Origin of the sequence: Limnohabitans sp. T6-5 (assembly GCF_003063315.1) — a bacterium.
GTDB lineage: Bacteria > Pseudomonadota > Gammaproteobacteria > Burkholderiales > Burkholderiaceae_C > Limnohabitans_A.
In genome coordinates, this window is sequence record NZ_NERV01000006.1 from 57,672 (window position 1) to 98,706 (window position 41,035).

Sequence of the window (41,035 nt, forward strand, 5' to 3'; positions counted from 1 at the left end):
ATGGGCATCGCGGCTACACCCGGTACGGCCGAAAAATTTGGCCAAGAAATCCAGCGCGACCTGGCCCGTTACGGCGCCGTCGTCAAATCCGCCAACATCAAGGCCGAATGAGGGGGGTGGCTTTGGCTCTGGCGCTGTTGGCTTCGGCACAAGCGCCATGTCGGGGCTGAAGCCACCGACCTAGTGCGCCCGACGCCCAACGCCCAACGCCCAACGCCCAACGCCCAACGCCCAACGCCCGCGCACAAACAGCTTATTGGCGCAAACCCTTGATCAGCGGTTGCGCCAATCGTTCGCCTTCTTGTTGCCAGAAGGCCGGGTCGGCTTGCTGGATGCGGGTGATGGCGTTGCCCATGTGGGTGGCGGCGGCTTGGCGGGCGCTGGCGGGGTGACCGGCTTCGACCGCTTGCAAGATGGCCTGGTGTTCGCTTTGCACTTCGGCGGCAAAGTCCACGCGCCGCGCTTCATTGGCACGCGTGACCTGGGTGGCGCCGTGCAGGAACTGGCTCAAGTATTCGAGGGTCTGGATCAGAAAGGGGTTGCGCGCCGCGTCGGCAATGGCGCGGTGAAATTGCATGTCTTCGGCCACGCCGTTGCCCCCGGCTTGCACGGCGGCATCCAGCGCGTTGACGGCTTGGCGGATGGCGCGCAGGTCGCTGGCGCTGCGTCTTTCGGCGGCCAGTGCGGCGACTTCGGCTTCGAGTGCCCGGCGCACTTCGACCATTTGCACCACGGCGTCTTTGGATGCGGCATGGCGGGCTTCGAAATGGAGCGGTGCAAACGGCTGTTGCGGTGTCACAAACACGCCGCTGCCCTGTCGCGAGTCGACCAGGCCCAGGGATTTGAGGCGCGAGACGGCTTCGCGCACCACGGTGCGGCTGACTTCGAATTGTTCGACCAGTCGCGCTTCGGTGGGCAACTTGTCACCGGGCACGAGGCGGCCTTGCCGGATTTCGGCGGCCAGTTGCTCAGCCACCTGGTCTGACAGTCGGGCGCCACTGGTGACGGGGGTGAAGTTTTGAGTCATGAACTTGTCATACAAAAGACAGGTTGCAAGCATAGCGGCAACGGGAGTGATCAGGGAAAACATCGGACTCTTCGCGTACCGACCTGCGAGGATATGCCTGCGCTATGGGCAAGCTGCTGTCTTGTAGGTCGGTGGTCGAAGACCCCGACAGAGGGTTGATTCGTCTGTGGCGCTCGCGTGGGCGATGTTGGTCAATCAGGAATATGTCGGACTCTTCGAGTACCGACCTACAGGTACACGGGCTTCGTCGACCTCGCACAACAGTCGTATAAAATTACGCATTGGTAAATTCGTTTATCTATAGTAAATTATGACCCGTTGCACCCGAGGGTGCTTTTTCATCAGACCGGAGACCGTGCATGGGTGCTTACGTCAACCCGATTTATCCCTACAAGGGGCCTGCTGACTTGATGTCGACGCCGCCGCAGCGCAAGCCGCTGATCGTGATTGGCGCGGGGCCGGTGGGCCTGGCCGCAGCCATTGATGCCCGCTTGCAGGGCCTCGATGTGCTGGTGCTGGACGACGACAAGACCGTGTCGGTCGGTTCGCGGGCGGTGTGCTACGCCAAACGCTCGCTCGAAATTCTGGACCGCCTGGGCATTGCCGACGAGGCCTGCGGCTTGGGCGTGAGCTGGAACATCGGCCGCACCTTTTTGGAAGAGGACGAGGTGTACCAGTTCAACCTGGTGCCCGACGCGGGTCACAAACGCCCGGGCATGATCAATTTGCAGCAGTACCACATCGAGGAAATGCTGATTGCCCGTGCGTTGGCGCTGGGCGCCGACATCCGTTGGCAGCACAAGGTGACTGCGGTCTCTCCGCACGACGACCACGCCACGCTGACGGTGGAAACGCCCGACGGGACGTTTGACATCGAGGCCGACTGGCTGGTGGTGGCCGATGGCGCACGCAGCCCGATCCGCCGCCATTTGGGCCTGGACATCGAAGGTCGCGTGTTCCAGGACCGCTTTTTGATCGCCGACGTGATCATGAAGGCCGACTACCCGGCCGAGCGCTGGTTTTGGTTTGACCCGCCGTTCCACCCCAACCAGAGCGTGCTGCTGCACAAGCAGAGCAACAACGTCTGGCGCATCGACTTTCAGCTCGGCTGGGACGCCGACCCCGAAGAAGAAAAGAAGCCCGAAAAAGTCATCCCGCGCCTGAAAGCCATGCTGGGCGACGAGCGCCCGTTTGAGCTGGAGTGGGTCAGCATCTACACCTTCCAGTGCCGCCGCATGACCGACTTCCGCCATGGCCGTGTGCTGTTTGTGGGCGATGCGGCGCACCAGGTTTCGCCCTTTGGCGCACGCGGGGCCAACTCGGGTTTTCAGGATGCGGACGATTTGATGTGGAAGCTGGGCCTGGTGATCAAGGGCCAAGCCAGCGAAAAGCTGCTCGACACCTACGCGATGGACCGCCAGTTTGCGGCCGACGAGAACATCATGAACTCGACGCGCTCGACCGACTTCATCACACCCAAGAGCCGCACCAGCCGCACTTTCCGCAACCAGGTGCTGGCGCTGGCCAAGCACCACCCGTTTGCGCGCAAGCTGGTCAATTCAGGCCGCTTGTCGGTGCCATCCTTCCTGACCAGCTCGGTGCTCAACACGCCCGATGCCGATGTGTTCGACGGGAACATGGTGCCGGGCGCGCCCATGGACGATGCGCCGATCCAGTTGGCTGGGCAGGACGCCTGGCTGCTCGATCAGGTCGGCAAGGGCTTCGCCGCACTGCTGTTTGTCGATGCCGCGCCCGATGCCCAGACGCTGGCCGCGATGCAGGCCCTGCGCCAGGGGCCTGTGCCGGTGGACACCTTGCTGGTCTCGGCCACGCCTTTGCAGGTGGACGGTGTCCAGGTGCTGGTGGACGCGCAAGGCTGGATGGCCAAACGCTACGACGCACAACCTGGCACCACTTACCTGCTGCGTCCAGATCAGCATGTGGTGGCCCGCTGGCGTGCCTGGTCGGCACCGGCGATTGCCAAGGCATTGCAACGCGCTATCGGCCAGGCTTGAGGAGGATGAACATGAGCATGAACACAAGCACGAACACGGGCACGAACACGGGCATGAACACGGGCACGAACAGCACCAGCGCTGACGTTTCTGCGCTGATCACACAGCCGAATTTTCATGAAGCAGGCCGCCGATTTTTCCGCGATTTTTCGCCCGGTGACGACTTCTATGAAAACCTGATCGACGCCCACAACGGCCTGAGCGACGAACAAAGCGAGGCGCTCAACGCCCGCCTGATCTTGCTGCTGGCCAACCACATCGGCGATTTGAAGGTGCTGCGCGAGGCGCTGCAGGCGGCGCGAGAAGGGGCTTGAATTCTTGGCAAAGTTTGCTGTTGATCCACGACCAAGGTCAGCGAGTTCAATCAACACAAATAGATGTATGTCATGGCTGCTTTTTTACGTTGATACCAATTTGGTATCATCATAAAACATGAGAATCGTTGCGATATCTACTCTTCGTGCTTTTTTGACTAAGCATCCTGATGCGCAAACACCCTTAAAGGCTTGGTACGCGCTGGCCAGCAGGGCCCAATGGACGTCGCCAGCTGACATCAAAGAGGCCTACAGAAATGCCAGCTTTACCGCCAACAATCGGGTGGTGTTCAACATCAAGGGCAATGACTACCGATTGGTGGTGCTGGTGCGCTATGACAAAGGATTGTTGTTTGTGAAGTTTGTGGGCACGCACGTGCAATACGACAAAATTGATGTGTTGACTGTTTAAAGGAGTACCCCATGGAAATCCGTACCATTCACAACAAAAAAGAATACAAGGCCGCCTTGGATGAAATCGAGCAACTTTGGTCTGCCCCCGCCAAATCTGCGCAAGCCGATCGCTTGGATGTCCTCACTTTGCTGGTGGAACATTACGAGAAAACACACTTCCCGATCGCTGATCCAGACCCTATTGAGTTGATTGAACACGTCATGGAAAGTCGTGGTCTGAGCCGCAAAGATCTGGAGCCCATGATTGGGCCACGTGGCCGTGTCGCCGACATCCTGAACAGAACGCGCCCATTGACGCTCGAAATGATCCGCCGCTTGGTCGCGCAGCTTGAATTACCAGCGGATGTTCTGGTGAAACCCTATCTTTTGCGGGAAGAGTTGTTGGCCGCTTGAGAATGCGGCTGGAATGAAGGGCATTTGGTAAGGGCTTGCCCGTCAAAAAACATTCATACCGCAAGCGCCTAATCGTCAGCAGGGCGGGCTCCCACAAAGCACATCTGTGGCGTCGCACAAATGCCTTGCAGCAAGCGCGTGTGGGCGCATGAGCGGGTGGGCTATCAACGCCGGTGCAACACCCACTGCGCACACACAGCCAGCAGGCTGAAGGCAAGCATCATCCAGCCCAGGTTGACCGCGCCTTCGTGGCTGACGAGTCCGACCAGGTAGCCGCCGGTGGCTCCGGTGAGTTGTTGCATCAGGCCGGCCACCGCAGCGGCCGAGCCTGCCAGCGCAGGCACCACGCCCACCGTGCCCGCCAGCGCAGGCGGGTTCAGCAGGCCATGACCGAAGCCCAGCAGCAGCAAGGGCAGCGCCACCGCCAGTGGGTTTTTGAAACCTGCCAAGCCCAAGGCCAGCATGATCACCAGGCCCAAAATGGTGAACGTCTGGCCTGCGTTCATCATGCGGCGCTCACCCATGCGTTGAATCCAGCGTGAGGTCATGAAGTTGCCCACGATGTAGGAGATGGGCACGGCCATGATGAACCAGCCAATGCCGTCGGGGCCAATGCCATAGCCTTTGAGCACGATGGGCGCGCCGCCCAGGAACACGTAGAAGGTGGCCGTGGTGGCGGCGAGGATGACCACATAGAGCAAGAAACGCGGCTCGTGCATGAGGCGGTGGTAGGCGCTGAGCATGGCGCGTAACCAGTGGCTGTCGCTGGCTTCGTGGGGCTTGCTGGCAGGCAGGCCTTGCCAGGCGGCGATGGCCAGCAGCGGAGCAAGCACAGCCAGGAGCACAAAGTTGGCCTGCCAGCCCAAGCGCACATGGATTTGCCCGCCGAGCAAGGTGGCCAGAGGTGGAATCAGGCCCAGTGACATGCCCACATAAGCCATGACCCGGGTGCGCTGGTGCCCCTGAAACAGGTCTTGCACCAGTGAGCGACCGACCACCATGCTGGCTGCGCTGCCTGCGCCTTGCAAAATGCGTGCGGCCGTGAGCCAGCGGATGTCGCTCGCGAACACGGCCAGTCCAGAGGCCACGCCTGCAATCAACAAACCCACAAGCAGGATGGCCTTGCGGCCATGCCGGTCGGACAGGGGGCCGTAGATCAACTGCAAGCCCCCATAGGCCACCACGTAGCCACTGAAGGTCAGCTGCACATGGGCCTGGTCGGTGGCAAAGATGGCGCCCCATTCCTGCATGGAAGGCAGGCACAGGGTCATGGCCAGCAGCCCGAATGAGATTTGCGCCAGCAAATTGGCGATCAGCCAGGGGGAGTGGCTGCGGACATGGGGGGAGTGATCGGTGTGCGAGGCAGAAGTGGTCATGAAGGGCAAGGGAGGGTGGTGCGCATGACCGACAGGATCAGCCCGGGCGAAAGCTCAGCGGCGTTGCAATTTGAACACCGCCGTGCCGGCCATGAGGTTGGGCAAGATGCGAACTTCCTGGCCGTGCTGCAGGCCAAACGCGTCCAGCACGCGCAGCTCGTTTTTGCAAGCCAGATCGGCAAAGTCGGCGTAGGTGCCCACTCGGATGTTGGGCGTGTCGTACCACTGGTAGGGCAGGCGCTTGGTCACCGGCATGCGGCCACGCAGCACGCTCAGGCGGTTGAACCAGTGTGCAAAGTTGGGGAAGGCCACGATGCCGATTTTCCCGACGCGGGCGGTCTCGCGCAGCATCACCTCGGCGTTGCGCAGGTGTTGCAGCGTGTCGATTTGCAACACCACATCGAACGATTGGTCGGCGAAGACCTTCAGGCCTTCGTCCAGGTTGAGTTGCAGCACGTTCACGGCGCGTTGCGCGCAGGCCAGCACATTGGTGTCGTCCAGCTCCACACCGTAGCCGGTGCAGCCGTTGTGTTCTTGAAGATAAGCCAGCAGGGCGCCGTCGCCGCAGCCCAGATCCAGCACGCGTGCGCCGTGGGGCACCAGGCGGGCAATGGCTTGCATGATCAGTGGGTCGCTCATGCGGCACCTTCGATTGTTTTGGCGATTTGCTCAAAGTAAGCGCGCACCAAGTTCATGTAGCGGACATCGTCGAGCAAAAAGGCGTCGTGCCCATGGGGTGCGTCGATTTCGGCATAACTCACGTCGCGCTGGTTGTCGATCAGGCCTTTGACGATTTCGCGGCTGCGTGCGGGCGAAAAGCGCCAGTCGGTGGTGAAGCTGACCAGCAAAAATTTGCAGATGGCGCGCTCCAGTGCCTTGGACAGATTGCCGCCAAAGGCGCGGGCCGGGTCGAAGTAGTCCAGCGCCCGGGTGATCAGCAAGTAGGTGTTGGCGTCAAAGTATTCGCTGAACTTGTCGCCTTGGTAGCGCAGGTAGCTTTCGATTTGAAATTCCACTTCCTGGGTCGAATACTTGTAGCCCGTTTCGCTGTTGACGGCGCTGCGCAATTCGCGGCCAAACTTTTCGTTCATCACGTCGTCACTCAGGTACGTGATGTGGCCGATCATGCGGGCGATGCGCAGGCCGCGTTTGGGCACCACGCCATGCTCGTAAAAGTGGCCGTTGTGAAAGTCGGGGTCGGTCACGATGGCGCGGCGCGCCACTTCGTTGAAGGCGATGTTTTCGGCGTTCAAGTTGGGCGCGCTGGCCACCACCACCGCGTGCTTCATGCGATCGGGGTATTGCAGCGTCCAGCTCAGTGCCTGCATGCCGCCCAGACTGCCGCCCATGACGGCGGCCAGCTGCTCGATGCCCAGCGCGTCCAGCAGCCTGGCCTGGGCGTTGACCCAGTCTTCGACGGTGACCACCGGGAAGTCGGCGCCGTACACTCGGCCCGTGTCGGGGTTGGTGTGCATGGGGCCGGTCGAGCCAAAGCACGAACCCAGGTTGTTCACGCCAATGACGAAAAAGCGGTCGGTGTCCAGTGGTTTGCCGGGGCCGATCATGTTGTCCCACCAGCCCAGGTTGTTGGGTTGGTCGGCGTAGATGCCTGCCACATGGTGCGAAGCATTGAGCGCGTGACAGATCAACACGGCGTTGGATTTGTCTGCGTTCAAGGACCCGTAGGTCTCGTAAGAGAGAGAGTACCCACGGATAGACGCTCCGCTTTGCAAAGGCAAGGCAGCATCAAATAGCATGGTTTGTGACTCGGCGATCAACATCGACTGTGTTCGGTTCAAAAAACAAAAAACCCGGCATCGCGTTCAGCGGGGCCGGGTTTCAAGGGAGAGTGAAACACACGCCATTTAGCTGAATTTCGGGACTCTGAGGTCCCGGCGCCCGCAATCGGGTTCAAATCGGCGCATCTGCACAGTATAAATCCAAGTGCTTGGCTGCAGACACAAAAAAGCCCGTCACTGGGACGGGCTGGATGTCATCAGGGCCTGTTCGGCCCGGAAGATTTTCAGGCGGCTGCCAGCCAGTAACCTGCATTGAATGGGCTGCTCATGCGCAGCGCCAGGGGCGAGACGTCCACCAGTTTGTCGGTGGGCATTTTTTCGCCGTCTTCAACCGAATCGGCCATCACGGCGACTTCGGTTTGTGCCTCATTCGCCCGTCCTGCTTGGCTGTTTTGCGCAGAACGGGCTACAGAAAAGAATAGAAGCATCGGAAGGGTATCTTCCGGTCTCCCCAGTAGTCTGCCGTGTCGCGGAAGATGTCGAGCAGTTGCTCGCGTGCTTCCTTGTCGAACTTGGCGTGTGCAGGAATTTGCTCCAGAACCACGATGAAGCCTGGCTGGGGGCCAGACTTGTGCAGGGGGTCGGTCATGCAGTCGTACAAGGCATCAAAGTTTTTGCCAAAGTGCGAAGGCAGCGTGAATTGCGCACCAATCAGGTCCAGCACGTCTTGCTTGCTCTGGGCTTCGGCCAGGTTGGCATACAAAAAGTGGTGGCCAAGGCCTTGGGCAGCATCTTGCAAGTCGCTCACGCGGTAGGCGCGGATCGACTGCACGATGTTAGACCGGACGCCCTTCAGGGGCATCTCTTGGTCATGACGAATCGGCGTGTCCATCTCCGTGGTCTTTCTTTAAAGCTAAAAAATCAGTTCTTGTCGACGATCATGCGAAAACTCGCGTAATGGTCTTGGGTGTAGTAACAGGCCTTGGGCTCCTGAGGGACTGAACCGCCGCAGACGATGCGGCGAGCCCCTCGGTCGCGTGCGCCGGGTGTCCTGACGGTGTATTCACGGTAGTAACCTCGCGCCTCGCGGGGCAGGATTCGCTCGCGATTGCCAAAAACCACCCCGTCCTTTTCGTAATGAAAAGGACCACCCTTGCGGATGAGTTGGTAGGTTTCCTGGCCTTCACGCGGCAAGTCTTGCACCGACAAAGTCGTTGAAGTTTGCGCTTCAGTGGCAGAACTGGGAGGGCCCCAAAATGTGCAAGCCATCAATACCAAGCTTGCCCAAACTGAAATCCGATGTCGAAAAGCCCCGGTTTGTTGCGCCACCCTCATGAAAACACCTTTCAGGAGATCCGGGTAAACCCGAAAACTCGAAGGCGCTAGTGTGATGCAATTATCATAAAAATGCAAGTACTTGCCTGTTAAACAGGCAAGTACTTCATGGCCATTGAGCGATCAAGTCACGACTTGCAGCCCGGATGTGCTCAGCGTGCAGCGTTGGCATCGGCCACGGTGAGGGCTGTCATGTTGACAATGCGGCGCACGGTGGTGCTCGGCGTCAGGATGTGCACGGGTTTGGCCGCGCCCAAGAGCACGGGACCGACCGCGATGTTGCCGCCCGCTGCCGTTTTGAGCAGGTTGTAGGCGATGTTGGCCGCATCAATATTTGGCAAAACCAGCAAATTGGCGTCCCCGATCAGGGTGCTGTTGGGCATGATGGCTTTGCGCGATGCCGCATCCAGGGCCACGTCACCGTGCATCTCGCCGTCGACTTCCAACCAGGGGGCCTGCTCGCGCAGCAATTGCAGTACATCGCGCATTTTGATGGCGCTGGGCTGGTTGGATGAACCAAAGTTGGAGTGCGAGAGCAAGGCCGCCTTGGGTTTGAGGCCAAAACGGCGCATTTCTTCGGCCGCCATGATGGTGAATTCGGCCAGCTGCTCGGCGCTCGGGTCGTAGTTGACGTGCGTGTCGACCATGAAAATCTGGCGACCGGGCAGCATCAAGCCGTTCATGCAGGCGAAGGTGTTGACGCCCGGGCGCTTGCCCACCACTTGGTCGATGTAGCTCAGGTGCATGGGGTTGGTGCCCCAGGTCCCGCAGATCATGCCGTCCACATCGCCCTTGTGCAGCAGCATGGCGCCGATCAGCGAGAGGCGGCGGCGCATTTCGATCTTGGCAATCTGCTGGGTGATGCCTTTGCGCTCGGTCATGCGGTGGTAGGTCTGCCAAAAGTCGCGGTAGCGGTGGTCCATCTCGACGTTGACCACGTCATAGTCCAGCTCTTCTTTCAGACGCAGGCCGAATTTTTCGATGCGCTCGGCAATCACGGACGGACGGCCGATCAGGGTAGGGCGGGCGATGCCTTCGTCCACCACGATCTGGGCAGCGCGCAGCACGCGTTCTTCTTCGCCCTCACTGTAGGCGATGCGCTTTTTCAGGGCGCGTTTGGCGGCCGTGAAGATGGGCTTCATCATCGTGCCCGAGGCGTACACAAAGCCTTGCAAGCGTTCACGGTAAGCGTCCAGGTCAGCAATCGGGCGCAGAGCCACGCCGCTGTCGGCAGCGGCCTGGGCCACAGCCGGGGCGATCTTCATCATCAGACGCGGATCGAAAGGCTTGGGGATCAGGTATTCAGGCCCAAAGGCCAGGGGCTCGCCCACGTAGGCGGCGGCCACCACTTCGCTTTGCTCGGCCTGCGCCAGCTCGGCAATCGCGTGCACGGCCGCAATTTCCATCTCCAGCGTGATGGTGGTCGCGCCACTGTCGAGCGCACCGCGGAAGATGTAGGGGAAGCACAGGACGTTGTTGACCTGGTTCGGGTAGTCGGTGCGGCCCGTGGCCATGATGGCGTCGTTGCGCACGGCCTTGACGTCTTCAGGGGTAATTTCGGGGTTGGGGTTGGCCAGCGCAAAGATCAGCGGCTTGGCGGTCATCTTTTTGACCATGTCCTGCTTGAGCACGCCGCCCGCTGACAAGCCTAGAAACACATCGGCGCCTTCAATGACTTCACCCAAGGTGCGCTGGTCGGTCTTTTGCACGAACTGGATCTTGTCTTCGTCCATCAGCTCGGTACGGCCTTCGTAGACCACACCGGCCAAGTCGGTGACCCAGATGTTTTCACGCGGGATGCCCAGCTTGACCAAGAGGCCCAGACAGGCCAACGCCGCAGCGCCAGCGCCCGAGGTGACGAGCTTGACCTTCTTGGGGTCTTTGCCCACGACCTTCAGACCGTTGAGGATGGCCGCGCCCACCACGATGGCGGTGCCGTGCTGGTCATCGTGAAAGACCGGGATCTTCATGCGCTCGCGCAACTTGCGCTCGATGTAGAAACAGTCGGGGGCCTTGATGTCTTCGAGGTTGATGCCGCCAAAGGTGGGCTCCAGCGAAGCGATGATGTCGACCAGCTTGTCGGGGTCTTTTTCGTTGATCTCGATGTCAAACGAGTCGATGCCCGAGAACTTCTTGAACAGGACGCCCTTGCCTTCCATGACCGGTTTGCTGGCCAGCGGACCGATGTCGCCCAATCCGAGCACGGCGGTGCCGTTGGTCACCACGCCGACCAGGTTGCCGCGGCTGGTGTATTTGAAGGCGGCCGCAGGGTCTTTGACAATTTCTTCGCACGGTGCGGCAACGCCTGGGGAGTAAGCCAACGCCAGGTCGTGCTGGTTGATCAACTGTTTGGTGGGGGAGATGGCGATTTTGCCGGGGGTGGGGAACTCGTGGTATTCGAGTGCGGCTTTGCGCAATTGGTTGCGTTTGTCTTCGGCTTGGAGCTTGTTGCTCATTGTTGTTCTCCGTGGTGAGGATGGGCCGCCCGGGCATGTGGCCTGCGGCACCGGCATGAGAATCTGTGGTTTTTGTTAATTCACAGGGGCTCATCGGCGTGAGTTTCATTGTAGACCGGTGATTGGACGGGCTTGACCCGCTGAATTGACGCATTCAGTGAGTTGGCTTTTGACTTTTGCGCACAAATCAAATGTGGCGCGCAAGGCACTTGTCAGCGCAAATGCTTCCAGGCTTTGTGTTGCAGGGCTTGTTGCACGCTGATGGCGCCCGGGCCTGGCACCCGTTCAAACGACTCGTCCGCCTGCAAAAGCCCGGGTTTGTCGACCGCCAGATAAAAGCCGCAGCGGCCACTTTGCACCATGTCTTTGGCCGCCTGTGCGTAGCCCATGACCGCGTTGAACTTGCCGCAAGGCTCGCGTGGCTGCGTCACGCGCAGCACCACATCGCGAAAGTGCAAGGTGTCACCAATGAACACCTCGCTCTCCAGCAGGCCTTGCAGGCTGAGGTTTTCACCCACAAAGCCGGGTGCCAGCGTTTCATCAAACATCGACACGCCCTGGGCTTGGCGCCGTGCTTGCCACCAAGGCCCATGCTCGGACGGGAAGGCGTAAATGGCTTTGCTCAGCCCGCCATGCACGCTGGGGTCGGCCTGCTCGTCACCGGCCAGGCCCAGCGGGCCGACGGCCACGGCACCGGTGACGCTGGTTTTGCCAATGCCCGACATGAGCTTGCGCCCACCGACCATGAGCGGTCGGATGGTGCCGATCTGGACAGACAGAACGCGGCCTGTGCGCAAAGTGGGCAATGACATTTCAGCCTTTCATCAAGGCTTCGATCTCGTCGGCCTTGACGGGCACGCCGCGCGTGATCAGTTCGCAACCGGTGTCGGTCACGATGGCGTCGTCTTCAATGCGGATACCGATGTTCCAGAACTGCTCGGGCACCCCTTCGCCAGGGCGCACATACAGGCCTGGCTCGATGGTCAGCACCATGCCCGGCTGCAGAATGCGGCTGGGGCGGTCCTTGATGAGTTCGCCCGACAGCGGGTCTTTGCGTTCGCTGACCTGGCCCACTTGCGAGGGCTCGACGTAGCTGCCGCAATCGTGCACATCCATGCCCAGCCAGTGGCCGGTGCGGTGCATGTAGAACGGGAAATAACTGCGGTTGGCGATCACGTCCTGCGCGGTGCCGACCTTGTTCTTGTCAAGCAGACCGACATCGAGCAGGCCTTGCGCCAGCACGGCCACCGTGGCGTCGTGCGGCTCGACGAAACGGGCCCCGGCCCGCGTTGCGGCCACCGCCGCGTCTTGCGAAGCCAGCACCAAGTCATACAGCGCACGCTGCGGCCCGGTGAATTGGCCGTTGGCCGGGAAGGTGCGGGTGATGTCGCTGGCGTAGCCGTCCAGCTCGCAGCCCGCATCGATCAAGACCAGCTCGCCGCTTCGGATCAGGGCCTCGTCAGCGCGGTAATGCAGCACGCAGGCGTTGGCGCCAGCGGCCACGATGGAGCCATAAGCGGGGTACTGCGAGCCAAGCTGGCGAAATTCATGCAGCAACTCGGCATCCAGGTGGTACTCGCGCACCTCTTGCCCGGCCCGCAGCATGGCGGCGCTGCGCTGCATGGCGCGGATGTGGGCGCCTGCGCTGATCTGGGCGGCGCGGCGCATGATCTGTTGCTCATGGTCGTCTTTGACCAAGCGCATTTCATCGAGCACGCTGCACAGGTCGCGCTGCTGGTCGGGGCACAGGACACCAAAGCGCACCCGCGCCCGCACCGACTGCAACCAGCCGTCCAGGCGCCCCTCCAGCCCTGCATGCGTGGCAAACGGGTACCAGACGGTGCTGCGGTTTTCCAGCAGCTTGGGCATTTGTGCAGCCAGTTCGGCCGAAGAAAACGCCTTGTCCACCGCCAATGCCGCAGGTGCCGCCTCGGGGCCCAGGCGGATGCCGTCCCAGATTTCGCGCTCCAGATCCTTGGGCTGGCAAAACAATGTGGTTTCTCCCTCGGCCGTGATCACCAGCGTGGCATTGGGCTCGGTGAAGCCGGTCAGGTAATAAAAATAGCTGTCGTGCCGGTACAGAAAGTCGCTGTCGCGGTTGCGTTGCCGCTCGGGCGCAGTCGGAACGATGGCCAGGCCGCCAGCACCCAGCTGGGCCGCGACGCGGGCACGGCGTTGGGCATAAATCGTGTGGGAAGTCATCGGCCCATTGTAGAGGGGGGGCTGAGCGCTTGTGCAGATGAGGATGCTGTGGGTGTGCGGGCAGATGCGGGGACGGGGTTTGTAGGTCGTTGGCTTCCGCGCCGACATGGCGTGATGACTGTCAGTGCGGGCGGCCTGCTACTGTTGGGGGCACCCTTCGGTGACAAGTGGGTCAAATGCACATATACTGATTGGTCACAAAATGAAATTCAAAGTGCAAATCACTCACTCCGTGGTAAAAAACACATTGCTTGGCCTGTGCTGGCTGGTTTTGAGCGCCGCATCGGCCCAGGCCGCAGCCCCTGCCTGCCCCGCCTTGCTCAACCACACCGTGGAGCGCCTGCAAGATGAAAAGCCCCAGTCGCTGTGCCAATACAGCGGCAAGGTGCTGTTGGTGGTGAACACGGCCAGTTTTTGCGGTTTCACCCCGCAATACAAAGGCCTGGAGGCACTGCACGCCAAATACCAGGACAAAGGATTGGTTGTGCTGGGTTTCCCCTCCAATGACTTTTCGCAAGAGACGGGCAGTAACAAGCAGATTGCCGATTTTTGCGAAAACACCTTCGGCGTGAAATTTCCGATGTTCACCAAAACCGTGGTCACGGGCGAGAATGCCGCGCCGCTGTACAAGCAGCTGCTGGCCGAGACGGGCCAAAAACCCCGCTGGAATTTCTACAAGTACTTGATCGGGCGAGACGGTAAAGTGGTGGACAGCTACAGCAGCATGACCGGGCCAGACAGCAAAAGCCTGATTGCGGCCATCGAAAAATCCCTCAAGCAAACCGCACCATGAGCGAACGCATGAAACTGGCCATCGTGGGTTCGGGCATCTCCGCACTGGCCGTGGCCCACACCTTGCGGGGTCAGGCCGACATCACGGTGTTCGAGGCGAATGATTATTTTGGCGGCCACACCCACACCGTGGACGTGACGCTGCCCACGCCACAAGGCCCCGTCACGCATGGCGTGGACACCGGCTTTTTGGTGTTCAACGAACGCACCTACCCGAACCTGATCGCGTTGTTTGCCGAGCTGAAGGTGGACACGGTGCCTTCTGACATGTCGTTTTCAGTCAAGGTGCCGGGCGCATTGGGCGGGCGGGCGCTGGAGTGGAGCGGTTGCGATCTGAACACCGTGTTTGCCCAGCGCCGCAACCTGGTCAACCCGCGCTTTTGGCGCATGCTGGCCGATGTGCTGCGCTTCAATGCGCTTTGCACGCGCATCGCCAAAGCGCAACGCGAAACCGAGCTGCAACAACCGCTGGTCGACTTTTTGCGCCAGCACCGATTCAGCGAATCCTTCCGGGATTGGTATTTCCTGCCCATGCTGGGCTGTATCTGGAGCTGCCCGACGGACCAGATGCTGCAGTTCCCGGTGGCGACCATGATCCGGTTTTGCCACAACCACGGCCTGATCCAGGTCACCAACCGGCCGCAGTGGTTCAGCGTGCTGGGCGGTGCCCGCCACTATGTGAACAAGATTCTGGAGGGCGTGCCCGACAAACGCCTGAACACCCCGGTGCGCCTGATAGAGCGCAACGATGCGGGCGTGCGCATCATCACCGACGGGCAATCCGAAAACTTTGATGCGGTGGTGGTGGCCACTCACACCGACCAGGCCCTGGCCATGTTGCGCGAGCCCAGCCGCCTGGAAAGCGAAGTGCTGGGCGCCATCCGTTACCAGGACAACCGCGCCGTGCTGCACACCGATGCCTCGGTGCTGCCGGCCAACGCCAAGACCTGGGCCGCCTGGAATTACGAACGCGCCGCCAGCGACGACCGCGAATCTTCGCGTGTCTGCCTGCATTACCTGCTCAACCGCTTGCAGCGCATCCCGTACAGCCAGCCGGTCATCGTCTCGCTCAACCCGGTGCAGGCGATTGCGCCAGACACCATCGTGGGCGAATACGACTACGCGCACCCGGTGTTTGACATGCCCGCCATCGCGGCGCAGCAAAACCTGCCGCTGCTGCAAGGCCAGCGCAACACCTGGTTTGCCGGGGCCTGGGCGGGCTACGGTTTTCATGAAGACGGCCTCAAGTCCGGCTTGCAAGTGGGGCGTGCCTTGCTTGAAAGAGTCAAGGCAGGTCGGGTCGCATGACCGGCACGGGCGCGCTGATTGGCTGGGGGCAAGTGCGCCACACCCGGCTGCGCCCTGCACGCCATGCGTTTGCCTATCCCACCGCGTTTTTGATGCTGCCCATGCGTCGACTGCGCGACGCCGCAACGCCTGGTGCCTTGGCCATCAACCGCCGCGCCTGGTTCGCCTTCCATGATGTGGACCATGGCGATGGCCGCCGTGCCGAGCAGGGCGGCGCCCTGGCCTGGCTGGATGAACTGTTGCAGCGCGAAGGCGTGCTGGATGCCACGGGCGAAGTCTGGCTGCAAACCTTTCCCCGCGTGCTCGGCCATGCCTTCAAACCGGTGAGCTTCTGGTACGCCCAACGGCCAGATGGCTCGCTGGCGGCCATCGTGGCCGAGGTCAACAACACCTTTGGCGAGCGCCATTGCTATTTGCTGCCCGCACCCCAATACGGCCGCACCTTGCAGGCCGACAAGGTCTTCCATGTCTCGCCGTTTTGCGACGTGCAAGGCCACTACCAGTTTCGCTTCATGCGCACCGTGCACAACGGGCAAGAACGCATCGTGGCCCGCGTTGACCACGCCGACAGCCAGGGGCCATTGATTGAAACCAGCTGGAGCGGCACGCTGGAGCCCGCCAGCGCGGGCGCCTTGCGCCGGGTGATGTGGCGTTTTCCGCTGCTCACGCTGGGCGTGGTGCTGCGCATCCATTGGCATGCGCTGCGCCTGTGGCTCAAAAAAGTCCCGTTCTGGCGCAAGCCCGAACCCCCCCGTGAATTTGTGACCCGATAACCCCAGGAGACAGCCTGATGGAGACGACCTTGAACACCACCACCCGGACCACTCCGATCGTGCCTGCCCGCTTGCCTGCGGCGGCACGGCGGGTGATCGGTCTGCTGGCGCGGCTGAAAGTGGGCACGCTCACTTTGCAGGGGCCCGATGGTGGCCAGCAAATTTTCGGCACGCACCAAGCGCCCTTTGCCACCCTGAACATTCAAAGCTGGGACGTGTGTGCAGCCGTCCTCAAATCGGGTGACATCGGGTTTGCCGAGGCCTACATGGCCGGTGACTGGACCACGCCCTCGCTGGCTGATTTGCTGCGCCTGTTCATCGCCAATCGGCAAGAGATGGAAGGCGCCATCTACGGCCATTGGCTGGGCCGTTTGGCTTACCGCGTCAAGCACTGGCTCAACCGCAACAACCGCACCAACAGCCGCAAGAACATCCATGCGCACTACGACCTGGGCAATGCGTTCTACGAGATCTGGCTCGACAGCACGATGAACTACTCCTCGGCCTGGTTTGATGGCGACACCACCCAGCCCATGGCCGATGCCCAAAAAGCCAAAGTTCGCCGCGCCTTGCGCATGGTCAATGCCCAGCCCGGCGACCGGATTTTGGAGATCGGCTGCGGCTGGGGGGCGCTGGCCGAATCGGCCACCACCGAGTTTGGTGCGCACCTCACAGGTGTCACGCTGTCAACCGAGCAACTGGCTTTTGCCCAAGCGCGGATGAACTGGCACGGCGTGCAAGAGCGTGCGGACCTGCGCTTGCAGGACTACCGCGACATCCAGGATGCGCCCTTTGACGCCATCTGCTCCATCGAGATGGTCGAAGCCGTTGGCCAGGCCTATTGGCCGACCTATTTTCAGACCGTGAGCCGACTGCTCAAGCCCGGTGGCCGGGCGTGCATCCAGAGCATCACCATCGACGACAGTTTGTTTGACCGCTACGTGCATTCGACCGATTTCATCCAGCAGTACATCTTTCCGGGCGGTTGCCTGCCCAGCCCCAGTGAGTTCCGCAAACAGGCACAGGCTGCAGGCCTGCAGGTGGTCGATGAGCTGAAGTTTGGCCCCGACTACGCCGAGACCTTGCGCCGCTGGCGCGACAGCTTCATGAGCAACCTCCAAGACGTGCATCTGCTGTCCTTCGATGACCGCTTTGTGCGCTTGTGGGAGTTTTACCTGGCGTACTGCGAGGCCGCGTTTGACGAGGCCAACATCGACGTCATCCAGTTCACCCTGCTCAAGCCGAGCTGAAAACGGTCAAGCTCATCATGCGCACGCCGCTTCAAACCGTGTTGACTCAGTGGCATGCCTGGCGTGGCGCTTGCACAGCGCAGCGTGCCGTGCAGCCACAGCGCATATGGCGCACAGGGGTGGGTTGCGCTGCGCTGTGGGGTGTAGTGTCCTGTGCGGGTTGGGTGCAGGCGCAAAACACGGCGCCTGAGTTCAGTCGGCCCGAAGTGGCTGCCATCCGGGGCGCCATGCCCACGGCGCCAGTGCGTTTGCAGGTCTGGGGTTTTGAGGTCTACGACGCCCGCTTGTGGACCACCTCGGGCTTTCGGTATAGCCAATATGCGCAGCACCCCTTTGCACTGGAGCTGCAATACCTGCGGCGCCTGGATGGGACTGCGATTGCCAGCCGTTCCATTGACGAGATGCGCCGTGTCGGCACCTTCACCGACGCACAGGCGCAAGGATGGCTGGCGGACTTGCGTGCGATTTTCCCCAACGTGGGGCCGAATGACCGCATCACCGGGGTCAATCAGCCCGGGCAGGGCGCTGAGTTCTGGGTCAACGGCCAGCGTGTGGGCGTGGTGAAAGACGCCGTCTTTGCGCGTTTGTTTTTTGGCATCTGGCTGGACGAGCGCACTTCCGAGCCGAAGATGCGTGCGCAGTTGCTGCAAGGCCTCTTGCCATGACCGCGTCACAGGCGGTGATTCCCGACGCAGGCCATCGCATGGCACCGGCCGCCTATGGCTTGCTGGGCTTGCCGCTGGCCTTTGTGGCTTTGCCGGTGTATGTGCATGTGCCCAATGTGTACGCCCAGCAATACGGCGTGCCCCTGGCCGCTTTGGGCGCAGTATTGCTGCTTAGCCGCAGCCTGGATGCCGTGGTCGATCCCTGGCTGGGGCGTTGGGGCGATCGCTTGTACCGACACGCCTGGTCAGCAGTCTGGCTGGCTGCGCTGGGCTTGGCCTTGGCGGTGGCTTTGGGCTTTGTGGCCTTGTTTTTTCCACCGGCGGCAGTTTTGTCTGCACCGCTGTTGCTGGTTTGGGTGGGTTGTGCGCTCACGCTCAGCCACCTGGCCTACAGCGGTCTGGGCATCTTGCACCAGACTTGGGCCGCACGCCAGGGTGGGGGTGCGAGGGCACAAAGCCGCTGGGTGGCCTGGCGCGAAGGCTTTGCCTTGGTGGGAGTGCTCTTGGCCTCGGCTTTGCCCGCCTTGTGGGGCTGGGGGCTGACAGCCGCTTTGCTGGTGCTCATGCTGGCGCTGGGCTTGATGAGTTGGCGGCGCACTGCGCTGCAAGCCTCGGCTGCGGCTGTTCAGGCCCTCCCGGTGCTGCCGTCTGAACACGCCGCCGTGAGCCTGTGGCATCCCTGGAAGTATTCAGGGTTTCGCCGTTTGCTCGCAGTGTTCATGCTCAATGGTTTGGCCAGTGCCGTGCCCGCAACCTTGGTGCTGTTTTTTGTGCAAGACCGCTTGCAGGCCCCCAAAGCTTTGGAGCCGCTGTTTCTGGGCGCTTACTTTGCCGCCGGGGCTTTGTCGTTTCCGCTGTGGCTGAAGGTGATCGACCGCCTGGGTTTGCTCAAGACCTGGGCGCTGGGCATGGCTTTGTCGGTGCTGGCCTTTGTCAGCGTGGTCGGGCTGGGTGCGGGCGACACCACAGGTTTTGGGGTGGTGTGCGTGTTCTCGGGCATGGCCCTGGGGGCCGATTTGACCGTACCCGGTGCGCTGCTCAACCAGCTGATTGAGCGCTGCGGTGAGCGTGGCCGCACCGACGGGGCGTTCATGGGCTGGTGGAATCTGGCCACCAAACTGAATTTGGCCTTGGCCGCTGGCTTGTCGCTGCCCCTGCTCGGCTGGTGGGGCTATGCCCCGGGGCAACAAGACGCCGCTGCCGTGCTGGCGCTGGGCCTGGCGTATGGCTTGTTGCCCTGCGTGCTCAAACTGCTGGCTGCGTTGGCTTTGTATCTGGGGCTGATGCGCGCACCCGAGCTGTGCACGGCGCCTGTGCCGCATGCCCAAGACTCGGCATGACATCGATTTGCAATTTCAACCAAGAGAGTGACCGCATGCACACCACCATCGATCGCCGTACCGCCCTGGCCCGTCTGGGCGCACTGCCTGCTGTGGCGGCAACGCCTTTTTTGGCCAGCTGTGCCGGGCCGCAGGTGCAAGGTTATGCACAAGAAAAACCCTTGCTCGATTTGCGCACCTACTTCAACGGGCCGGTCGACGCCTGGGGCGTTTTCACCGACCGCAGTGGTCAGGTGGTCAAGCGTTTCACGGTGCGCATGGACTGCAGCTGGCAAGGCGATGAAGGCGTGCTGGATGAAGCCTTTGTATATTCCGATGGCACGCAGCAACGCCGCATCTGGCGGCTTCAGGCCGGACCAAACGGCACCTACACCGGCCGCGCTGACGATGTGGTGGGCCAGGCCACTGGACAGGTCAGCGGCAACGCCTTTCGCTGGGGCTACACCCTGGCGCTGCCGGTGGATGGCCGGGTCTGGCATGTCGACTTTGACGACTGGATGTACCTGATGGATGCGCGCGTGATGCTCAACAAAGCCACCATGAGCAAATGGGGCGTCAAGCTCGGTGAGGTGACGCTGTCCTTCACCCGCCGCAGTCCTTTGCCGGATGCGACAGGCAAAACCCCATGACCGCCACTTCACAAGTCGCTGCAGTCTTGACCCTCAAGGCGCCTTCACGCTCGGGCGCTGTCTCGGCGCCCGCACAGCGCCGCTGGTCGCAGCTCAATGTGCCGCTGACAAACTGGACCGGGCGTCGGGTCTGGCTGGTGGGCGCGTCTTCGGGCATCGGTTTGGCCTGCGCTCAGGCGCTGCGCGCAGCGGGGGCGGTGGTGATGATTTCAGCACGCCAGCCCCAAGGTGTGATCGACTGGGCCGCGCAAGACTCGGGCGTGCAATGGCACCCGCTGGATGTCACGGTGCCCGCCGATGTGCAGGCCACGGCAGGGCGCATTCTGGCCGACGGGCCGATTGACCTGCTGGTTTACGCCGCAGGTTATTACCGCGCACAACGTGCCACAGCGCTGGATGTGCAGGATTTGCTGCAACATGACCGCGTCAATTACCAAGGTGCCTTGCATGTGCTGGATGCTGTGCTGCCCGACATGCTGGCACGGCAAAGCGGACACATCAGCCTGCTCAGCAGCGTGGCGGCCTGGCGCGGCTTGCCCAATGGCCTGGCCTATGGCCCGACCAAAGCCGCGTTGACCCACCTGGCCGAAACCTTGTACATGGATTTGCAAGACCAGAACATTGGCGTGAGCGTGATCAGCCCGGGCTTTGTGGCCACCCCGCTGACGGCACAAAACCAGTTCGCCATGCCCGCCTTGCTCAGCCCCGAACAGGCCGCTGCTGAAATGCTCAAGGGCTGGGCCAGCGGACAATTCGACATCCACTTTCCCAAACGCTTCACTTGGTGGCTCAAGTGCTTGCGCCTGCTGCCTTATCGCCTGTACTTTCCCCTGGTGCGCAAGTTCACAGGGTTGTGATGCACCGGCCCCAACGTGCGCACACCCCCATGTCGAGGTCTTCGACCACCGACCTGCAAAATGGCCGCAGCCTTGTAGGTCGGCACTCGCAGAGTCCGACATGATGGATGCTCAAGCCCGTGCAGTCTTTCCTCTCTTTGATGGACCACCATGAACACACGACAAGCCACTCAGAACCTGGCCACTTATTTTGAAACGCTGTCACCCGACAGCGTGGCGCAGCTGCACACGTTCTACGATGCGCAGGCCCGCTTCAAAGACCCCTTCAATGAGGTGCAAGGGTTGGCCGAGATAGAGCGGATTTTTCGCCACATGTATGCAGCGCTGGAGCAACCGCATTTCGTCATCACCGGGCAGTTGGTGGATGGAGAACAGGCATTTCTGACGTGGGAATTTCGCTTCCGGTTCAAGCGCTTTGACTCCACCACGCTGCAAGCCGTACGTGGCGGCAGCCATCTGGTGTTCAATGCGCAAGGCCTTGTCACGCTGCACCGCGATTACTGGGATGCAGCTGAGGAGCTCTATGAAAAACTTCCGGTTGTGGGCGCTTTGATGCGTTGGCTCAAGAAGCGGGCCAACACTTGATCGGGCGGACTGCGCCTGCGCAAGCGCCGACGGCCATCATGCAGTCATGCATGTCAGACATGCGCAAAGCGTGAAACGGTTGACGCTGCCTCTTGGCCGAGTTAAGCGGGCAGGGTGTCGATGAAGCTTTGGCGTTGCGACAGCTTGTCGTGCAGCTTGTGCAAATTGGGGTGGTCGCCGCGCCAGTCGATCTGCGCAAAACGCAAATCCAGATAACCCAAGGCGCAACCGACGGCGATGTCGGACAAACTCAGGTGGATACCCGAGCAAAAGGCTTTGTCGCCCAGGCCGTGGCTCATGGCACGCAAAGCGTGATGGATCTTGTTGAGCTGGCGCTCAATCCAGGCCTGGCTGCGTTCACTGTCCTGGCGGCCTGCCCAGGCTTGCTCCATGCGGGCCAGGTAGGCCGCATCGGTCACCCCATCGGCCAGGGCTTCCCAGGTTTTGACTTCGGCGCGCTCGCGACCGGCCGCCGGAATGAGCTTGCCCACAGGCGACAGGGTGTCCAGGTATTCCACGATCACACGGGAATCAAACACGGCCTCGTGGCCTTCCATGATCAGGCAAGGCACCTTGCCCAATGGGTTGGACTCATGGATGGTGGTTTGCTCCGACATCACGTCTTCGAGCACGAATTGATAGTCCAGCTTTTTCTCGGCCATGACGATGCGCACTTTGCGCACATAGGGACTGGTGACGGAGCCGATGAGTTTCATAAGAAGTAAAGACTGGGTTCTGCAAAATGGTACGAACTGATTCTAGGTGAAGGTGCCGGGTATTTTTCGGCTCGCTTACCCATTTGGGGAGATGGGCGGTGGCCCATGTCGCGGGAATTACAATCAAAGGATGAATTTCTCCCCCATTTCCGCCCTGTCGCCGCTGGATGGCCGTTACGCCAGCAAACTCAACGCCCTGCGCCCCCTCATGAGTGAGCAAGGCTACATGCATCGCCGCGTCCAAGTGGAAATTGCCTGGTTCATCGCTTTGTCCGATGCCGGTTTTGCCGAATTCAAACCCTTGTCGCCCGGTGCCCGTGCTTATTTGACCGCCCTGGTGAAAAACTTCAGCGAAACCGATGCCGTGGCCATCAAGGCGTTTGAAAAGGTCACCAACCACGATGTGAAAGCCGTGGAATACTGGATCAAGTCCAAGTTCAAAGACCGTCCCGAGCTGGAAAAAAGTGCCGAATTCGTGCACTTCGCCTGCACCAGCGAAGACATCAACAACACCAGCCACGCGCTGCAAATCAAGGGTGCCCGGGCGCAAGTCATCTTGCCGGGCCTGGACGGCATCATCGCCAAGTTGCGTGAGATGGCGCATGCTTTTGCCGAAGTCCCCATGCTCAGCCGCACCCACGGCCAGACCGCCAGCCCCACCACCGTGGGCAAGGAAATCGCCAACGTGGTGATGCGCCTGAACGGCTGCCGCGAGAAGATCGCTGCCGTCAAGCTCATGGGCAAGATGAACGGCGCCGTGGGCAATTACAACGCCCACCTGTCTGCCTGGCCCGACTTTGACTGGGAGGCTTTCTCCAAATCCGTGATCGAAACCCCGGAGTTGGGTGAATCACAGGACAGCCATTGGGGCCTGGGCCTGACTTTCCAGCCCTACAGCATCCAGATCGAGCCGCACGACTACATGGCCGAATTGTTTGACGCTGTGGCGCGCACCAACACCATCCTGATCGACTTCTCGCGTGACATCTGGGGCTATGTGAGCCTGGGTTACTTCAAGCAGCGCTTGAAGGCGGGCGAGATTGGCTCGTCCACCATGCCGCACAAGGTCAACCCGATCGACTTTGAAAACGCCGAAGGCAATCTGGGCCTGGCCAATGCCGTGCTCAAACACCTGTCTGAAAAGCTGCCGATCAGCCGCTGGCAGCGCGACCTGACCGACTCCACGGTGCTGCGCAACATGGGCGTTGGCTTGGGCTATACCGCGTTGGCCTATGCGTCCTTGATGACCGGTCTGAACAAGCTCGAACTCAACGAAGAAGCGCTTGCCGCTGACCTGGACGCTGCTTGGGAAGTGTTGGCTGAGCCGATCCAGACCGTGATGCGCCGCTATGGCGTGCAGGGCGCCTACGAAAAACTCAAGGAAGTCACACGCGGCAAAACCGTGACTGCCGCCGACCTGCATGGCCTGATCCAGGCCCTGGAGATCCCGCAAGCCGACAAAGACCGCCTGCTGGCCATGACGCCGGGCAGCTATGTCGGCAAGGCCGCTGAGCTGGCCCGCCGGGTTTGATTCGTGCAATCAAGGCGCCGTCGATCGGGATGCTGTGCATCCTTTGACGGGACCTTGTTTTATACATTTTGAAGATCATTTCTTCAAAATGTATAGAATCGGTGCATGATCGAACGACAACTTGCCCCTACGCTCCAGCGCCTGGCCAAGTCGTTTCCTGTGCTGGCCATTACTGGCCCCAGGCAGTCGGGCAAGACCACGCTGGCGCGGCATTTGTTTCCTGGCAAGCCCTACATCTCGCTCGAAGACCCTACAGAGCGCGCCTTTGCGGCCGAAGACCCACGCGGGTTCCTGGCGCGGTTTACCCAAGGTGCCATTTTTGATGAAGCCCAACGCTGGCCCGATCTGTTTTCATACTTGCAGGGGCTGGTGGATGATGACCGGACACCCGGACGATTCATCCTGACGGGATCGCAGCAATTTGGCTTGATGGCCGGGGTGACGCAGTCCTTGGCCGGGCGTGTGGCCATGAGCCGCTTGCTGCCTTTTTCTGCTGCAGAAATTGCGGGTGTTGGGAACGGGCAGATGACACTGGACCAGGCGCTTTGGCGCGGTGGCTACCCAGCTTTGAACACGGGCGCATCCACCGAGCCGGTGGACTGGTTTGCAAGCTACATCACCACTTATTTGGAGCGGGACGTTCGGCAAGTGCTGCAGGTGCAGGACTTGGCAACATTCCAGCGGTTTGTGCGACTTTGTGCCGGACGCACAGGCCAATTGTTGAACCTGAGCGCATTGGCCAGTGAGGCGGGCATCAGCCACACCACGGCGCGTGCCTGGTTGTCGGTGCTGGAATCGAGCGATGTGCTGTTTTTGTTGACTCCATACCACCGCAATTTTGGCAAGCGCTTGGTCAAATCACCCAAACTCTATTTTGTGGACACGGGCTTGGCTTGCTGGCTGCTGGGGATTCGCCAGCCAGAGCAGTTGAGCTTGCATCCTGCGCGTGGGGCCTTGTTTGAAAACTGGGTGGTCAGCGAATTCCTCAAATATCGAAGCAACCAGGGACAACCTTCTGACTTGCATTTCTGGCGAGACAACAACGGACTGGAAGCCGATCTGATCTATGAAACGGGCACAGGCCAGTTGCAAACGGTCGAGATCAAATCCGGTCAAACACCCACGGGTGACTACGTACGCGCAGGCCAGCGCTCTGCCAGCATGGCAGCTGCAGAGGCCGGCACTCCTTTACTCATATACGGCGGCGAATTGTCTGCCCTGCGCAACGGCGTTCAGCTGTTGGCATGGCGGATGCTGGCCCGCAAAGACTAAAAACCATGGCCCTCAAATCCACCATCTACAAAGCCAATCTGTCGATCGCTGACATCGATCACAGCTACTACGAAGACCACGCGTTGACGCTGGCTCGTCACCCCAGCGAGACCGACGAGCGCATGATGATCCGCTTGCTGGCGCTGGCCATCAACGCCTACAAGCTGCAGGCCGTGTGCCATGGCGACGGCAAGTTGGCCTTCGGTGCAGGTCTGTCCGATCCGGACGATCCAGACGTCAGCCTGCGCGACTTCACCGGGCAAACCCGCCTATGGGTCGAAGTCGGTCAGCCCGAGGACAAACCCATCATGAAGGCTTGCCAAAAGGCCGACGAGGTGCTGTTGTATTGCTTCAACCACGCGGCCGAGGTCTGGTGGAAGGGCATTGAGACCAAGCTCACCCGCCTGGACAAATTGCAGGTCTGGCGCGTGCCGACCGAAGGCGCTCAGGAGCTGGCCAAACTGGCCGAGCGCAGCATGCAACTGCAAGCCACGGTGCAAGAAGGTGCTGTCACCTTCAGCAGTGACAAGGGCAGCATCCACATTGAGTTGCTTCGCTGGAAATAAAGCACAGAGACCTGTCAGGCACAGATTTCCCCCTGGCGAGCAAGGACAAAGCCCCATGCGGTTTAATCAGCACCTGAAGGGGAGTAGCTCCCTCATGCTTGGGTGTGCAAAGCACCCGGGTTTTTGGTCAGCCGTCAATACGTAGCGCAAGCTTCCGGTTGTCCAGGTGTCTGCCACGCAGACGCCGAGCAAGACCTTCGATCCAATGCCTGTGTCAGGCGGTTCGACATCTTGCTGTGTGCAGTTTTGCTGCGCCGTGATGATTCACCTTGCCTGAGACTGGTCTAACTTATTGAACCTGGAGTCTTTGCATGGAATTTTTATCTGCCCCTTGGTGGTCTGCTTTGCTGGCCATCGTCCTGATTGACCTCGTGCTGGCGGGCGACAACGCCATCGTCATCGCCCTGGCGGCCCGCAATTTGCCGGACCACTTGAAAAAGAAAGCCATCATCTGGGGCACCGTGGGGGCCATCGCGGTGCGCGGTGTGATGACCATCGGGGTGGTCTGGTTGCTGCAAATTCCGGGGCTGATGCTCGCAGGTGGACTGGGTCTGCTGTGGATCGCCTACAAATTGCTGGCTGATACCGGCGAAGCCGATTCGCATGGCCCTGCAGCCACGACATTCTGGGGTGCCATGAAAACCATTGTGGTGGCCGATGCGCTCATGGGGGTGGACAACGTGCTGGGCGTCGCGGGCGCCGCGCATGGCTCATGGGATCTGGTGATTTTGGGCTTGCTCATCAGTGTGCCCATTGTGGTGTTTGGCAGCTCGGTGGTGCTGAAACTGGTGGATCGCTTTCCCGTCATCATCTGGCTGGGCGCAGCGGTGTTGGCCTTGACCGCCGCCAAAATGGTGGTGGATGAGCCCTTGCTGAACAGTGTGTTTGACGGCCCTGAGCAAGCCCTGTGGCGCTGGCTTGCCAGCCTGGTGGCGGTTGCTGCGGTGATCGGTGCCGGTTGGGTGAAAACCCGTTGGGGCGTAAATCCAAGCAACACAGTGTCATAAGTCGCGTTGGGCAGGGGTCGGCGGTCGAAGACCCCGACAGATGCGTGCCACCCGGTCAGGCCTGTATCGGCGCGACAGCTGCAATCGGCGTATGCCGGAATCTGCGAGTCCCGACCTACGGGGCTGCCATTTTGTAGGTCGGTGGTCGAAGACCCCGACAGATGCGTGCCAACCGGTCAGGCCTGTATCGGCGCGACAGCTGCAATCGGCGCAAGTCGGACTCTGCGAGTCCCGACCTACGGGGCTGCTGCCATTTTGTAGGTCGGTGGTCGAAGACCCCGACAGATGCGTGCCAACCGGTCAGGCCTGTATCGGCGGGACAGCTGCAATCAGCGCATGTCGGATTCTCGGAATGCCGACCTGCACCGTCGATGGACCGCTCAGCGTTCTGTCTGCATCTCGCGCACCAGTGACTGGGCCTGACGCAGACGGGTGTCAATGATGGAGGCTTCGATGTTGTCGCCTGCTTGCAGTCGGTTGCTTCTGGCCCAGTCTTGTGCGGCGCGAAAACGGTCCTTGGCGCCGGTCCAGTCCATGCGCGCCATCTGGGCCTCGCCTTCGGCGCGCAGCGATGCCAATGTCATGCCCTGGGCGGCCAGCAAGCTGGACAGGGTGTTCCAAGCCTGCGCATCCTGGGGGGCTTGTAAGACGAGTTCCCGCAACGCCGCAATGACCGCCGTGCGCAAGGGCTGAGTGGGCAAGCGCACCAAGGCCTGTGCGGTCGCGATCAGCTCCGGCCGAGCCAGAGGGGTGTCCGGTGACGCTGGCGCCAAAAGACTCAAGGCCGCATCAAAACGTTCCTGTTTGGCCGCGATTTCGGCCTTGAGCAAACGCACAAGTCGTTGGGCAGACGCGGGTCCCGTCGCTTGAACCCGATTGTCCAGTGTTTGCAAACTGCGGTCAGCCGATGCAGCATCGCGCAGTTGCATGTGTGCCAATGTGGCCGCATACAAGGCACCGACTTGCTGCGCTGCAGAGGCCTGTGGTGAATTGATTTTGCTGTCTTGTGTCCAGGCTTTCAGGGCATCGACCGTGTTTTGTGACAGCACACGCGCTCTGGCAGCCAACATGCTTTGTGTCATGTCCTGCGCCACGACAGGCATTGTGGCGCTCAGTTGCTGTCGCGCCTGCATGTCGGCTATGCGCTCGGTGGTCAAAGGGTGGCTGCGCAGGTAAGGATAAGCCCCGTTGTCATTCACACCTGCGGCCTGTTGCAGCTTGGCGAACATGCTGACAAAGCCTTTGGGGTCATAACCGGCATCACTCAAGACGCCATAGCCGACGCGGTCGGCTTCGCGCTCCATGTCGCGTGAATAACTCAGTTGCGACTGCACCGCCGCCGCTTGCCCACCCACGATCAAGGCTTGCGCGCCCTGGGCGCTTTTGCTGGCTGCCAGTACGCCCAAAATCATGGAGCCAATCAGCCAGGGGGTCATTTTGGTCTGATCGTCCATCGATCGAGCGATATGGCGCTGAGTGACGTGGCTCAGCTCGTGCGCCAGCACCGATGCCAACTCGTCGTTCGAGGTCACGATGGCGATCAACCCCAGATGCACCCCCAGATAACCGCCGGGCAGTGCAAACGCATTCACTGAGCGGTCACGGCCCAACAAAATGCGCCAGGCAAAACGCTCTTGCAGTTCGGGGGACAGCTCGCCCCGTGCAGCAGCGGCCTTGACCAAGGGGGCCCACAGACGCTGAATGTATTCATCCAGAACAGGGTCTTCCAGATAATCCGGGTCGCGGTAAAGTTCGCGCGCAATGCGGTCGCCCAGTTGGCGTTCAGCCCCCAAAGAGATGCTTTCGCCGTGCCCCAGCGTGGGCAGGGCCTGTGGCCAAGCGGGCTGCAAACAAAGGGCCGCAGCCAGCAAAGACAGCACCAATGGCGAGTGACGTAATTTGTGTTTCACAGCAGAAAGGGGTCCATTCAATGGCCGTATGATGCGCCATTCTCGTGAATCATTTGTAAACAAATCTGAGCACCCTTGCCATGACCCAGACCTCTGATGTCTTGACCCATTTCGATGCCCAAGGCCAAGCCCACATGGTGGACGTCGGCGCCAAAACGGCCACACGGCGCGTGGCCGTGGCCACGGGGCGCATCGAGATGCAGCCTGCCACCTTGGCACTGATCGAATCGGGCACGGCCAAAAAAGGCGATGTGTTGGGCATTGCACGCATCGCCGGCATTCAAGGGGCCAAAAAAACCAGCGATCTGATCCCTCTGTGCCACCCGATTGGCCTGACGCGCGTGGCCGTCGAATTTGAAGTTCTGCCTGCACAAAATGCCGTGGTTTGTAGCGCCACAGCAGAAACGGTGGGCCAGACGGGCGTGGAAATGGAGGCTTTGACGGCAGTGCAAGTGGCCTTGCTGACGATTTATGACATGTGCAAAGCCGTCGATCGGGGCATGACCATCAACGGCGTCACTCTGCTGGAAAAGCATGGGGGTAAGTCGGGCAGTTTTGTGGCCGTCCGATGAGAGGCGAGAGATCGACTCAAGCGGCCCGGGTTGGGCGCCTTGCCTGGCTTGAGGCCCAGGGCGCTGGATGGGCTCCATGGTCATCGGTCAAACCGGCTGGGGGTGCGTTCACTTGACATCGTTTCACCTCCCAACGGCTTATTTCATTGCGGGCCTTTTGTATCTGCTGATGCCCCTGGGGGTCTGGTTGTTGCTGAGCAAGCAACGCTCGACCACCGTCCATTTGTGGTGTGCAGGGGGTGTGATCTTCGGCACCAGTCTGGTCTTATTGGGTTCTCGCACCCATTTGCCTGACTGGGCAACGCATGTGGGGGCCAATACCTGTCTTTTTCTGGGCGTTGCCTTGCGTGTGGTTGCCTTGCGACATGCGTTGCACAAACCTTTGCGTTTGGGCTGGTTGTTGGTGGGCTCGGTGCTTTTTGCGCTGGGTTATGAATACTGTCACAGCGTGTTGCACAACGAACAGCTTCGCTACATCTGGGGCTCGGGCATCACGGCGGCACTGGTGCTGCGCCTGGCCTGGCTGGGTTTTGCCATCGGCCGACAAGACAACAGCCCCAGTGCGCGCTGGCTGGCATCGGTCTATCTGGCCTTGGGTCTTGTCTTGAGCCTGCGCTCGGTGGTGGTGGTTTTGGACGGTTCACGCGCGGGTGCACTCAACGATGACGTTCTGACCATGCTGCTGGTCTTTGTGGGTGTGATGAGTGCCATTGTGGGCAACATCGGGTTCATGGGCATCTTTCTGGAACGGCTGACGCGCCAAGCCGGGCAAATGGCGCTGGTCCAGGCCCGCAACGAAGAAAGTGCACGCTTGAGCCATCAGATCGCCCAGCTGGATCGACGCCGTAGCGTGGGTGAAATCGCCGCTTCATTGGCCCATGAGCTTAGCCAGCCCCTGACCAACATTTACCTCATCACGGAACGCGCTCATCTGGAGGCAGAAAATACAGGTGCCACCTCTGTGAGCAAGTACTTGCATGACGTTCAGCGCAACACCCAAAAAGCAGTCGATATCCTCAACCGCATCCGGCAGTTCATCCAGTCCAAAGAGAGCCAATTCGAGCGCGTCAGTTTGAATCGGGTGGTGAAAGACGTCATGGATTTGCTCAATGACTGGATTCAGAAAGAAGCGGTCGATGTCAGCATGCATCTGCCGACCCCGGCCGTTTTTGTAATGGGTGATCCGGTTCAGTTGTCTCAAATTTTGATGAACATCTGCCGCAACGCTGTTCAGGCCACACAAGGCCAGGCCTATCGCCACATCGACATCCGCATCTGGCGCGAGGCTGATCGGGCACATCTGACGGTGGCCGACAACGGCATGGGTTTGACGCCCGAAGTGTTGTCTCAAGTGAGCACGGCGTTTTTCAGCACCAAATCCGATGGGCTCGGCGTGGGCCTGTCGATTTCCAAATCCATCGCCACACACCATGGCGGCAGCTTGACGATCGGCAACGCCTCGCAAGGCGGCGCCGAAGTTCACCTCACCCTGCCCGCGCTGGCCTGAGTCACGCCCCTTCAGGCCACCCGCGTCTGTCGGGGTCTGCGACCGCCGACCTACCAAAGGCACGGTCCTCGTAGGTCGGTACTCGAAGAGTCCGACATTTGCCAGTTTTACCCACCGAGCCCATTCAGGCATGGATACTGTGCCAGCGTCTGTCGGAGTCTGCGACCGCCGACCTACAAGCGGCACAGGTCCTCGTAGGTCGGTACTCGAAGAGTCCGACATTTGCCAGTTTTACCCACAGAGCCCATTCAGGCATGGATGCTGTGCCAGCGTCTGTCGGGGTCTGCGACCGCCGACCTACCAAAGGCACGGTCCTCGTAGGTCGGTACTCGAAGAGTCCGACATTTGCCAGTTTTACCCACAGAGCGCATTCAGGCATGGACGCTGTGCCCGCGTCTGTCGGGATCTGCGACCGCCGACCTACAAAGGACACGGGTCTTTGTAGGTCGGTACTCGAAGAGTCCGACATTTGCCAGTTTTACCCACCGAGCTCATTCGGGCATGGACGCTGTGCCAGCATCTGTCGGGGTCTGCGACCGCCGACCTACAAAAGGCACGGCTCCTTTGTAGGTCGGTACTCGAAGAGTCCGACATTTGCCAGTTTTACCCACACAGACCATTCAGGCATGGACGCTGTGCCCGCGTCTGTCGGGGTCTGCGACCGCCGACCTACAAAAGGCACGGCTCCTTTGTAGGTCGGTACTCGAAGAGTCCGACATTTGCCAGTTTTACCCACCGAGCGCATTCGGGCATGGATGCTGTGCCAGCATCTGTCGGGGTCTGCGACCGCCGACCTACAAAAGGCACGGTCCTCGTAGGTCGGTACTCAAAGAGTCCGACATTTGCCAGTTTTACCCACCGAGCTCATTCGGGCATGGATGCTGTGCCAGCATCTGTCGGGGTCTGCGACCGCCGACCTACAAAGGACACGGGTCTTTGTAGGTCGGTACTCGAAGAGTCCGACATTTGCCAGTTTTACCCACAGAGCCCATTCAGGCATGGACGCTGTGCCCGCGTCTGTCGGGGTCTGCGACCGCCGACCTACAAAGGAGCCGGGTCTTTGTAGGTCGGTACTCGAAGAGTCCGACATTTGCCAGTTTTACCCACCGAGCTCATTCGGGCATGGATGCTGTGCCAGCATCTGTCAGGGTCTGCGACCGCCGACCTACAAAGGACACGGGTCTTTGTAGGTCGGTACTCGAAGAGTCCGACATTTGCCAGTTTTACCCACAGAGCGCATTCGGGCATGGACGCTGTGCCAGCGTCTGTCGGGGTCTGCGACCGCCGACCTACAAAGGACGCGGGTCTTTGTAGGTCGGTACTCGAAGAGTCCGACGTTGCCAATGAGCCACCACGGGCAGTCGCGGCGATGGTGGGCAATGTCCTGGATCAGCCGTTGAAGATCGCCACGGATTTGGTGTTGAGGTAAGCCTCCAGCGCCTCGGGGCCGCCTTCGGAGCCATAGCCGGAGTCCTTGATGCCGCCAAAGGGCATTTCTGGCCAAGGCGCTGCTGGCTGGTTGACCCACAGCATGCCCACTTCCAGGCGTTGGCTCAGCAAGTGTGTGGTCTTGATGGATTGGGTGAAGGCATAGCCTGCCAAGCCAAAGGGCAGGCGGTTGGCTTCGGCAATCGCGTCTTCGATCTTTTCAAATGAGCGGATCGCGGCGATGGGGCCAAAGGGCTCGTTGTTGACCACGTCAGCATCCAGCGGCACATGCGACAAGACCGTGGGAGCAAAGAAATGGCCTTGGGTGCCGATGCGCTCGCCACCGGTGAGCACTTTGGCGCCCTTGGCCACGGCATCCTGGGTGATGGCTTGCATGGCTGCCAAGCGGCGGTCGTTGGCCAGGGGACCCATGTTTGTGCCTTGGGCCAGGCCATCGCCCACCTGCAGCGAGGCGGCATGCGCGGCAAACACTTTGGCGAATTCGTCGGCAATTTTGTGGTGCACCAAAAAGCGTGTGGGTGAGATGCAGACCTGGCCTGCGTTGCGAAATTTGGCAGCGCCAGCGGCTTTCACGGCCAGCTCCAGGTCGCCGTCTTCGGCCACGATGACTGGCGCATGACCGCCCAGCTCCATGGTCACGCGCTTCATGTGCTGCCCCGCCATGGCCGCCAATTGCTTGCCCACGGGGGTGGAGCCGGTGAAGGTGATTTTGCGGATGATTGGGTGCGCGATCAGGTAGCTCGAGATGTCAGCCGGGGTGCCGAACACCAGGCCAATCACGCCAGCGGGCACGCCTGCGTCATGGAAAGCGCGGATCAACTCGGCCGGTGATGCCGGTGTTTCTTCTGGCGCCTTGACGATGATGGAGCAGCCCGTGGCCAGGGCGGCTGACATTTTGCGCACCGCTTGGTTGATCGGGAAGTTCCAGGGCGTGAACGCTGCCACCGGGCCGACAGGTTGCTTGAGCACGTTTTGCTGCACGTTGATGTTGCGTGGCGGCACGATGCGGCCATACACGCGGCGGCCTTCTTCGGCAAACCACTCGATGATGTCTGCGGCAGACAGGGCCTCAATCTTGGCTTCGGCCAGGGGCTTGCCTTGCTCTTGTGTGAGCAGCTGGGCAATGGCTGGGGCGCGTTCGCGCATCAGGGCAGCCGCTTTGCGCATGATGGCGCAGCGCTCATTGGCGGGCACATCGCGCCACAACTCAAAGCCTTTTTGCGCTGCTTGTGCCGCACGCTCCAGATCGGGTACGCCCGCGTGGGCCAGTCGACCGATTTCGGTGCCTGTGGCGGGGTTGAAAACCGGCATGGTTCGGCCGCCTTCGGCATCGCACCATTGGCCGTTGATGAAAAGCTGGGTGTTGGGGTAGGTCATGAGAAATTCCTGTGTGAATGGGGGCCGTCACCGAGCGCCGATTGTGGCGTGATTTTCAGACGCCATCGTCCACTTCGGGACAGCCCGCCCGCTGTGCAGGGTTTTCCTGCCTGGGCGTGGCGCGTTCAGGCTGGCCGCAGGGCCTGGGCCAGGTGCTCGATCAGCACATTCACCCGGTGCGGTATGTAACGGTTGCTGGGCAGCACCGCATAAATGCCCAGAGGTTGGGGCTCAAACGGCGAGAGAATTTCGACCACTTGCTGGCTGGCCAGAAAAGCTTGCGCAATGAAATCGGGCTGGCGCGTGATGCCCAAGCCGCGCGCTGCGGCCTGCGTCAGGGCCAGGCCATTGTTGGCCCGAATGCGACCACGCACGCTGAAGGGCTGCACCTGGCCCGCCACCTGGTAATCCCAAGTGGCGGCATTCATCTGCATGGCATACACCAGGCACTCGTGGTGCCGCAACTGATCGGGGTGAGTGGGTTCGCTGTGTTCCGACAAATACGCGGGTGAGGCCAGGGTGAGCAAGCGGCACTGCCCCAACTGGCGCACGATGTCGCCCGGCTGCAGGGCAGACGTGATGCGGATGGACAAGTCGATGCCTTCTTCGATCAGGTTGGCCCGCTGATCCGAAAAGTCCATCATCAGCTCGATGTGGGGCTGGGCCTGCGCAAACTCGAGCAAGGCGGGCATGAGCCGCTGCAAGCCAAAGCTGATGGGCAAACCCAGGCGGATGCGCCCACGCGGCACGACCTTTTCCTCGTCCAGACTCGACTCGGCGGCGTCCACCATGTTCAGGATGACACGGCACTTTTCAAGATAGGCCGCGCCTGCGGCGGTCAGCGTCAGGCTGCGGGTGCTGCGCGTGATGAGCTTGACGCGCAGCAGCTTTTCCAGCGCGGCGATTTGCCGGGTGATGACCGAGCGGGCCACCTGCAACTGGTCGGCCACGGCGGTGAAGCTGCCCGCTTCGGCCACGCGCACAAAGGTTTGCATTGCATCGAGTTTGTCCATTGTTGCTGATTTTGCAACAACTATTTGCTGGGCTGCTACTTTTTCTTGTCTGGTAAAGCCTCTAAAGTTCACCCATCGAAAGCGATCACACCATGTCTACCCTCCGCTCAGTCCTGTTTGTGCCCCACGGTTCACCCATGTTTGCCCTGCGCCCCGGCGCGGCGGGCGCGGCCATGAGCCAGCTCGTGCCGCAGTTGGGCACGCCCCGCGCCATCGTGGTGGTCAGCCCGCACTGGGAAACCGCCGTGCCCACCGTGGGCTTTGCCACACGGCCAGAGACCATTCACGACTTTGGCGGCTTTGACCCGCGCCTGTACCAGATGCAATACCCCGCCACCGGTTGCCCCGAAGCCGCCGCGCAAGTGGTGTCGGCCTTGCAAGGGGCCGGTTTGCCTGCGGTGCAAGACGCCCAGCGCGGCCTGGACCATGGCGCCTGGATTCCGCTGCGCCAGATGTTTCCCGATGCCGACATCCCCGTGGTGCCGCTGTCGGTGCAAAGCCACCTGGGGCCCGAACACGCCTTGCGCGTGGGCCAGGCACTGGCGCCGCTGACTGCGCAAAACATCCTGATCGTGGCCTCGGGCAACGTCACGCACAATCTGCGTGATTTCATGGTGGTCAGCATGCAAGGTGGTGCGACTCCCGCGTATGTGCCCGAGTTTGCCGACTGGATTCACACCCACATGGTGCAGCGCGATGTGTCGGGCCTGCTGGCTTATCGTCAGCAAGCCGCAGGCCAGCGCGCCCACCCCAGCGACGAACACCTGTTGCCCTTGTTTACCGCCTTGGGCGCTGCGGGGGTGGATGCACAACCAGAAGCTTTTTTCAGAGGTATCAGTGACCATGTGATTGCCATGGACGGCTACACATTTCATTGAACCCTTTCCCACAGAACACCCCCATGAAAACCCACCACACCGCGAACTACACCCGCACCGCCAAAAGCCTGCACTGGCTGATGGCCCTGATGATCTTTGGCCTGCTGGCGCTGGGTTTTTACATGGCCGATCTGCCCTTGTCGCCGCAAAAGCTGCAGTACTATTCTTGGCACAAATGGGCCGGGGTGACCGTCTTCATGCTGGTTTGGCTGCGACTGGTCTGGCGCATCACGCACCGCCCACCGGCCTTGCTCGACAGCATGCCTGCGCACATGCAGTGGGCGGCCCACGCAGGTCACTTCTTGCTGTACGCGCTGATGATCGCCATCCCCTTGAGCGGCTGGTTGATGAGTTCGGCCAAGGGCGTGCAGACCGTCTGGTTTGGTGTGCTGCCGATTCCTGACCTGATCGGCAAAGACAAGGCACTGGGCAAAAGCCTGGCCGAGCTGCACGAAGCCCTGAACATCGGCTTGCTGCTGCTGATCGCAGGCCATGCCGTAGCGGCCTTGTATCACCATGTCTTTCACAAAGACGACACGCTGCGCCGTATGCTGCCATCGCGTTGATCCCCCTCAGATTCAAGGAAACCCATGAACACCGTTTTGAAAAAATTCGTCGCACTGTCTGCATTGGCCGTGGCCATGCAAGCCGATGCCGCCCCGTATCAGTCCATCGTGCCTGCCAAAAGCAGCGTGACGTTCAGCTACAAGCAAATGGGCGTGGCCATGGACGGGCGCTTCAAGAGGTTCGCTGCGAAAGTGAACTTTGATCCAGCCAAAGCGGACCAAGCCAAGGCCAGCTTTGAAGTGGACTTGGCCAGCGTGGATGCGGGATCGAGCGAGGCCGATGACGAAGTCGTGACCAAATCCTGGTTCAACGCCGCAGCCTTCCCCAAAGCCAGCTTCGTGGCCAAGCAGATCAAGCAAACCGCGCCCAACCAGTACGAAGTCCTGGGCACATTGAGCATCAAGGGCCTGACGCGTGAAGTGAAGTTCCAGATGAAGCACGCCGCCCAAGGCAAGGATGGCGTGCTCACAGGCGGCTTCACACTCAAACGCGGCGACTACAGCATCGGCGAAGGCATGTGGGCCAAGTTTGATGTGGTGGCCAACGACATCCAGGTCAATTTTTCCATCACCGCTCAATTGAGCCAATAAACCGGGCATTTGCCCACATTTTTCTTTTCAATCCACAGGAGCATTTCCATGACATCTTTGAAAAAACTCAGCGCCGCTTTGGCCTTCGTGACTTTGGCCGCTGGCTCGGCCCTGGCCGCACCCGTGACGTACAACGTGGACAGCTCGCACACCTTCCCGCGTTTCTCGTATTCGCACTTCGGCTACTCGACCCAGCTGAGCAGCTTCAGCAACACCACCGGCAAAGTGGTGTTTGACGCTGAAGCCAAGACCGGTTCGGTGGACATCGTGATCGACCTGAAATCGGTGAACACCGGCTCGGTTGACTTCAACGGTCACATCCAGGGCGAAGACTTCCTGGACACCGCCAAGTTCCCCACCGCGACATTCAAGTCCACCAAAGTGGTGTTTGACGGCGACAAACCCAAAGCCATCGAAGGCCAGCTCACCATCAAAGGCGTGACCAAGCCCGTGACCCTGACGGTGACAGGCTTTCAGGCCATGCCTCACCCCATGGTGAAAAAGCCAGCTTTGGGCGCCAACGCCTTCACCACCATCAAGCGCACCGAGTTCAACGCTGGCAAATATGCGCCTTACGTGGGCGACGACGTGCGCATCGACATCGCCATCGAAGCCATGGCCCAGTAAGCTGCTGTCTCAGCGCTGAACACCCCAACCGCCCCGGGTTCCCGGGGCGGTTTTTTTTCGTGCGTCATGCCGCATTTTTTTCGCAGGTCGGTGGCTGATGCCGCAGGCGACTGGGGGGGGCTGATCTGATCGTGATCGGCACGCACGGCCGACGGGGCCTTGGACGCCTGCTGCTGGGCAGCGGCTCCGAGCAGATCCTGCGCATGGCGCCTGTGCCTGTGTTGATGGTTCGGGGATTTGACTGAGCTTGGCCTGAGTGCCCGGCGCCATGCCTCAGGGCCCAGGCTTCGCGTCGCTCACCCTGATCAGTCTTCAAAGGCCGTCCTTCTGAACGGAGATGTCGGCCGCAGCCACAGGCAAGATCAGCGTCACCCGCAAACCCCGGCCCTGTGTCGGGGTTTGCAATTGCAGCGCCCCCCCGTACAAATCCACCAGCTCCCGCACGATCGCCAGGCCCAAGCCGTTGCCGGGTACCGACTCATCCAGGCGCACGCCACGCTGCAAGACGCGGGGCATCTGCTCGGCCGACATGCCGGGGCCATCGTCTTCGATCGCCACATGGCATGTGGCCAGAGCACCACTTTGCCCCGGCGGCGCCCCGTCGCTTACCCGAATGTGCACTGCGCTGTGCGCCCATTGGCAAGCGTTGTCCAGCACATTGCCCAGCATCTCCTGCAGGTCTTGCGCCTCGCCTGCAAACTGCAAGCCCTCGTTGGCCGCCTCCAGCGTGATGGCCAGATCGCGTTCTGCGTGCACGCGCTGCATCACGCGCACCAGGCCTTGCAGCGTGGGGACCAGCGGCACACGCTGACCGGGCATGCCGGTGGATGCGGCCATGCGCGAGCGGGCCAAGTGCCAGTCGATGTGACGCCGGGCCAGTTGCACCTGCTCACGCACCAGCGTCGCCAAGTCCGCCCCTAGCGGGTTACGCGCAGCCTGGTGCAGTACCGTGAGTGGGGTTTTCAGGGCATGGGCCAAATTGCCCGCCTGGGTGCGCGCGCGGCTCACCACCTCGTCGTTGCGGTCCAGCACGCTGTTGAAGTCGTTCACCAGTGGCTGCACTTCGCTCGGCACATCCCCCGCCAGCCGTGGCGTGCGGCCTTCTCGCAAGTTTTTCAAACCCTGCTGCAAAGCCAGCAAAGGCCGCAGGCCCAACGCCACTTGCGCCCAGGTCGCCGCCAGCAAAAGCACCAGCAGTGCCGCGAGCGAGAAACCCAGCACGCGCTGAAAACCTGCCACCGCTTCGTGCGTATCGTTCAGGTCGGCCGCAACGCTCAAACGCCAGCGCACATCGGCACCTGCAACAGCATCAGGGCGCACCGTGCGCTCCAGCACGCGCAAGCGGCTGTCGCCGGGGCCAGTCAACTCGTGCGCGTGGACTTCGCCATCGCGCAGCACATCGGCAGGCAAGGCCAGCCGTGTGTCCCACAAGGAGCGTGAGCGCAACACGCCGGGCCGGGGCGGGGCGGCCGTCATATCGTCCAGCTGCCAATACAAACCGGAATATGGGCGCTGCCAACGCGGGTCGGACAAGCTCTGTGCATCGATCTCGGGGTGGCCTTGCGCATCAAATGACAAACGGGCCGTCAACTGGTCGAGCTGCTGGGTCAGACCTTTTTCAAACTGGCGCATCACATGCTCATGGAACAAGCTGTTGAGCACCACGCCTGCCAGCACCATGGCCAGCGACAAGCCGATCAAGGTCGCAGCCAACAAGCGAAAACGCAAGGAGCCCACAAGGCCCCCCAGCCGCCAAGGCCGCCAGCTGTTCATGCCACCACCAAGCGGTAACCCAAACCGCGCACAGTCTCGATCGTCAACTGGGGCAATTTCTTGCGCAGTCGGCCCACAAACACCTCGATGGTGTTGGAGTCGCGTTCAAAGTCCTGTGCATAAATGTGCGTCGTCAGCTCACTGCGTGAGACCACCGCATCGGGGCGGTGCATCAGGTAGTCCAGCACCTTGTATTCGTGGCTGGTCACCGGCACCGCTTGCCCCTGCACAGTCACGCGCCCGCTGCGCGTGTCCAGTGCCACATCACCCAGGCGCAGCACCGCAGAGGCCAAGCCATGGGCCCGCCGGTTCAGGGCGCGCAAACGGGCCAGCAACTCTTCCATGTGAAACGGCTTGCTCAGGTAGTCGTCGGCCCCGGCGTCAATGCCCGCGACCTTGTCATGCCAGTTGTCGCGCGCCGTCAGGATCAGCACCGGCATGCTGCGGCCTTGCGCGCGCCAGCGCTGCAAAACCGTCAGCCCATCCATCAGCGGCAGGCCCAGGTCCAGCACCACAGCATCGAAATCTTCGGTGTCGCCCATGAAATGGGCGTCGCGCCCGTTGTCGGCCTGCTCCACCACATGACCGGCTTCGACCAGGCCAGCGCGCAGCTGTTCCCGCAAGGTGGGTTCGTCTTCAACCAGCAAGATGCGCATGGGGCTTTCTCAAGTGTTCATTCAACGTGTTTTTCGCTTCAGTATCTCGCCCGTGCGGGCATCGACCTTGAGCTTGGTCAGGCGGCCATCGGGCTGCAGCAATTTGATCTCGTACCGCCAGCCCGGCCCTTCGTTTTCCAACGCCACCTCCAGCACCTGGCCGGGGTGTTCACGCTCGACCAGCGCCAGCACTTTGGCCAGCGGCAAGACCTGGCCCGACTGCACCGCCTGCAAGGCGCGTTCGTGGTCGCCCTTGTCGCTGGCGGCCGCACCGCCCTGCCAGGCCAGGGCGAACACGGCCAGCAGGCTGCAAGCGGCCCAACGCACAGGCAATGCCCGGCTTGACCTTCGTGCAGTCGCCACAAGGCGGGTGGGGTGGCGGGTGAGCTGTTTTTTCACCCCTCGATTGTCCCGCAGCAAAGCTGAACGGGCGATGAACAAGCGCTTCAGACAAGGTTCAAGCGCGGCTTCACACAATGAAGCCATCGACACCTTGATCCTTTGAACGGAGAAAAAACATGCGCTTGATGAACCCCAACACCTTCGCCGCTGGCCGCCTTTGGGCGCTGGCGGGTCTGTTTGCTTTGCCGGCTTTGACGGCCCATGCGGCCGACACCACCCCTGCCCAGCAGCTGAGCCACTGGACGGCCCAAGCCGGTGCCCCGGCCAAATCCGAGCGGGGGCAGGCGCTGTTCAACCAACGGCATGGCGGTGAATGGTCGTGCGCTTCGTGCCACGGCACGCCGCCCACCGCCCAGGGCAAACACGCCAGCACCAGCAAAGCCATTGCGCCTTTGGCTCCGGCCTTCAATGACCGCTCGCTCACTGACACGGCCAAGACCGACAAATGGTTCAAACGCAACTGCAAGGATGTGCTCAGCCGCGAATGCAGTGCGCAGGAAAAAGCCGATGTGCTGGCTTACCTGGTCAGCCTCAAACCCTGACGCACCCCAGCCGTCCATGATGAAAGCCCCCACATGACCCAATTTTTCACACCACCACAGCGGGCCATGCACAGCCCGATCCTGCAGGCCATAGCCTGCATCGTTCTGAGCTCCTTGGGCATGTCCGCCGCACATGCCGATGGTGCCCGCATGCCCGCGAAAATTCTGTCGTCCTACACCGTCGAATGTGCCGCTTGCCACACCGCCTACCCACCCGGCATGCTGCCTGCCAAATCGTGGCAACGCATCATGAAGGGCCTGGACCAGCACTACGGCAGCGACGCCTCTTTGGACGCCAAAACGGTGGCCGAAATCGGTCAATGGTTGCAAACCCATGCGGGCACTTACAAGCGCGTGTCCGAAGAGCCGCCACAAGACCGGCTGACGAAGTCGGCTTGGTTTGAGCGTAAGCACCGAAATATCTCATCGGTCGTCTGGTCACTGCCCAGCGTCAAGTCGGCCGCCAACTGCGCCGCCTGCCACACCGGCACCGAACAAGGCTTTTTTGACGACGACCACTTGCAACGCCCCGCTGGCCTGAGCGCTCACCAAACCCGCGCCGGGAACGACTGAACCTATTGATCCGGCCCGATGATGTTTGCATGGACGC

At 61.0% G+C, this 41,035-nt stretch carries 42 protein-coding genes and 1 pseudogene (1 of these 43 running past the window's edge); 27 read left to right on the forward strand and 16 right to left on the reverse strand.

The features are described 5' to 3' along the window. Positions 1-111: the 3' portion of a tripartite tricarboxylate transporter substrate binding protein gene (locus B9Z51_RS17890; RefSeq protein ID WP_108376528.1), read on the forward strand. It extends 885 nt beyond the left edge of the window; only the last 111 of its 996 coding nucleotides appear in the window; its start codon lies beyond the left edge, outside the window; the stop codon is at positions 109-111. A gap of 142 nt (positions 112-253) precedes the next feature. Here B9Z51_RS17890 and B9Z51_RS17895 read toward each other — a convergent pair whose 3' ends face one another. Beyond that, a complete protein-coding gene (locus B9Z51_RS17895; RefSeq protein WP_108376529.1) occupies positions 254-1,027 on the reverse strand; it encodes a FadR/GntR family transcriptional regulator in 774 nt (257 codons plus the stop codon). A gap of 359 nt (positions 1,028-1,386) precedes the next feature. On the opposite strand from B9Z51_RS17895, the gene B9Z51_RS17900 reads away from it, so the two are divergent. The 4 genes from B9Z51_RS17900 (at position 1,387) to B9Z51_RS17915 (ending at position 4,163) form a co-directional block, all read left to right on the forward strand. Continuing rightward, positions 1,387-3,042, forward strand: a complete 1,656-nt coding sequence (locus B9Z51_RS17900) for an FAD-dependent oxidoreductase (protein WP_108376530.1) — start codon at positions 1,387-1,389, stop codon at positions 3,040-3,042. A 53-nt stretch (positions 3,043-3,095) separates the two neighbouring features. Continuing rightward, the gene (locus B9Z51_RS17905) at positions 3,096-3,356 is read left to right on the forward strand and encodes a DUF2783 domain-containing protein (RefSeq protein WP_108376531.1); all 261 of its coding nucleotides are present in this window, start codon (positions 3,096-3,098) and stop codon (positions 3,354-3,356) included. Positions 3,357-3,474: 118 nt separating this feature from the next. Continuing rightward, positions 3,475-3,768: a type II toxin-antitoxin system HigB family toxin gene (locus tag B9Z51_RS17910; RefSeq protein WP_108376532.1), complete on the forward strand. Its 294-nt coding sequence runs from the start codon at positions 3,475-3,477 to the stop codon at positions 3,766-3,768. An 11-nt stretch (positions 3,769-3,779) separates the two neighbouring features. After that, positions 3,780-4,163: a type II toxin-antitoxin system HigA family antitoxin gene (locus B9Z51_RS17915; protein WP_108376533.1), complete on the forward strand. Its 384-nt coding sequence runs from the start codon at positions 3,780-3,782 to the stop codon at positions 4,161-4,163. 164 nt (positions 4,164-4,327) lie between these two features. Here the strand turns inward: B9Z51_RS17915 and B9Z51_RS17920 are convergent, their stop codons facing one another. The 8 genes from B9Z51_RS17920 to B9Z51_RS17955 form a co-directional block, all read right to left on the reverse strand. Then, positions 4,328-5,539 carry a multidrug effflux MFS transporter gene (locus B9Z51_RS17920; protein ID WP_108376534.1) on the reverse strand — a complete coding sequence of 404 codons (1,212 nt, stop codon included), beginning with the start codon at positions 5,537-5,539 and terminating at the stop codon, positions 4,328-4,330. Between the two features lie 54 nt (positions 5,540-5,593). Further along, complete coding sequence (gene metW, locus B9Z51_RS17925; RefSeq protein WP_108376535.1) at positions 5,594-6,178, reverse strand: methionine biosynthesis protein MetW; 585 nt, start codon at positions 6,176-6,178, stop codon at positions 5,594-5,596. Then, on the reverse strand, positions 6,175-7,320 hold the full coding sequence (locus tag B9Z51_RS17930; RefSeq protein WP_108376536.1) for a homoserine O-acetyltransferase: 1,146 nt from the start codon (positions 7,318-7,320) through the stop codon (positions 6,175-6,177). The genes metW and B9Z51_RS17930 overlap by 4 nt, the downstream gene beginning before the upstream one ends. A gap of 424 nt (positions 7,321-7,744) precedes the next feature. Then, positions 7,745-8,170: a barstar family protein gene (locus B9Z51_RS17935; protein ID WP_108376537.1), complete on the reverse strand. Its 426-nt coding sequence runs from the start codon at positions 8,168-8,170 to the stop codon at positions 7,745-7,747. Positions 8,171-8,199: 29 nt separating this feature from the next. After that, positions 8,200-8,547, reverse strand: a complete 348-nt coding sequence (locus tag B9Z51_RS17940; RefSeq protein WP_233255045.1) for a ribonuclease domain-containing protein — start codon at positions 8,545-8,547, stop codon at positions 8,200-8,202. Between the two features lie 218 nt (positions 8,548-8,765). After that, positions 8,766-11,069 (reverse strand): NADP-dependent malic enzyme, encoded by a 2,304-nt coding sequence (locus tag B9Z51_RS17945; protein ID WP_108376539.1) that lies wholly within the window; start codon positions 11,067-11,069, stop codon positions 8,766-8,768. Positions 11,070-11,281: 212 nt separating this feature from the next. Next, positions 11,282-11,881, reverse strand: a complete 600-nt coding sequence (locus B9Z51_RS17950) for an MOSC domain-containing protein (protein ID WP_108376540.1) — start codon at positions 11,879-11,881, stop codon at positions 11,282-11,284. 1 nt (position 11,882) lies between these two features. Next, on the reverse strand, positions 11,883-13,271 hold the full coding sequence (locus B9Z51_RS17955) for an aminopeptidase P N-terminal domain-containing protein (protein WP_108376541.1): 1,389 nt from the start codon (positions 13,269-13,271) through the stop codon (positions 11,883-11,885). A gap of 202 nt (positions 13,272-13,473) precedes the next feature. Between B9Z51_RS17955 and B9Z51_RS17960 the strand changes: the two genes are divergently transcribed. From B9Z51_RS17960 to B9Z51_RS18000, 9 genes are all read left to right on the forward strand, one after another. Then, positions 13,474-14,064: a glutathione peroxidase gene (locus B9Z51_RS17960; protein WP_108376542.1), complete on the forward strand. Its 591-nt coding sequence runs from the start codon at positions 13,474-13,476 to the stop codon at positions 14,062-14,064. Positions 14,065-14,072: 8 nt separating this feature from the next. Continuing rightward, the gene (locus B9Z51_RS17965) at positions 14,073-15,371 is read left to right on the forward strand and encodes an NAD(P)/FAD-dependent oxidoreductase (RefSeq protein WP_108376568.1); all 1,299 of its coding nucleotides are present in this window, start codon (positions 14,073-14,075) and stop codon (positions 15,369-15,371) included. Beyond that, positions 15,368-16,144 carry a DUF1365 domain-containing protein gene (locus tag B9Z51_RS17970; protein ID WP_108376543.1) on the forward strand — a complete coding sequence of 259 codons (777 nt, stop codon included), beginning with the start codon at positions 15,368-15,370 and terminating at the stop codon, positions 16,142-16,144. The genes B9Z51_RS17965 and B9Z51_RS17970 overlap by 4 nt, the downstream gene beginning before the upstream one ends. Positions 16,145-16,173: 29 nt before the next feature. After that, the gene (locus B9Z51_RS17975) at positions 16,174-17,394 is read left to right on the forward strand and encodes a cyclopropane-fatty-acyl-phospholipid synthase family protein (protein WP_233255047.1); all 1,221 of its coding nucleotides are present in this window, start codon (positions 16,174-16,176) and stop codon (positions 17,392-17,394) included. A gap of 17 nt (positions 17,395-17,411) precedes the next feature. After that, positions 17,412-18,059 (forward strand): chalcone isomerase family protein, encoded by a 648-nt coding sequence (locus B9Z51_RS17980; RefSeq protein ID WP_108376545.1) that lies wholly within the window; start codon positions 17,412-17,414, stop codon positions 18,057-18,059. Next, positions 18,056-19,399 carry an MFS transporter gene (locus tag B9Z51_RS17985; protein ID WP_108376546.1) on the forward strand — a complete coding sequence of 448 codons (1,344 nt, stop codon included), beginning with the start codon at positions 18,056-18,058 and terminating at the stop codon, positions 19,397-19,399. The genes B9Z51_RS17980 and B9Z51_RS17985 overlap by 4 nt, the downstream gene beginning before the upstream one ends. Positions 19,400-19,434: 35 nt before the next feature. After that, positions 19,435-20,028 carry a DUF3833 domain-containing protein gene (locus B9Z51_RS17990; RefSeq protein ID WP_108376569.1) on the forward strand — a complete coding sequence of 198 codons (594 nt, stop codon included), beginning with the start codon at positions 19,435-19,437 and terminating at the stop codon, positions 20,026-20,028. Next, entirely contained in the window at positions 20,025-20,885 is an 861-nt protein-coding gene (locus B9Z51_RS17995; RefSeq protein ID WP_108376547.1) for an SDR family oxidoreductase, read from the forward strand. The genes B9Z51_RS17990 and B9Z51_RS17995 overlap by 4 nt, the downstream gene beginning before the upstream one ends. Before the next feature lie 150 nt (positions 20,886-21,035). Further along, a complete protein-coding gene (locus B9Z51_RS18000; RefSeq protein ID WP_108376548.1) occupies positions 21,036-21,470 on the forward strand; it encodes a nuclear transport factor 2 family protein in 435 nt (144 codons plus the stop codon). Between the two features lie 101 nt (positions 21,471-21,571). Here B9Z51_RS18000 and B9Z51_RS18005 read toward each other — a convergent pair whose 3' ends face one another. Continuing rightward, complete coding sequence (locus B9Z51_RS18005; RefSeq protein ID WP_108376549.1) at positions 21,572-22,186, reverse strand: glutathione S-transferase N-terminal domain-containing protein; 615 nt, start codon at positions 22,184-22,186, stop codon at positions 21,572-21,574. Between the two features lie 130 nt (positions 22,187-22,316). On the opposite strand from B9Z51_RS18005, the gene purB reads away from it, so the two are divergent. The 4 genes from purB (at position 22,317) to B9Z51_RS18025 (ending at position 26,562) form a co-directional block, all read left to right on the forward strand. Further along, complete coding sequence (purB, locus tag B9Z51_RS18010; RefSeq protein ID WP_108376550.1) at positions 22,317-23,717, forward strand: adenylosuccinate lyase; 1,401 nt, start codon at positions 22,317-22,319, stop codon at positions 23,715-23,717. A 105-nt stretch (positions 23,718-23,822) separates the two neighbouring features. Next, complete coding sequence (locus B9Z51_RS18015) at positions 23,823-24,989, forward strand: ATP-binding protein (RefSeq protein ID WP_108376551.1); 1,167 nt, start codon at positions 23,823-23,825, stop codon at positions 24,987-24,989. A 5-nt stretch (positions 24,990-24,994) separates the two neighbouring features. Next, on the forward strand, positions 24,995-25,555 hold the full coding sequence (locus tag B9Z51_RS18020; RefSeq protein WP_108376570.1) for a YaeQ family protein: 561 nt from the start codon (positions 24,995-24,997) through the stop codon (positions 25,553-25,555). Positions 25,556-25,866: 311 nt separating this feature from the next. Further along, positions 25,867-26,562, forward strand: coding sequence for a TerC family protein (locus B9Z51_RS18025; protein ID WP_108376552.1), 696 nt, complete (start codon positions 25,867-25,869; stop codon positions 26,560-26,562). A 380-nt stretch (positions 26,563-26,942) separates the two neighbouring features. Here B9Z51_RS18025 and B9Z51_RS18030 read toward each other — a convergent pair whose 3' ends face one another. Then, complete coding sequence (locus B9Z51_RS18030; RefSeq protein WP_233255048.1) at positions 26,943-28,472, reverse strand: M48 family metalloprotease; 1,530 nt, start codon at positions 28,470-28,472, stop codon at positions 26,943-26,945. A gap of 80 nt (positions 28,473-28,552) precedes the next feature. Here B9Z51_RS18030 and moaC point away from each other — a divergent pair, with 80 nt between their 5' ends. Next, positions 28,553-29,044: a cyclic pyranopterin monophosphate synthase MoaC gene (gene moaC, locus B9Z51_RS18035; RefSeq protein WP_108376553.1), complete on the forward strand. Its 492-nt coding sequence runs from the start codon at positions 28,553-28,555 to the stop codon at positions 29,042-29,044. Positions 29,045-29,156: 112 nt separating this feature from the next. Then, entirely contained in the window at positions 29,157-30,551 is a 1,395-nt protein-coding gene (locus B9Z51_RS18040; protein WP_158272923.1) for a sensor histidine kinase, read from the forward strand. Positions 30,552-31,940: 1,389 nt separating this feature from the next. Here B9Z51_RS18040 and B9Z51_RS18045 read toward each other — a convergent pair. Further along, the gene (locus B9Z51_RS18045; protein WP_108376555.1) at positions 31,941-33,377 is read right to left on the reverse strand and encodes an NAD-dependent succinate-semialdehyde dehydrogenase; all 1,437 of its coding nucleotides are present in this window, start codon (positions 33,375-33,377) and stop codon (positions 31,941-31,943) included. 125 nt (positions 33,378-33,502) lie between these two features. Further along, a complete protein-coding gene (locus B9Z51_RS18050) occupies positions 33,503-34,390 on the reverse strand; it encodes a LysR family transcriptional regulator (RefSeq protein WP_108376556.1) in 888 nt (295 codons plus the stop codon). Between the two features lie 92 nt (positions 34,391-34,482). On the opposite strand from B9Z51_RS18050, the gene B9Z51_RS18055 reads away from it, so the two are divergent. The 5 genes and pseudogenes from B9Z51_RS18055 to B9Z51_RS18075 all read left to right on the forward strand — a co-directional run. Next, the gene (locus tag B9Z51_RS18055) at positions 34,483-35,268 is read left to right on the forward strand and encodes a class III extradiol ring-cleavage dioxygenase (protein WP_108376557.1); all 786 of its coding nucleotides are present in this window, start codon (positions 34,483-34,485) and stop codon (positions 35,266-35,268) included. Positions 35,269-35,291: 23 nt separating this feature from the next. After that, complete coding sequence (locus tag B9Z51_RS18060) at positions 35,292-35,834, forward strand: cytochrome b (RefSeq protein WP_108376558.1); 543 nt, start codon at positions 35,292-35,294, stop codon at positions 35,832-35,834. A gap of 24 nt (positions 35,835-35,858) precedes the next feature. Then, positions 35,859-36,425, forward strand: a complete 567-nt coding sequence (locus B9Z51_RS18065; RefSeq protein WP_108376559.1) for a YceI family protein — start codon at positions 35,859-35,861, stop codon at positions 36,423-36,425. A 57-nt stretch (positions 36,426-36,482) separates the two neighbouring features. Further along, positions 36,483-37,052 (forward strand): YceI family protein, encoded by a 570-nt coding sequence (locus B9Z51_RS18070; protein ID WP_199227589.1) that lies wholly within the window; start codon positions 36,483-36,485, stop codon positions 37,050-37,052. Positions 37,053-37,168: 116 nt separating this feature from the next. Then, a pseudogene (locus B9Z51_RS18075) lies at positions 37,169-37,297 on the forward strand (universal stress protein); the annotation flags it as partial. Between the two features lie 67 nt (positions 37,298-37,364). On the opposite strand, the gene B9Z51_RS18080 reads toward B9Z51_RS18075, so the two are convergent. Genes B9Z51_RS18080 through B9Z51_RS18090 form a run of 3 tightly spaced genes read right to left on the reverse strand, consistent with a single transcriptional unit; the run spans position 37,365 to position 39,880 of the window. Next, positions 37,365-38,825 (reverse strand): sensor histidine kinase, encoded by a 1,461-nt coding sequence (locus B9Z51_RS18080; protein ID WP_108376561.1) that lies wholly within the window; start codon positions 38,823-38,825, stop codon positions 37,365-37,367. Then, the gene (locus B9Z51_RS18085; RefSeq protein WP_108376562.1) at positions 38,822-39,481 is read right to left on the reverse strand and encodes a response regulator transcription factor; all 660 of its coding nucleotides are present in this window, start codon (positions 39,479-39,481) and stop codon (positions 38,822-38,824) included. Before B9Z51_RS18085 ends, B9Z51_RS18080 begins: the two co-directional genes overlap by 4 nt. A gap of 21 nt (positions 39,482-39,502) precedes the next feature. Then, positions 39,503-39,880 (reverse strand): PepSY domain-containing protein, encoded by a 378-nt coding sequence (locus B9Z51_RS18090; RefSeq protein WP_233255049.1) that lies wholly within the window; start codon positions 39,878-39,880, stop codon positions 39,503-39,505. Between the two features lie 128 nt (positions 39,881-40,008). On the opposite strand from B9Z51_RS18090, the gene B9Z51_RS18095 reads away from it, so the two are divergent. Together B9Z51_RS18095 and B9Z51_RS18100 are read left to right on the forward strand one after the other, a co-directional pair. After that, entirely contained in the window at positions 40,009-40,425 is a 417-nt protein-coding gene (locus B9Z51_RS18095) for a DUF1924 domain-containing protein (protein WP_108376572.1), read from the forward strand. A 66-nt stretch (positions 40,426-40,491) separates the two neighbouring features. Next, positions 40,492-40,998, forward strand: a complete 507-nt coding sequence (locus B9Z51_RS18100; RefSeq protein ID WP_108376573.1) for a diheme cytochrome c — start codon at positions 40,492-40,494, stop codon at positions 40,996-40,998. Positions 40,999-41,035 lie beyond the last annotated feature (37 nt).

Bases quoted from the DNA above. Each gene is read 5' to 3' on its own strand.
- B9Z51_RS17895 (WP_108376529.1), bottom strand. From the start codon at position 1,027: ATGACTCAAAACTTCACCCCCGTCACCAGTGGCGCCCGACTGTCAGAC.
- B9Z51_RS17900 (WP_108376530.1), top strand. From the start codon at position 1,387: ATGGGTGCTTACGTCAACCCGATTTATCCCTACAAGGGGCCTGCTGAC.
- B9Z51_RS17905 (WP_108376531.1), top strand. From the start codon at position 3,096: ATGAACACGGGCACGAACAGCACCAGCGCTGACGTTTCTGCGCTGATC.
- B9Z51_RS17910 (WP_108376532.1), top strand. From the start codon at position 3,475: ATGAGAATCGTTGCGATATCTACTCTTCGTGCTTTTTTGACTAAGCAT.
- B9Z51_RS17915 (WP_108376533.1), top strand. From the start codon at position 3,780: ATGGAAATCCGTACCATTCACAACAAAAAAGAATACAAGGCCGCCTTG.
- B9Z51_RS17920 (WP_108376534.1), bottom strand. From the start codon at position 5,539: ATGACCACTTCTGCCTCGCACACCGATCACTCCCCCCATGTCCGCAGC.
- metW (WP_108376535.1), bottom strand. From the start codon at position 6,178: ATGAGCGACCCACTGATCATGCAAGCCATTGCCCGCCTGGTGCCCCAC.
- B9Z51_RS17930 (WP_108376536.1), bottom strand. From the start codon at position 7,320: ATGTTGATCGCCGAGTCACAAACCATGCTATTTGATGCTGCCTTGCCT.
- B9Z51_RS17935 (WP_108376537.1), bottom strand. From the start codon at position 8,170: ATGGACACGCCGATTCGTCATGACCAAGAGATGCCCCTGAAGGGCGTC.
- B9Z51_RS17940 (WP_233255045.1), bottom strand. From the start codon at position 8,547: ATGGCTTGCACATTTTGGGGCCCTCCCAGTTCTGCCACTGAAGCGCAA.
- B9Z51_RS17945 (WP_108376539.1), bottom strand. From the start codon at position 11,069: ATGAGCAACAAGCTCCAAGCCGAAGACAAACGCAACCAATTGCGCAAA.
- B9Z51_RS17950 (WP_108376540.1), bottom strand. From the start codon at position 11,881: ATGTCATTGCCCACTTTGCGCACAGGCCGCGTTCTGTCTGTCCAGATC.
- B9Z51_RS17955 (WP_108376541.1), bottom strand. From the start codon at position 13,271: ATGACTTCCCACACGATTTATGCCCAACGCCGTGCCCGCGTCGCGGCC.
- B9Z51_RS17960 (WP_108376542.1), top strand. From the start codon at position 13,474: ATGAAATTCAAAGTGCAAATCACTCACTCCGTGGTAAAAAACACATTG.
- B9Z51_RS17965 (WP_108376568.1), top strand. From the start codon at position 14,073: ATGAAACTGGCCATCGTGGGTTCGGGCATCTCCGCACTGGCCGTGGCC.
- B9Z51_RS17970 (WP_108376543.1), top strand. From the start codon at position 15,368: ATGACCGGCACGGGCGCGCTGATTGGCTGGGGGCAAGTGCGCCACACC.
- B9Z51_RS17980 (WP_108376545.1), top strand. From the start codon at position 17,412: ATGCGCACGCCGCTTCAAACCGTGTTGACTCAGTGGCATGCCTGGCGT.
- B9Z51_RS17985 (WP_108376546.1), top strand. From the start codon at position 18,056: ATGACCGCGTCACAGGCGGTGATTCCCGACGCAGGCCATCGCATGGCA.
- B9Z51_RS17990 (WP_108376569.1), top strand. From the start codon at position 19,435: ATGCACACCACCATCGATCGCCGTACCGCCCTGGCCCGTCTGGGCGCA.
- B9Z51_RS17995 (WP_108376547.1), top strand. From the start codon at position 20,025: ATGACCGCCACTTCACAAGTCGCTGCAGTCTTGACCCTCAAGGCGCCT.
- B9Z51_RS18000 (WP_108376548.1), top strand. From the start codon at position 21,036: ATGAACACACGACAAGCCACTCAGAACCTGGCCACTTATTTTGAAACG.
- B9Z51_RS18005 (WP_108376549.1), bottom strand. From the start codon at position 22,186: ATGAAACTCATCGGCTCCGTCACCAGTCCCTATGTGCGCAAAGTGCGC.
- purB (WP_108376550.1), top strand. From the start codon at position 22,317: ATGAATTTCTCCCCCATTTCCGCCCTGTCGCCGCTGGATGGCCGTTAC.
- B9Z51_RS18015 (WP_108376551.1), top strand. From the start codon at position 23,823: ATGATCGAACGACAACTTGCCCCTACGCTCCAGCGCCTGGCCAAGTCG.
- B9Z51_RS18020 (WP_108376570.1), top strand. From the start codon at position 24,995: ATGGCCCTCAAATCCACCATCTACAAAGCCAATCTGTCGATCGCTGAC.
- B9Z51_RS18025 (WP_108376552.1), top strand. From the start codon at position 25,867: ATGGAATTTTTATCTGCCCCTTGGTGGTCTGCTTTGCTGGCCATCGTC.
- moaC (WP_108376553.1), top strand. From the start codon at position 28,553: ATGACCCAGACCTCTGATGTCTTGACCCATTTCGATGCCCAAGGCCAA.
- B9Z51_RS18045 (WP_108376555.1), bottom strand. From the start codon at position 33,377: ATGACCTACCCCAACACCCAGCTTTTCATCAACGGCCAATGGTGCGAT.
- B9Z51_RS18050 (WP_108376556.1), bottom strand. From the start codon at position 34,390: ATGGACAAACTCGATGCAATGCAAACCTTTGTGCGCGTGGCCGAAGCG.
- B9Z51_RS18055 (WP_108376557.1), top strand. From the start codon at position 34,483: ATGTCTACCCTCCGCTCAGTCCTGTTTGTGCCCCACGGTTCACCCATG.
- B9Z51_RS18060 (WP_108376558.1), top strand. From the start codon at position 35,292: ATGAAAACCCACCACACCGCGAACTACACCCGCACCGCCAAAAGCCTG.
- B9Z51_RS18065 (WP_108376559.1), top strand. From the start codon at position 35,859: ATGAACACCGTTTTGAAAAAATTCGTCGCACTGTCTGCATTGGCCGTG.
- B9Z51_RS18080 (WP_108376561.1), bottom strand. From the start codon at position 38,825: ATGAACAGCTGGCGGCCTTGGCGGCTGGGGGGCCTTGTGGGCTCCTTG.
- B9Z51_RS18085 (WP_108376562.1), bottom strand. From the start codon at position 39,481: ATGCGCATCTTGCTGGTTGAAGACGAACCCACCTTGCGGGAACAGCTG.
- B9Z51_RS18095 (WP_108376572.1), top strand. From the start codon at position 40,009: ATGAACCCCAACACCTTCGCCGCTGGCCGCCTTTGGGCGCTGGCGGGT.
- B9Z51_RS18100 (WP_108376573.1), top strand. From the start codon at position 40,492: ATGCACAGCCCGATCCTGCAGGCCATAGCCTGCATCGTTCTGAGCTCC.